Raw genomic sequence first — 57671 nt, 5'->3', positions numbered from 1 at the left:
GTGGGCCGGCCAACAACGCCCCGCCCAGCGAATATCTGGCAGACGCCACGCGCGTGCTCTCGGACACCGCAGCAACGATCATCGACTACACGCAGGGCGGCATCTATTACGATGGCGCCTATCAGGATGAAGTGGCCCGCTGTGCGCGCCAGGCTGGCTCGTACTGGATCGCCGACGAAGTGGTGACCGGCGCCGGCCGTGCCGGCCGCTGGTTCGCGTTCCAGGGAGCCCAAAGCCGTCCCGACATCGTGACACTCGGAAAATCGCTTGGCGGTGGTGCAGCTGCCGTCGCTGCGGTCGTGGTGTCGAAGGCGATCGTCCAGCGGCTCGAGGGCTCCAGCTGGCAGAATTACGGCACACTGCGCGGCCATCCGATCAGCATGGCTGCTGTCAGCGCCTATCTGAAGGTCGTCTCTGACGAAAACATTCTGGAGCACGTGCAGACGCTCGAAAGGCTTTTTACCCGCCGCCTGCTCGCGATCGCGGAAAAGCATCCGAGCGTGCGGCGTGTGGCGGGGCAGGGGCTGCACTGGACGGTGGAACTGCACGGCCCGGATTGGCGCTCCTGGCGTGCCGACACGAGCGAGGTGCCGATCGCCTCGCGCGTCGCGGAGCGCGCCCTGGAGGCCGGCGCGGTGATCGGAACCAGCGGCGAGCAGACTTCGCTGTTCCTGGCGCCGCCGCTTGTCATCTCCGCGCGCGAGGCCGAACTGCTGCTCGACGCGCTCGACCACGGCCTCGATATTGCCGACAAGGAGCACGGGTGAGCGCGGATCACGCGAGGCACGCACTGCCGCCCCGAAGGGGGCGACTGGCAATGCCCGGCGGGGCTGCGCTAAGCTGCCGGCGCCGGACAATCACTGAAGCCGTGGCTTCCCCCAAGAAATCACCAAGAGATCACCAGGAATTCGCTGATGCGCATCGTTAATGTTGCCGCCGCCCAGATGGGCCCGATCCAGAAGGCCGACAGCCGCGAGGCCGTGGTCAAGCGCATGATTGCGTTGATGGACGAAGCCAAGGCGAAGGGCGCCGACCTGATCGTCTATCCGGAGCTTGCGCTCACGACTTTCTTCCCGCGCTGGTATGCGGAGGACCGGGCTGAATTCGACATCTGGTTCGAGCGCGAGATGCCGAGCGCTGCGACGAAGCCGTTGTTCGAACGAGCCGCGCGCCACCAGATGGCGATGAATTTCGGCTATGCGGAGCTGACGCCGGACGGCCATCATTTCAACACCGCGATCCTGACCGACAAGTCGGGCAATATCGTCGGCAAATATCGCAAGGTCCATCTGCCGGGTCATGTGGAGTACGACACCAAGCGCTCGCACCAGCATCTGGAGAAGCGTTATTTCGAGCCGGGCGACCTCGGCTTCAAAGTCTGGCGCGAACTCGGCGGCATCATCGGCATGGCCATCTGCAACGACCGGCGCTGGCCCGAGACCTACCGTGTGATGGGCCTGCAGGGCGTCGAGATGGTGCTGATCGGTTACAACACGCCGTCCGTCAACGCGGAGAAGAGCGAAGAGGGCGTCGAGAAGCGCCTGTTTCACAACCGCCTGTCGGTACAGGCCGGTGCTTACCAGAACGCGACCTGGGTCGTCGCGGTGGGTAAGGCCGGTGTCGAGGATGGGCACCCGCTGTTCGGCGGCAGTCTGATTGTCGATCCCAACGGCGAGATCGTCGCGGAGGCCAAGACCGAGGACGACGAGGTTCTGGTTCACGCTTGCGACCTCGACGCCACCGCCTTCGGCAAGACCACGATCTTCGATTTCGCCCGGCATCGCCGCATCGAGCATTACGGCCTGATCACCAGCCAGACCGGCGCAGTGCCGCCGCCGGAGAAGTGACACTGATGGCTGGCCATACCGCACCGGGCATATCCTTGCACGAGCTCGATCCGCGCGACCGCTACAAGCTGCTTTGCGGCGTGGTGGTGCCGCGGCCGATCGCGCTGGTGACGACGCTGGACGAGAACGGGGCGGTCAACGCCGCGCCGTTCAGCTTCTTCAATGTCTTCTCGGAGAGCCCGGCGCTGATCGTGCTCGGGCTCCAGCACAAGCCGGATCACAGCCCGAAGGACACGACCCGCAACATCCATCGCGACGGCGAGTTCGTGGTGCACATGGTGGACGAGGCGCTGTCAGCGTCGATGAACGACTGCGCGATCGATTTTCCCTCCGGCGACAGCGAGGTCGTAGCGACGGGGCTGGCCACGCTTCCCTCCGTCGACGTGAAAGTGCCGCGTCTGGCCGCAGCACCGTTCGCGCTGGAATGCCGGCGGCATGTCGTGCTGAATTTTTCGCCCGACCGCGAGCTGCTGGTCGGCGAGGTGCTCAGGGTTCACGCCCGCGAGGGCCTCGTCGATGAAGCCAACATGTATGTCGATCTAGACGCCTACCGGCCGATCGGCCGCATGTTCGGCAATCTCTACACGACGCAGCGGGACACGTTTGCGCTTGTCCGCGAGAGCCATGCGCAATGGCTCGCGCGGCAGGACGCCAAAGAGCTGAAGGACGCCTAGTGAGCCGAGAACTGCACCGTACCCAGCGCCATGGTAACGGCCGCCTGTGTCGGGTCGATCACGGGAATGCCAAGGGCGTCTTCCAGCGGCCGGCGATGGCGTGCCATGCCGGCGCAGCCCATCACGATGGCGCGGGCGCCGTCCTCGTCGCGCAGCGCACGGCCGATGTCGATCATCCTGGCGAGCGTACCTTCGCCCGAGGCGCTTTCCGCAACGCTCATGTTGAGCGGCCGTTCGCCGGCGAGGCGGTCGGTCAGCCCCATCTGCCTGAGGTAGCGCATGTGACGCGGGATCGAGCGCTGCGCAATCGCGATGACGCCAAATGTCTCGGCGCGGGCGAGCGCCGTCAGCACGCCGCACTCGGCGATCCCGAACACGGGCCTATCGGTGCCTTCGCGGCAGACCTGCAGCCCGGGATCGCTGTAGCAGGCGATGACGAAGGCGGCCGAGCTGTTGTCGCCTTCGACCAGCCGGCGCAGCGGCATCGCGACGCCGTCGACATCCGCCTGGCTTTCAATGCCGAACGGACCCTCGGCCAGCGTCTGGCAGACCAGTTCCGGACCGCCCTCAAAACCGAGCGGCTTCAGCGCGTCCTCCAGCCCTTGGGTCACGGCAGGGTTGGAGTTCGGATTGATGACGAGAATGCGCGGCCGGGGCATGACGGTCTTCCTGCAAAATTTCGATTACTTGCCTCGAGCCTATCATGGAGTGCCTCATGACTAAACCCGCTTACGACCTGATCATTCGCGGTGGGCGCGTCGCGACGACGACCGACGTGTTCGAAGCCGACGTCGCCATCTCCGGCGAGACCATCGCGGCGATCGGCCGCGGGCTTCCAGAAGCCAAGCGTGAGATCGACGCCCGTGGCAAGCTGGTGCTGCCCGGCGGCGTCGACAGCCACGCCCATATCGAGCAATTGTCCGCGGCCGGCATCATGAATGCCGACACATTCGAGAGCGCGACCGTCTCTGCCGCTTTCGGCGGCACGACCACGGTGATCCCCTTCGCGGCCCAGCATGTCGGCATGAAGCTGCCGCAAGTGGTCGAGGATTATCACGCGCTGGCCAAGAAGGGCGCGGTGATCGACTACGCCTTCCACATGATCATTGCTGATGCGACCAGGGAGACGGTCGAGGAGCACATTCCGGCGCTAGTGAAGCAGGGTCATGCGTCGATCAAGATTTTCATGACTTACGACCGGCTCAAGGTCGACGACGAGCCGCTGCTCGACATCCTGCTTGCCGCGCGGCAGTCCGGCGCGATGTTGTGCGCCCATGCCGAGAACCACGGCATCATCGCCTGGATGGTGAAACGCCTGCTCGCGCGCGGCTACACGATGCCGAAGTACCATGCCGTCAGCCACGCCCGCGTGTCGGAGGCGGAAGCCTTCACCCGGCTGATCGGCATGGCAGCGCTGATCGACCAGCCCATCATGATCTTCCACGTCTCGACCGCCGAAGGCGCCAAGGTGATCCGCGACTCGCGCGGGCAGGGATTGAAGGTCTTCGCCGAGACCTGTCCGCAATATCTGTTCCTCACCGCAAACGATCTCGACAAGCCCGGCGCGGAGGGCGCCAAGTGGATGTGCAGCCCGCCGCCGCGGACACATTCCGACCAGGAGGCGCTGTGGCAGGCGCTGTCGCTCGGCGATCTCCAGACCATCTCGTCGGATCACGCGCCGTATCGTTTCGACGAGACCGGCAAGCTGCGCGCCGGGCCAAACCCGAACTTCAAGCAGGTCGCCAACGGCCTGCCGGGACTGGAGTTGCGGCTGCCGCTGCTGTTCGATGCCATGGTGTCGAAGGGCCGGCTGGGTCTGGAAAAGTTCGTCGAGCTGACGTCGACGGCGCCGGCCAAGATCTACAATCTGCATCCGCGCAAGGGTTCGATCGCGGTGGGCGCCGATGCCGATATCGCGGTCTGGGATCCCAACCGCGAGGTCGTGATCGCCGACGAGATGATGCACGATCTGGCCGGCTACACGCCGTTCGCAGGCCGCAAGCTGAAGGGCTGGCCGGTGTCGGTACTCTCGCGCGGCCGGGTGATCATCGACGGCAACAAGTGCCTCGCGGATGCCGGCAGCGGCAAGTTCCTCGCGCGCAGCGGCGGCGAGGCGGCCATGCCGACCGGACGGCTCGTCGCCGATATGGATCCCGAGCGGAATTTTGGAGCGAAACTGCTGTGACTGTGGATCGCGCGCGATGAAGATCGTCATCTTCGGCGGCACCGGGTTTGTCGGCCTCAATGTTGCGGAGGCGCTGCTCGCGCGCGGCCACGACGTGACGCTGCATGACCGCGCGGAGTTGCCGCCATCCGCGCGGCGATCTCTTGCCGACTACGGTGCGCGGCTTAAAGCCGTGCAAGGTGATATCACCGATGCGGCAACCATCGATGCTCTCATCGCCGAAGGCGTCGATGCGATCGTGCTCGGCGCGGCGATCACCGCCGGCGATGACCTGGAGAGAGCGTCGACCGCCCGCGTTCTCGAAATCAATGTGATGGCGCAGATCCCCATCCTGCTCTCCGCGATCCGCCATGGCGTGCGCCGCGTCGTCAATCTGTCGTCGGCATCGGCCTACGGCGCTGCGGGTGCACGGGTCGATGTTCTGGACGAGGAAACGCCCTGCGATCCTGTCTCGTTCTACGCCATCAGCAAGTTCACCTCGGAGCGATCCGTCGCGCGCCATGCCGAACTCTTTGGCGGCGATTTCCTGAGCGTGCGCTTAAGCGCCTTGTTCGGTCCGTGGGAGCGACCGAGCTCCGTACGGGACACGCCAAGCCTCCAGTTCCAGATTCTGGTCGCGTTCGCGCGTGGCGGGCCGGCGGTGATGCCTGAACCGGGCATGAGAGACTGGATCTACGCTCCGGATGCCGCGGAAGCCGTGGCGATGCTGATCGAAGCCGAACGGCCGCGCCATCGGCTCTATAACATCTCCAGTGGCGAACTATGGCCGGCCCTGCAATGGGGCGAGGCCTTTGCAGCGCTCCATCCCGGCCTGGAGTGCCGGCTCGCGGCGCCCGGAGAGAAGACGGTCATCAAGCTGCATGGACCATATCGCGCGCCGCTGTCGGTGAAGCGGATGGCGGATGAGTTCGGCTGGCGCTCGCGGTCCGGCTGCGCCGAGTCCGCGGCGGCGATGAGCGCCTGGCTGAAGCAGCATAAGGAGTGGATCTGACATGCGGCTGCAAGGGCGCACGGCCGTCATCACCGGAGCGGGCTCGGGCATCGGCCGCGCCAGCGCAAAGCTGTTCGCGGAGGAGGGCGCGCGTCTTGCCCTGGTCGATCGCGATGCCGAGGGCTTGCAGGACACGCTGCGCCTCGTCGGCGAGGCGACGACGCATGTCGGCGACGTCGGCGATGCCGGTTTCGCCGAGAGCGTTGTCGGCGATGTCGTGGCCCGGCATGCACGGCTCGATATCCTCATGACCGCGGCAGGCTTCTCCTGTGGCGGCACGGTGCTGACGACGAGCGTGGAGGACTGGGACGCGGTGTTTCGCACCAATGTCGGCGGCACCTGGCTGTGGGCGCGCGCCGCCGTGCCGCAGATGCAGCGGCAGAAGAGCGGCTCGATCATCACTCTGGCGTCGCAACTGGCCTTGGCCGGCGGCAAGGGCAACAGCGCCTACATCGCCGCCAAGGGCGCGATCGTCAGCCTCACGCGCACGATGGCGGTGGACTTCGCCACCGACGGCATCCGCGTCAATGCGATCGCACCCGGCGCGATCGATACGCCGATGCTTCGCCGCAGCTTTGCCCGTCACGCCGATCCGGACGAGGTGCGCGAGGCCTCGCGCAACCGCCACGCCATGAAGCGGTTTGGCGAGGCTGAGGAGATCGCGCAGACGGCGCTGCATCTCGCCAGCGATGCGTCCTCGTTCACGACCGGCACCGTGATGGTGGTCGACGGAGGCTGGCTCGCGGCATGAGTGACGGGCTGACAGATCTCGAGGCGGATGTTCGCGCCGATCTCGCCAGGATCGCGCATCCCGGTGCTGCCTGGCTCGAACCGAAGATAGGACCGGACGGCAAGCCGGCGCTGGACGTGCTCGTCGTCGGCGCCGGCCAGTCGGGTATCGCCATCGGCTTCGGCCTGATGCGCTCTCGCGTCAGCAACATCCTGCTGCTGGACAAGGCCGAGGAAGGGAAGGAGGGTCCGTGGCTCACCTATGCCCGCATGCCGACGCTGCGCAGCCCGAAGGATTACACCGGGCCGGACCTCGATATTCCGAGTCTCACCTACCAGTCCTGGCACGAGGCCCGCTTCGGCAAGGAGAGCTGGCAGGCGCTGAACCTGATCCTGAGGGAGCATTGGGCGGAGTATCTGCTATGGCTGCGGCGGACGATTGGCTTGCCCGTGCGCAATGGAAGCGAGCTTCTCGAGATTGCACCCGCATCCGACGGCCTGCTCGCCGCGCGCGTGAAACGTGGCGATGCCATCGAGACACTCTACGCCCGCAAGATCGTGCTGGCGACAGGGCAGGAGGGCATGGGCGACTGGATGATTCCGGATCCGCTCCGCCATCTGCCGGCCGGTTTGGTCGCAACCGTGGCAGACGACATCGATTTCGAAAACCTCCGCGGCAAGCGCGTTGCCGTCATCGGCGCCGGCGCATCGGCGTTCGACAATGCGGCGACTGCGCTCGAAGCCGGCGCTGCGGAAGTGCACCTGCTGTGCCGCCGCGCGCAGATCCAGGTGATCCAGCCCTATCGCTGGCTGACCTTTCGCGGCTTTCTGCGTCATCTCAGCGATCTCGATGATGCCTGGCGCTGGCGTTTCATGCGCACCATCCTCGAGATGCGCGAAGGCTTTCCGCAGCCGACATATGATCGCTGCGCCCGTCATGCCAATTTCACATTGCATGAAGGCGCGCCGCTGGAATCCGCGCGTCAGATGGCTGGCGGCATCGAATTGCAGACGCCGCGGAGCGCCATCACGGCGGATTTCGTCATCTGCGGCACCGGCATCGACATGAACTTTGCCGGGCGCGGCGAGCTACGTGCATTCGCAGCCAATATCGCGACCTGGGCCGATCGTTACCAGCCGCCGGAGCGCGAGCGCAACGCGCGGCTCGGCCGCTTTCCCTATCTCGCCGACGATTACGCCTTCACCGAGCGCGTGCCGGGCCAAACGCCGTGGATTGCCGACATCCATCTTTTCGCCATCGCCTCCACCATGAGCTTCGGCCCGTCGGGATCGTCGATCAACGCGATGACGACGGCTGTACCAAAGCTCGTCAATGGCCTGACGCGTGGCCTGTTCCGCGGCGATATCGCGCGTCACTGGGCCTCGCTCTGCGCCTATGACGTGCCGCAGGCCGTGGTCACGCGGCCGGCGCGAAAAATGGGGGAATCCACATGATTGTCCATGCTCCACCGCGACGAAGCGTCCTTTCGGGACTGGCGCGCAACTTGCTTGTTTCTAAACCTGCCTTGCGGGCGTTCTTGTCGAAATTCAGGGAAAAACCAATGCGTCTAGTGTCTTTCAGGCCGGCGGCCTGCCTTGCCGCCACCGCAGCACTGCTGCTAGTTGCTAACGCGCCAGCGCAGGCTCAAACCAGGGCGGAGACTTTGCGCTACGTCACCGGTGCATCGGTCAACACGCTCGATCCCAACATCCCCGGCTCGACCCGCGAGTCCTTTGCGCTGAGCATGAGCACCTACGACCGGCTGGTGGCGTTCGGCCGCAAGGAGCTCAACGGCAAATGGGTGTTCGATCTCGACAAGATCACCGGCGAGCTCGCCGAATCCTACGACGTCAGCCCCGACGGACTTAAGCTGACGTTCCGCCTGCGCAAGGACGCCAAGTTCCAGGATGGCTCGCCGGTCACGGCCGACGACGTGAAATGGTCGCTCGATCGCTGTGTCACCGCGCCTATTCTCGGCAAGGCGCAGCTCCTGACGGGTTCGCTGACGTCGGCCGACCAGTTCAAGGTGATCGATCCCCTCACCATCGAGGTGACGCTGCCCAAGCCGGACAAGCTCGCGCTGCCGAATCTGGCCACCGTCTATCCCATGATCATCAACTCGAAGCTGGCGAAGGAGCACGCGACCGCGGATGATCCCTGGGCGACCGCCTGGCTCAAGGAGCACACCGCAGGCAGCGGCGCCTATGTGATCGAGACCTTCAAGCCGGGCGAGCAGGTGATCGTCAAGCGCAACGAGGACTGGAATCGCGGCTCGCCCGGCAAGCCGGCGTTCTTCAAGCGCGTGATCATACAATCGGTGCCGGAGCCCGCGACCCGCGCCAATCTGGTCGAGCGCGGCGATGCCGACCTCGTCGTCGATCTCCAGGCCAGCGATGTGCAGTCGCTCGAGGCCAAGGGCAAGCTCAAGGTGATCTCGACGCCGCAATACAATTCGATCACCTTCGTCTCGATGAACAACCAGATGCCGCCCTTCGACAACGTCAATGTCCGCCGCGCAATCGCTTTCGCGCTGCCCTATGACGACATGTTCAAGGCCGCGCTGTTCGGCCGCGGCGCGCCGCTGTTCGGCGCGAGCTGGCCGGACGGCAAGCCGGCGAACGGCATCTATCCGTTCCAGGCGCCGCTGAAGACCGATCTCGACAAGGCCCGCGAATATCTCAAGGCCGCCGGCCTTCCCGAAGGTTTTTCGACCACCTTCAGCTTCAATGTCGGCCAGGCCTCGACCGCGGAGCCAATGGCTTCGCTGGTGAAGGAATCGCTCGCCAAGATCGGGATCAAGGTCGACATCCAGAAGCTGCCGGACGCGCAGATGTCGACGCAGATCAACGAGAAGAAGCTGCCCTTCTTTACCGAGGGCATCGTCGCCTGGCTGCCGTCGACCGACTATTTCTACCGCAACTTCTACACCGGCAATCAGCGCTGGAATTACAGCTCGATCAACAATCCCGAGCTGGCCGCGATCGCGCAGGAGGCCCGCTTCGAGCCGGACAAGGCCAAGTACGAGGAGGATGGCCGCAAGCTCAATGCCATCCACTTCAGCGAGATGCCGCAGATCCCGCTCTGGCAGCCCAACCAGGATGCGGTCATGGCTTCGTCGATCGAAGGCTACACCTACGAATTCCATCGTCAGGTCGACTACCGCGATGTCAGCCGCAAGTGACATCCGCAAAAAGGGACGCTGAAAGGTCATGACCGGTCTTGGCGCAACGATGGTGCGGGCGGGCAGGCGGCTTCTGTCGTCGCTGCCGGCGCTGTTCGGAGTGCTGGTCTTCACCTTTCTGTTGATGCGTGTCCTGCCCGGGGACCCCGCGGTGTTCTTCGCCTCGGGGCCCAACGCCGGCAAGGAGGAGATCGAGCAGATCCGCAAGCAGATGGGGCTCGACAAGTCGGTTCCGGAGCAGCTCGTGTTCTATCTCTCCGATATCGGCCACGGCAATCTCGGTCGCTCCATGATGACGGGGCAGCCGGTGCTGAAGGATCTGCGCGAGCGGCTGCCGGCCTCGCTCGAACTTACCTTCACAGCGCTCCTGATCGCGCTGATCGCAGCGGTGCCCCTCGGCGTGGTCGCGGCGCTGAAGCCGGGGTCGCCGGTCGATCACGGCGTGCGGCTGTTCTGCGCGCTCGGCGTCTGTGTACCGACCTTCGTCTCGGGTCTGCTGCTGATCTATGTCTTCTACTATCTGCTAGGGCTTGCGCCAGATCCGACCGGGCGGATCGACGTCTTCACCTCGCTGCCGCCGCAGCGCACCGGCTTCCTGTCGGTCGATTTCCTGCTTGCCGGAGATGTCGAGGGCTGGTGGGCGGCCTGCAAGCAGTTGATCCTGCCGGCGGTTAGCATGGCGCTGTTCGTGATCGCGCCGCTGGCGCGGATCACGCGCGCCTCGATGCTGGTCTCGCTGGGCAGCGATTTCGTCCGCACCGCGCGCTCGGTCGGATTGTCCTGGCGCAAGGTCGTCATCACCTATGCGCTGAGAAACGCCATCCTTCCCGTCATCACCATCGCCGGCATTGTGTTTTCGACCATGCTTGGCGCCAATGTGCTGGTGGAGAAGGTGTTCTCCTGGCCGGGCGTTGCCTCCTACGCGCTCGATGCGCTGCTCTCCTCCGACTATGCGCCGGTGCAGGGGTTTGTGTTGCTGATGGCCAGCCTGTTCGTGCTGGTCAATCTCGTGGTCGATATCTGCTACGGCATCGCCGATCCCAGGGTGTCGATTGGATGACCAGCGCAACGCTTCGCCATTCGGTCTGGATTCTGCGCGGCAACCCGCTCACCGCGGTCGCGGCGACCGGTGTTCTGCTGTTCGTCCTGGTTGCGATTTTCGGCCCCTGGATCGTGCCTTATGATCCTGTGGTCTCCAATGTTTCGGAAGCGCTGCAACCGCCGAGCGCGGCGCATCTCGCCGGCACCGATCAGCTCGGTCGCGACGTGTTCAGCCGCCTCGTCATTGCGGCGCGCCTCGATCTTGCCATCGCGGTCTCCGCGGTCGGCATCTCCTTCCTGATCGGAGCTGTCGTCGGTTCGTTCTGCGGCTATGCCGGCGGCAGGCTCGACCGCGCGGTCGGCCGCTTCGTGGACGTGATGATGGCTTTTCCGCTGTTCGTGCTGGCGATGGCGATGGTCGCCGCGCTGGGCAACCGGATCGAGAACATCGTGATCGCGACCGCGATCATCAATCTGCCTTTCTACATCCGCTTCGCGAGGGCGGAGGTCAACGTCCGGCGCAATGTCGGCTGGGTGGAGGCGGCGCGCGCCTGCGGCGAGAGTCATTTCTCGGTGGTGCTGCGCTTCCTGCTGCCGAACATCCTGCCGGCGATGGCCGTGCAGATCTCGCTCAACCTCGGCTGGGCCATCCTCAATGCCGCGGGCCTGTCGTTCATCGGCCTCGGCGTCAAGCCGCCGACGCCGGAATGGGGCATCATGGTCGCGGAAGGCGCGCGCTTCATCTCGACCGGACGGTGGTGGCTGGTGGCCTTTCCGGGCCTCGCGCTGATGATGGCCGTGCTGTGCTTCAATCTCCTCGGTGACGGGATGCGGGACATTCTCGACCCGCGGATGCGCACATGAGCGAAGAGCTGCTCAGGATCGAAGATCTCCACGTTTCGTTCTCGACGCGGCGCGGCATGGTCGAGGCCGTGCGCGGCGTGACGCTCGACGTCGAAGCCGGCGAGATGCTCGGCCTCGTCGGCGAGAGTGGATCGGGCAAGTCGGTGACCGGTTTTGCGACGACGCGGCTGCTCGATACGGCCGGCCGCGTCACCGCAGGCAAGATCCTGTTTCGCGGCCAGGACGTCACAAAACTCAGGGGCGACGACCTCCGGCATCTCCAGGGCGCTGCGATGTCGATGATCTTTCAGAACCCGCGAGCGGCGCTCAATCCGATCCGCGCGATCGGCTCGCAGATCGCGGACGCGATCCTGACCCACAAGCGGATATCGAAGGGCGCCGCCCGCGCCGAGGCGCTGGATTTGCTGCGCGCGGTTCAGATCCGCGAACCCGAGGCGCGGATGAACGCTTATCCGCACGAGCTTTCCGGGGGCATGTGCCAGCGCGTCATGATCGCGATCGCGATCTCCTGCAATCCCGCGCTCTTGATCGCCGACGAGCCGACCACCGGCCTCGATGTCACGACTCAGAAGGTGGTGATGGATCTGCTGGCGGACATCGCCGCCGCGCGCGGCATGGCGACGATCCTGATCACGCACGATCTCGGGCTCGCTGCGCGCTATTGCCGCCGTATCGCCGTGATGGAGCGGGGACGCATCGTCGAGGAGGCGAATCCTAAAACGCTCTTCTCGACGCCGCAGCACGCCTATACGAAGCGCCTCGTAGCTGCATCGCCGACCGCGACGTCCCGGATCGAGGATCTCGTGACGGAGGAGGAGCGGGAGCGCCAGGCGACTTTTGTCAGCAAGCCAAGACCCGAACTCGCGCATGGTACGCCGCCGCTCCTGGAAGTGCGCAAGCTTGCAAAGCGGTTCGACCAGGGCGCTGCGGCGGTCGCGGACTTCTCGATGACGATGGCTGGCGGCGAGAGCGTCGGTCTCGTCGGCGAATCCGGCTCCGGCAAGAGCACGACATCGCGGATGATCTGCCGGCTGATCGACCCGAGCGAAGGCGAGATCGTGTTCGACGGACAGTCGATCGGACATGTGGCGTCGCGTGACTTCCATCGCTCGCGTTTCCGCAAAGACATCCAGATGGTGTTCCAGGACCCGAACGAAAGTCTCAATCCGCGCTTCACGGCGTTCGATTGCATCGCCCATCCCCTGACGCGGCTCGATGGCATGCGTGGGGGCGATGCACTGCGCAAGCGGGTGGAGGAATGCGCGGAACGGGTGGGTTTGCCGCTGGATCTCTTGCCGCGCTTTCCACACCAGCTTTCCGGCGGACAGAAGGCCCGCGTCGGCATCGCCCGGGCGATCGCCTGCCGGCCGCGGCTGCTGGTGCTGGACGAGCCGACTGCGGCGCTCGACGTCTCCGTGCAGGCGGTGGTGTTGCAACTGCTTGACCGCTTGCGGCGCGAGAACGACATCGCGCTGCTGTTCGTCAGCCACGATCTCAACGTGGTGCGCATGCTCTGCGACCGCACCATCGTGCTGCGCAATGGCGGCATCGTGGAGCAGGGGGAGAGCCGGGCGCTGTTCGATAATCCGAAGACCGACTACACCCGCAAGCTGGTCGAGGCGATCCCGCATATCGAGACCGGGCCGTTGCTGGCGGCCGCGCTTTGAGGTCTGGACCGGCCAAACTGATGACGAGATTCCACTGGCGAAGGCCCGTCAGTGGCACACCATTTGCACGCCAATGAGCTCTGGTTTCACCTGCTCTTGGCCAATGATGGCCGGCATAACGGCACTATTGGGAGGATTTCATGGATCGCAGGACCGTATTGAAGGGACTGGCCGGCGCGGGCAGTCTGGCGTTGACCGGCATCTCGGCCCCGGCGATCGCACAAGGCGCCGCCGCGCGCACGCTGCGCTTCGTTCCGCAAGCAAACCTTGCAAATTTTGACCCGATCTGGGGTACGCAATATGTCGTGCGCAATGCTGCGGCGCTGGTCTGGGACACGCTTTACGGCATCGATTCTTCGCTCCAGCCGCAGCGCCAGATGGTCGAGTCCGAGCAAGTCAGTGACGACGGCACCATCTGGACGTTCAAGCTGCGGCCGGGCCTCAAATTCCATGACGGCGAGCCGGTGCTGAGCAAGGACGTCGTCGCAAGCCTTGCGCGCTGGGCGGTGCGCGATCCGATGGGCCTGATGATCACGGCGCTCCAGCAGGAGCTCACCGCCGTCGACGACCGCACCTTCAAATGGGTGCTGAAGCAACCTTTTCCGAAAATGCTTTACGCACTCGGCAAGAACAACTCGCCGTGTGCGTTCATCATGCCCGAGCGCATTGCGCAGACGGACCCTTTCAAGCAGATCGGCGATTATGTCGGCTCCGGCCCGATGAAGTTCGCCAAGGCCGAGTGGGTTCCGGGCGCGAAAGCCGTGTTCGAGAAATTCGCCGACTACGCACCGCGGCAGGAGAAGTCGTCATGGCTCGCCGGCGGCAAGCAGATGCTGGTCGATCGCATCGAATGGATCGTGATGCCGGATGCGGCCACTGCGGCTGCGGCGTTGCAAAACGGCGAGATCGACTGGTGGGAGAACCCGATCGCAGACCTCGTCCCGGTCCTGAAGAAGAACAAGAACATCAGCGTCGACATTGGCGATCCCCTCGGCAATATCGGCTCGTTCCGCATGAACTTCCTGTATCCGCCCTTCAATGACGTGCGGGCGCGTCGTGCGGTGCTGATGGCGATGAGCCAGGAAGACTATATGCGCGCAATCGTCGGCGACGATAACTCGCTCTGGAAGCCGCTGCCCGGTTTCTTCACGCCGGACACGCCGCTCTATTCCGAGGCGGGCGGCGAGATACTGAAGGGCAAGCGCGATCTCGACGCGGCCAAGAAGCTGCTCGCCGAGAGCGGTTATTCCGGCCAGCCCGTGACGTGCCTCGTGGCGCAGGACCAGCCGATCACGAAGGCGATGGGCGATGTGACCGCGGACCTGCTGAAGAAGCTCGGCATGAATGTCGACTTCGTCGCGACCGATTGGGGCACGGTCGGCTCGCGCCGTGCGCTGAAGACCCCTCCGGGGCAGGGCGGCTGGAACATGTTCCACACCTGGCACGCGGGCGCGGACTGCACCAACCCCGCGCCCTACACCGCCATTCGCGCCAATGGCGACAAGGCGTGGTTCGGCTGGCCTACCAGCCCGGCCACGGAAAAGGAGGTCACGTCGTGGTTCGAGGCCAAGAGCCTCGACGAGGAAAAGGCCGCCATCGGTCGCCTCAACAAGGCGGCGATGGACGACGTCGTCTATGCGCCGACCGGCTTCTTCCTGAGCTACACGGCGTGGCGCAAGAACGTCTCCGGCATCGCCAAGGGGCCGTTGCCGTTCTTCTGGGGCGTGTCGAAATCCGCATGATGGTGCACTGAAGCCAGATGCTCTCCTACATCCTCCGTCGCATCGTCGCGACCTTGCCGGTGATGGCAATCGTCGCGCTGTTCGTGTTCAGCCTGCTTTACATCGCGCCGGGTGATCCGGCCGTGGTGATCGCGGGCGACCAGGCGAGCCCGGAGGATGTGGAGCGCATCCGCCAGAGCCTCGGCCTCGACCGGCCGTTCCTGATCCAGTTCGGAAGCTGGGTCTGGCGCATCCTGCACGGCGATCTCGGCACCTCGATCTTCACCAATCTGCCGGTCTCGACGATGATCGGGCAGCGTCTCGGACCGACGCTGTCGCTCATGGTCGTCACCCTGCTGCTCACGATCGTGATCGCGGTGCCGCTTGGGGTGCTGGCGGCGTGGAAAGCCGGGAGCCTGATCGACCGCGTCATCATGGGCTTCGCGGTGTTCGGCTTCTCGCTGCCCGTCTTCGTGGTCGGCTACATGCTCGCCTACGTCTTCGCGCTCCAGCTGGAATGGCTTCCGGTGCAGGGCTATACGCCGCTTGCGGCAGGCTTCTGGCCTTGGCTGGAGAATTTGATCCTGCCGGCTGTCGCGCTCGGCTGCGTCTATATTGCGCTGATCGCGCGCATCACCCGCGCCACCATGCTCGAAGTGCTGCAGCAGGATTATATCCGCACTGCGCGCGCCAAGGGCCTCGGGCAGGGCGGCATCCTGTTCATCCACGCGCTCAAGAACGCGGCGGTGCCGATTGTCACGGTGATTGGGATCGGCATCGCGCTTCTGATCGGCGGCGCGGTCGTCACGGAGAGCGTGTTCGCGATCCCTGGCCTCGGCCGGCTCACGATCGATGCGATCCTGCGCCGCGACTATCCCGTGATCCAGGGCATCGTGCTGCTGTTCAGCTTCGTCTACGTCCTCGTCAATCTGATGATCGACGTCACCTATACGATCGTTGACCCGAGGATCCGCTATTGACCGACACGACTTTCAATCCACAAGCGCTGCCGGCCGGCCTCGTCCTCGCGCCGCAACTGCCCGAAATCCTGCGGCCGGTCAAAATCCGGCGCGGCTTCATCGGGCTCTTGCGCGGCCATCCGACCGTTGCGATCGGCGGCGCGCTGCTGCTGACGCTGGTCCTGATCGCGATCTTCGCGCCAATTCTCGGAACGGTCGATCCGACCGCGCTCGCGCCCGCCAAACGCACCCGTGCGCCCAATGCCGATTTCTGGTTCGGCAGCGATGTGCTCGGCCGCGACATCTATTCGCGCGTGCTGTTCGGCGCGCGGGTGTCGCTCACGGTCGGGCTGTCAGTCGCGATATGTGCGTCCGCGGTGGGTCTTGCCATCGGCATCGTCTCCGGCTTCATCCGCTGGGCCGACGGCATCCTGATGCGCTTCATGGACGGCCTGATGTCGATCCCGCCGATCCTGCTGGCGATCGCGCTGATGGCGCTGACGCGCGGCAGCGTCGGCAACGTCATCCTGGCCATCACGATCGCCGAGATCCCGCGCGTCTCGCGCCTTGTCCGCAGCGTGGTCCTGTCGCTGCGCGAGCAGCCCTACGTGGATGCGGCGGTGGCGTGCGGCACGCGGACGCCGATGATCATCGTGCGCCACATCCTGCCCAACACGCTGGCGCCGATGCTGGTGCAGGCGACCTACATCTGCGCCAGCGCCATGATCACGGAGGCGATCCTGTCCTTCATCGGCGCGGGCACGCCGCCCACCATTCCGTCCTGGGGCAACATCATGGCCGAAGGCCGCGCGCTGTGGCAGGTCAAGCCCTACATCGTGTTTTTTCCGGCGGCGTTCCTCTCCGTCACCGTGCTTGCCGTGAACCTGCTTGGCGACGGCCTTCGCGATGCGCTCGATCCGCGCATGGCCAAGAGCCTCTGATGCACCGAGGCTGAACGCGATGGCTTTGCTAGAAGTCGAGGACCTCCAGACCCACTTCCGGACGCCGAGCGGCATCAACCGCGCGGTCGACGGTGTGTCCTTCCATGTCAACGAGGGCGAGACGCTCGCCATCGTCGGCGAGTCCGGCTGCGGCAAGTCGGTGACCTCGATGTCGCTGATGCGGCTGATTCCGGAGCCGCCCGGCAGGATCGCCGGCACCATCCGCTTCGCGGGCAGGGATCTTCTGCAGCTTTCCGACCGCGAGATGCGTGCCATCCGCGGCAACGACATCTCGATGATCTTTCAGGAGCCGATGACGAGCCTGAACCCGGTGTTGACCGTCGGCCGCCAGATCCGCGAGACGCTCATGATCCATCAGGGCCTCGACAAGGCGGCGGCCGAGGCGCACGCGATCGAGATGCTGACCCTCGTCGGCATTCCCGAACCGGCGCGGCGCGTGCGCGAATATCCACACCAGCTCTCGGGCGGCATGCGCCAGCGCGTGATGATCGCGATCGCGCTCGCCTGCAATCCGAAGCTCTTGATCGCGGACGAGCCGACCACCGCGCTCGACGTGACCATCCAGGCGCAGATCCTGAAACTGATGCTGGACCTGAAGCACCGCGTCGGTGCGGCAATTATCCTGATCACTCACGATCTCGGCGTCGTCGCCGAGATCGCCGAGCGCGTCATGGTGATGTATGCCGGCCGCAAGGTCGAGGAGGCGCCGGTCGCCGAGCTGTTCCGCTCGCCGCGCCATCCCTATACGCAAGGCCTGCTCGGCGCGGTACCGCGGCTCGGCTCGTCGCTGACCGGCACCGCGCGACGGCTGGCCGAGATTCCCGGCCAGGTGCCTGACCTCCGCAAGCCCATCATCGGCTGCGTCTTTGCCGGCCGCTGTGCGCTTGCGACCGATCTCTGTCGCCAGTATGCGCCCGGGCTCGAGGAGAAGGGGCCGCGCCACGTCGCCGCCTGCCACTACGCTGCCAAGGGAGCCGTTGCGGCATGAGTCCCCCGCTGCTCCAGGTTAACGACCTCAAGAAGCACTTTCCGGTCAAGACCGGGCTGTTCGGGCGCAAGTCCGAATGGGTCTATGCGGTCGACGGCGTCTCGTTCGAGGTCGCGCGCGGCGAGACGCTGTCGCTGGTCGGCGAATCCGGCTGCGGCAAGTCCACGGTCGGCCGTGCCATCCTGCGGCTGTTCGACATCACCGCTGGCCAGGTCATTCTCGACGGCCAGCGTATCGACGACGCACATCCGAGCACGATGCGCCAGATGCGCCGCCGCGTGCAGGTGGTGTTCCAGGATCCGTTCTCGAGCCTCAATCCGCGGATGCGCGTGCGCGACATCCTGGCCGAGCCGATCCGCAATTTCGGCCTCGCCAAATCCGCAAGCGATCTCGAAACGCGCGTGACGGCGCTGATGGACACGGTGCGCCTGCCGCGCGAGGCGCTGAACCGCAGGCCGCACGAATTCTCCGGCGGCCAGCGCCAGCGCATCGGCATTGCGCGCGCACTCGCGGCCGAGCCCGAGCTGATCGTCTGCGATGAGGCGGTCTCGGCGCTCGACGTTTCGGTCAAGGCGCAGATCGTCAATCTGCTCCAGGATCTCCAGAACGAGTTCGGCCTGGCGCTGTTGTTCATCAGCCACGACCTCGCGATCGTCGAGCACATGACCCACCGCGTGGCGGTGATGTATCTTGGCAAGATCGTCGAAGTGGCGCCGCGCCGCGAGATATTTGCCGCGCCGAAGCATCCCTACACGAAGGCGCTGCTCTCGGCCGTGCCGCTGCCCGAGCCGGGGGCTCAGCGCAATCCCATCATCCTCAAGGGCGACGTGCCGAGCCCGATCAACCCTCCGCGCGGATGCCGCTTCCACACCCGGTGTCCGCTGGTCTTCGACCGCTGCCGGACCGAGGAGCCGGTGCTTCGCGCAGCCGGAAGCGAGCAGTGGGTGGCGTGCCATCTCGACGCATTGCCGCAGGGTTAGACTGTCATCGCGAGCGGGTCCGGGCCGCGTGGTTCAGTCATGTTCCGCAACATATCTCAACATCTTCGCCAAATTTTGATCGGTTGATCGCGGCTAGGGTCGGTTCAAACCCAACGAATCGGAGCCGCCGCGGTGTCTTTGAAATCATCCCTTAAGCGAGGGAGTGCCGGCCTCGCCTGCCTCGCGCTGGTGGCCCTGAACGCGTCCTATGCGGAAGCGACCCTGGACGGTTTGGCCGGCACTTGGTCAGGGACGGGTTCGATGAAGCCTGCCGATGGTCCCCGCGAGAAGGTGCGCTGCAGGGTCGCCTACAACGTCACGAGGCTGGGCCGATCGCTCACTCTGGATTTGCGATGCGCGAGCGATGCCTACAAAATGGTCTTGTCCGCCAACATGGAGCAGAACGGCAAGGAGTTTTCGGGGAATTGGTTCGAGAGCGAATACCGCCAGGGTGGCAAGATCTACGGAACGAGTTCGGAGGACGGATTGATAGAGGCAAGAATTGAAGGCAACACCGTTGCGGCGTTGGTGACGATCCGGACCGCGGGCAATCACCAGTCGTTCGTCATGGATGCGCCTGGTGCCTGGGTCTCGCAGGTCGCCATAGAGCTGAACAAAGATCCGAAGTAACGGCCGCGCGAACGCCCTTGCCGGGTGCCAGGCGATGGCCCGTCGCAACTTTCAACCTTGTCGGCGCAGGAAGCCCGTGATCGTGACCTTGTCCCAGATGCCGGCCTCGGCAAAGGGATCGGCGTGGTTGAAGGCTTCGACTTCGCTGCGGCCGGGCGCCTCGATCAGGAACAGGCTGCCGATCATGGTCTGGCCATCATCGGAGACGAGCGGCCCCGACATCACGATCTTGACGCCGAAGCGCGAGGTGTCGCTCAGAAAGGCCTTGTGCGCGTCGTAATTGGCCAGCCGGGTCAGCAGTGCGCCGGCGCGGTCGAGGGCGTGAATAGCGAACAGCATGGTGTCTCCTTTTATGTCTCGTTTTCTTGGGACGGCCGCAAAGGCGGCCGTCCGTGCTTGTCTTGATCGGCTGGCCTATTTGGCGCCGAGCTTGCTGGCGTCCTCGAAGGTCGGGCAGGTCCGCTGCTCCAGCGGCACGTCGAACGGCTGGTAATTGTCCTTGGTGATGACGGTCGGCTTTAGCACGATCTCATTGATGACCGGCTGGTTGCGCAAGCTGCGGATCGCCATCATGGTGCCGAGGCATCCTTGAAAAAATCCGTTGTAGTCGCCGCTCGCCAGCAGCTTGCCGGACTTGATGGCATCGATCGCCTCCTTGGTGCCGTTGATGCCGATCACCTGGGCCTTGCGGTTGGCACCGTCGAGCGCCTCGATCGCGCCGACCGCCATGGCGTCGTTGGCGGCGAGCACGCCGTCGATCTGCGAGTTCGACTGCATCAAATTCTCCATCACCTGGAGCGCCTGCAGCCGCTGGTAGTTGCCGGGCTGCGAGGCCAGCAGCTTGGCACCCGCGTTTTCCTTCAGCGCGTCGTTGAAGCCGCGGACGCGGTCGACGTTGGTCAACGAGCCCTTGACGCCCTCGATGATGACGATGTTGCCTTTGCCGCCGAGCGTCTTGAGCAGGAAACGCGCAGTCTCCAGCCCAAGGCTGTAATCGTCGGCGCCGACGAAGGAGAGGAACTTGCCGCCCGCGGAGCGGTCGGTGATGTTGACGACCGGGATCTTTGCCTCGTTGATCTTCTCGACGCCCGGCACCATCGCCTTGTAGTCGACCGGCGTGAAGACGATCGCGCTCGGCTTCTTAACCACGACGTCCTCGATCTGGCTGAGCTGCTCGGGGATGGAGTCCGGCTTGGTCGGGATGTACTGGAGCGTCTTCGCGTTCAGCGCCTTCGCCATGCTGTCGGCGCCAACCCGCACCGTCTGGAAGAACGGGTTTGTCTGGTTCTTGGTGAATACGGCGATCGTCTCGCCGTCGGCGCGCGCCTGCGTCGTGAACGCGGCCGCCATCAGCAGCGGCAGCGCCAAATAGGACGTCAAGTAGCCCAGTTTCTGTTTCATGTTGTCTCCATCCCTCGTTTTGCTTGTTGGTAGTCCAGGAACTCATTGCGCGCGGCGGCGGGTCTTCATGTCGAGCCAGACCGCGAGAATGACGATGATGCCGGTGACCAGCGGCTGCCAGTTGGCGCTGACCGACAAGAGATTCATGCCGTTCAGCACCAGCGTCAGGATCAACGCGCCGATGAAGGTGCCGAACACGGTGCCGACGCCGCCGAACAGCGAGGTGCCGCCGATCAGCACGGCCGCGATCGCGGGCAGCGTCAGGCTTTCGCCGATGTCGGCCTCGGCCGAATTGAGCCGCGACAGGAAGATGATCGAGGCGAGCCCCGCCATGGTGCCGGAGACGGCGTAGACCAGCAGCAGGCGGCGTGCGACGGGAATGCCGGACAGCCGGGCCGCGACCGGGTTGGCACCGATCGCATAGATCTCCTGGCCCCAGATCGTGCGCTGCGCAAACAGCGTCCCGATCCCGAGGAACACCAGCAGCAGATAGACCGGGATCGGCAGGCCGAACAGATAGCCGCTGCCGATCTGGCGGAAGCCCGCCGGAAAGCCGTGCAGGGTCTCGCCCGCCATGTACCAATAGGTCAGGCCGTTCAGCACCCAGAGCATGCCGTAGGTGGCGATGAAGGAGGGGATGCGCAGGGCAGTGACCATGACCCCGTTGAGAAGCCCGACGATGCCGCCGCAGGCGATTCCGGTCAGGATGCCGAGCGCCGGCGAGCCTGTCTTGTGGATCACGGTCCCGGCGATACAGGCGGACAGCGCGACGTTGGCGCCGACGGAGAGGTCGAGGCCGGCGGTGAGCACCACCAGCGTGAGACCGGAGGCGATGAAGAAGGTCAGGCTGGCCTGCCGGAGCACATTGAGGATGTTGCCGAGGCTCAGGAAGGAATCGCTGAGCACCGCGAGCACCGCACAGATCAGCAGCGCCGCGAGCAGGCGATAGAATACCTGGACCGCATCCTGCGACAGCAAGGAACGGGACGGCACGATGGCCTCCTTGGTGATGTCGGTCATGCGTGGCTCCTGAGACCATCGAGGAACAGCGCGACGATGACGAGGACACCGACGCTCGCGACCTGCACCGAGGATGGCATCGAGATCAGGTTCAGCCCGTTGCGCAGCACACCGACCGCGATCACGCCAAGCAACGTGCCGAGCAGCCAGCCATTGCCGCGCTCGAAAGAGGTGCCGCCGACCGCGACGGCCGCAATCGCATCGAATTCGAGGCCGAGGCCGGCGGTGGGGTGGCCGGAATTCATCCGCGCGGTCATCAGCAGGCCCGCGATGCCGGCCATGGCGCCGCCGATCGCATAGACCGCGATCAGAAGCCGGTTCGGCGAGAGGCCGGCATAGCGCAGCGCCTCACGGTTGCCGCCGAGCGCGAAGATGTAGGTGCCGAAGCGGGTGTGATAGAGCAAGCCGTGAAACGCGGCGTAAGTCACCAGCGCCATCACGATCGGCACGGGGATGCCCAGTAGCGTCGCCGAGTAGATGTCGCGCACGCTGTGGGGGATGCCGACCACGCTCTGGCCGTCGCTGACGATCAGCGACAGGCCTTGCGCCATGCCGAGCGTGCCGAGCGTCGCGACGAAAGGCGGGATGCCGAGGATCGCGACCAGCCAGCCGTTGACGGTGCCGAAGGCGGCTCCCACGAGCAGGCCGGCACCGAGGCCGAGCAGCATCGATTGGGTCGCGAGCGAGACGATGGCGACGCAGAGCGAGGTCAGCGTCAGCACCGCGCCCATCGACAGGTCCAGCCCCTCGGTCATGATGATCAGGGTCATCGGCAGCGCCAGCATGGTCAGGATGGTCGACTGCACCAGCACGTTGGAGAGGTTGGCGACCGACAGGAAGCCGGGCGCGATCGCGCTGAACAGCGCGATCAGCAGCACCAGCACGATGGCAACGCCGGGAATGCGTTGCAGCGGATGGGGCTCGGAAACGACCGCGGCCTCACGCATGATGCATCCCCAGTCGCACGATGTTCTCCTCGGTCAGTTCGTTGCGCGTCAAATGCCCGGCGATGCGGCCCTCGCGCATCACATAGGCGCGATCGCAGACATGGCAGATCTCGACCTGCTCGGACGAGATCATCAGCGCAGCGGCGCCTTCCGCGACCAGCCGGTCGATCAGCGCAAAGATCTCGGATTTGGCTCCGACGTCGATTCCCCGCGTCGGCTCGTCGAAGATGAAGAGTTTTGAACCGGCCGCCAGCCATTTTCCGATCACGACCTTCTGCTGGTTGCCGCCCGAAAGCAGGCCGACGGTCTGCCGCGCGCTTGGCGTCGCGATCCTCAACTGCCGGATCAGGCCGTCGGAGGTGCGCTGTGCGCTGCGCTGGTCGAACAGGCCGCTCGGGAACAGCTTGCGCAGCGCCGACACCACCAGATTGTCGCTCACCGACCGCAGCAGCGCGAGACCCTCGCTCTTGCGGCTCTCCGGGATCAGCGCGATGCCGCGGCGGGCGGCGAGATCAGGCTCGCCGGAAATGCTCTTGCCGTCGAACACGATCTCACCTGACGTCACGGGATCGGCGCCGAAGATCGCGCGCGCGACTTCGCTGCGGCCGGAACCGACCAGACCGCAGAGGCCCACGATCTCGCCCCGCCGGACCTCGATGTTGATGTCCGAAATCCCTGTCGAGGCGGTCAGTCCCCTGACCTCCAGCAGCAGCTCGCCGGGCTTGTCGGCAAAGTTGCGCGGGTAGGTCATGTCGACGTTGCGGCCGACCATCATGCGGACGAGCTGGTCCGGCGTTACGTCTTCGGGCCGGACGCCGTCGATGCGGCGGCCGTCGCGCAGCACGGTGATGCGGTCGCCGAGCGCGAACACTTCGGCCATGCGGTGGGAGATGTAGACGATGGAGACGCCATCGGCCTTCAGCCGCGCGATCAGCGCGAACAGAAGCTCCGTTTCGCGGTCGGACAGCGCCGCCGTCGGCTCGTCCATCACGAGGATGCGGGCGTTCTGGCTGATCGCTTTCGCGATCTCGACCATCTGCTGCTGCGCCACGCCCAATTTGTCGACGATGGTGGAGGGATCGATGTCGAAGCCGATCGTGCCGAGCACGCGCCTCGCGTCGGCCAGAATCCTGCGGCGGTCGATGGTGCAGGGGATACGGCCCTTCGGCTCGCGGCCGAGGAAGATGTTCTGGGCGATATCGAGATGGGGGACGAGCGAGAACTCCTGGAAGATCACCGCGATGCCGAGCTTCTGCGCATCGGCGGTCGAGGAGATCGCGACCTTCTCGCCCTTGTAATAGAACTCGCCGGCGTCGGCGCGGTAGGCGCCGCACAGCACCTTCATCAGGCTCGACTTGCCGGCGCCGTTCTCCCCGAGCAGCATGTGGACTTCGCCGGGGAAGACGGCAAAGGACACGTCATCCAGCGCCTTGACGCCGGGAAACTCCTTGCTGATGCCGCGCAGCTCCAGCAGCGGCGTGGGCGAGACAGGCTCGATGGCCAATGCGGCGGTGCTCATGCGCGCGCTCCGCTTGCAAAGATCTTTCCGGGGTTCATCAGTCCATCAGGGTCGAGCGCGGTCTTGATCTGTCGCATCACGTCGACGGCTTCGCCGAGCTCGTCGGTGAGATAGTCGATCTTGCCGAGGCCGATACCGTGCTCGCCGGTGCAGGTGCCGTCCATGGCGATGGCGCGGGCGACCATGCGGGCCTGGAGCGCCTTGGCGCCTTCGGCCTCTTCGGGCTTCGCGGGGTCGATCAGGATCAGCATGTGGAAATTGCCGTCGCCGACATGGCCGACGATCGGCGCAATAAAGCCGTGCTCATCCGCATCGCGCCGGGTCTCGGTCAGGCATTCCGCCAGCCGCGAGATCGGCACGCAGACATCGGTGATCACGGCGCGCGCGCCGGGCCGCAGGCCCAGGCCCGCATAAAGCGTGTTGTCGCGCGCGTGCCAGAGCCGGCTGCGGTCTTCCGCCGCCTTGGCCCAGGCAAAGCCATGGCCGCCATGATCGGCGGCGATGGCTTGCGCGGCCTCGGCCTGCTCGGCGACGGAGGTCTCGGAGCCATGGAATTCGAAGAACAGGGTGGGAGCCTCGCGATAGCCGAGCTTTGCGTAGGCGTTGATGCCGCGCATCATGACGTCGTCGAGCAGCTCGATGCGCGCGACGGGGATCGCGGACTGGATCACGGAGATCGCCGTGTCGACGGCATTGTGCAGCGTGTCGAAGCTGCAGACCGCTGCCGAGATCGCCTGTGGCACCGGGTGCACCTTCAACGTGATCTCTGTGATGATCCCGAGCGTGCCTTCGGCCCCGACGAACATGCGCGTCAAATCGTAACCGGCGGCCGATTTGCGCGCGCGCCTGGCGGTTCGGATGACCCGGCCGTCGGCGAGCACCACCTCGAGCGCCATGACGTTGTCCTTCATGGTGCCGTAGCGCACTGCCATGGTGCCGGACGCGCGCGTCGACGTCATGCCGCCGATGGAGGCGTCCGCGCCGGGATCGATCGGAAAGAAAAGTCCGGTCCCTCGAAGCTCGGCATTGAGCTGCTTTCGCGTGATGCCGGGCTGCACCACGACATCCATGTCGCTGTCGTGCACGGTCAGAACCCTGTTCATGCGCGAGAAGTCGAAGCACACGCCGCCCGCGACGGAAGCGGCATTGCCTTCCAGCGAGGTGCCGGCGCCGAACGGCACGATTGGCATATTCGCGGCCGCGCACAGCTTGACGATCTCCGCGACCTCCTGGGTGGTCTCGGGGAAAACGACGATGTCGGGGGGCAGGTTGCGATAATGCGACTCGCTCTGCCCATGCTGGTCGAGCACGGCGCGAGCGACGCTCGCGCGCGGACCGATCATCCCCGACAGGCGATCGGCCAATATGCCCGTGCTGACACGCGGCCCCATCCTCACTCCCCGTCTGCTCCCTGTTGCCGGACTCTTGTCGGTCCGTCGCCGTCCAGTCTAGGCGGCTCTTGCATTGCTCGCGACCTGCTTCAGGCCGAAATCGTAATTGAGGTGAAAATAGTCGCCGTCCACCATGCGACCATCCGGCGCACGCCCCGCCGGATGACGGGTGAACTCGCGGATCAGGCTGTCCTTGACGCCGAACACGACGTCAGAGTCGAGATATTTGTCGCCGGCGACGAACACGTGGGTCACGAGCTGCTCGAAGCCGGGCGCCGAGATCATGAAGTGCACATGCGCCGGACGCCAGGGATGGCGGCCCTGCACCTCGAGCATCTCGCCGACCGGGCCGTCATGCGGGATCGGATAGGCGGCCGGCTTGATCGACCAGAAATGGAAGCGGCCGTTGGCGTCGGTGTGGAAGCGCGCGCGCATCGCGAGATTTCCGATCTCGTCGAGCTGCTGCACGTCGTAATAGCCGTCATCGTCGGAGTGCCAGACGTCCACGATGGCGCCCGCAAGCGGACGTCCGTCGACGGTCGAGACCGAGCCGGTGACCAGCATCGGGTCGCCTTCCATCGGGCCGGAGATATCGGCGCCGCTGTCCTTCTCCGGCGCTGCCTGGACGAAGAACGGTCCCAGCACCGTGGTCTCGGTCGCGCCTTCCGGCACCGGATGGTTGATCGCGTCGACCAGCATGGAGACGCCGAGCGTATCCGACAGCAGGATAAACTCCTGGCGCTTGTCGTCGCACATGTGCCCGGTGCGGGTCAGGAAGTCGATACCGTATTCCCATTCCTTCTGGGTCGGCCGCACCTCGCGGACGAAGGCATGAAGGTGGCGCACCAGAGCTTCGCTGACCTGCTTGATACGCGGATCGGTCGCGCCCGCGATCCGCTCAATCACCGCCTCGGTGATCGTGGTTTCGTTGAAGTTACGCATGTTTGCCTCCGTAGATCACAGCTTCGGCTCGCCGAGGCCGGACAACCGTTCCAGATGCTTGACGGTCGCGATGAAGTCGGTGTCGCCGTCGCCCTGTGCGATCAGCGATCCATAGGTCTCGCGCACCTGGGCGGCGAGCTGAAGCGGAACGCCGACGGCATGTCCGGCGCCGAGGATCAGGTCGAGATCCTTGGCCATCTGCTTGCATGAGAAGCTGGACTCGAAATCGCGGGTCCGCAGCGGCGCGGTCTTGTACTTCACCATGGGCGAGGTCACCGCGCTGTCGTCCAGCACCTTCAGAATATCCTGCCAGGCGATGCCGCCCTTGCGCGCCAGCGCCAGGCTCTCGGCCATCATCGCCGCCGATACCGCGATCATCAGATTGACCGCGAGCTTGGCGTAGCGAGCTTCCTCGGTCGGCCCGAGGTAGGTCTGGGCGCGGGTGAACGCCGCGAACAGCGGCTTTGCGTTTTCGAAGGCGTCTTTCGGCCCCGAGACGAAGCAGGTCAATGCGCCCGTGTGAACGATGCTGGCATTGCCGGAGACCGGCGCGCGCAGATAGAGGATGTCGCGTGCCTGCGCCGCGGCGCCGACATCAGCGGAGGCTTCGACGCTCACGGTGCTGGTCTCGATCAGGACGGCTCCGGGCGCCATTGCGGCGATGAGCCCGCTGGGGCCGAGCAGCGCGCCGCGCAAGGCTGCATCATCGGGCAGGGACGTGATGACCACCGCCTTGCCGCTCACGGCTTCAGCCGGCGAAGCAGCAATCGAAATTCCCTGCCTACGGGCCTCGCTGATCCGCGCTGCGCTCTGGTCGAACGCGGTGACGGCGTAACCGGCCTTGGCGACGAGCGCCGACATCGGCAGGCCCATCTTGCCGATCCCGATGAAAGCGACATTCCTTGAAGCGTCAGTCATTGATCTTGTCCATTGGCGCCTTCAGGCGGCGCGTCCCTGTCGTTCGATGTCCTGCACCAGCCGCCGGCCGGATTGCGCCAGCAACTCTTTCTTCGCTTCCAAGCCCGCAACCAGCAGTTGGCCGTTCCGTTTCTTCCAGGAGCCCCCGATCATGACGGCCTCGATATTGGCGAGGCTGGTCTGCATCACGACGGTCGCGATGGGATCGTGCACCGGAAAGAGGTTGAGATCCGAGGCGTTGATGATGACGAGGTCGGCAAGCTTGCCCGGCGTCAGAGAGCCGATCTGGTTGTCGCGGCCAAGCATGCGCGCACCCTCGATGGTGATCCAGCGCAGCGCTTCGCGGACCGGAATCGTAGTAGTCGCCGGAATCGTGCCGCTCACTTTGCGTGACTCGGCATTGTCGAGTGCCCGTTGCATCGACAGCGCGACGCGCGCGACGCCGAATAGGTCGCCGGCCAGCACGGATTCGAGGTCGATGCCGATCGTCGGCCGCACGCCGCGCTTGAGCAGCCGTCCGGTGATCGGGAAGCCGTGGCCCTGGATCATCTCGTTCTCTGGCGTGACGGAGAAGGACACACCGAGATCGACAAGACGATCGAGGAGATCGTCGGGCAGATCGTTGCCGTGGACGATGTTGATGCCGGCGCCAACGAGGCCGGCCTCGATCAGCTTCTCCCAGCCATCAGGCGTCTTCGCGGGGCCGCCACCCTGATGCATCGATGCGATCAGCTTGAGTTCGCGCGCCAGGCGGAAATCGTGCATGGCGACGTCCAGCGTCGAGTAGTGCGGGCCGAGGATCGCAAGACCAAGCGTGACGAGGCCGTCGCGGTCGGCGAGGGGCCCTGCCAGCAGCCGCTCGACCTCGCGGCGCGGATGCGGCACTTCCGAGAAATGCGGTTCGCCCGATTTTGGCTCAGGCTTCGGCGAGCCATGAAAGAAGGCGGCGCGGATCCCGCTCTCGACCAGGCCAAGCACGGCGGCGTCGGTGTGAGCGGGCGTCGGATTGTTGTGGCACCAGTCGACCAGCGTAGTGGTGCCGCAATTGATCTGGTTCAGCGCGCCGACGACGGTCGCAATGTAGATGTCCTCGGGCCGGAATACGGTCGCGAGCCCGGCATGCATGCGGCGGAAATATTCCAGCAGCGTCCAGTTCGCGGCATAGCCGCGCAGGGCCGTTTGCCAGGTGTGCATGTGTGCGTTGATGAGGCCGGGGATGACGATGCGCCCCGTGCCGTCGACGATCTCGGTCTCGGCCGCACCGCTGCCGAGGTCGATCGATGGGCGTACGTCGACGATGCGGATCCCGTCGACCAGCACGTCGCCGGCCGAAAAATCGCCGATCGAATCATCCATGCTGATGACCGTGGCGGATTTGATCAGCGTGCGCCGCATCGCTTTACGCCGCCGCTTCAATGGCAACAGGCCGTTCGCCGGCCCAGGCGCGCGCGATCAGGTCGCGGATGGCGCCGCGCTCGAGCGGGCGCGGATTCCAGTAGGCGTTGGTGACCGCGAGATCGGCTGCCTTGTCGATGCCGCTCTCGGGCATGCCGACGTCGCGCAGCGCGACCTTCGCACCTAGCCGTCCTGCAAGGTCATAAAGTCCCTGCGATGCATCGGTCGCACCGATTGCGCGCGAGATGCGTGCCATCGCGTCCGGCACCGCCGGTGCGTTGTAGGCGAGCGCATGCGGCAGTACGATGGTGTGGGTCTCTGCATGCGGCAGATTAAATGTGCCGCCGAGCGTGTGACAGAGCTTGTGATGCAGCGCCATGCCGACAGTGCCGAGGCAGACGCCGCACAGCCACGCGCCATATAGTGCTTCGGTGCGGGCCTCGCGGTCATCGCTCTTAATGGCGATGGCGGGCAGGGCGCGGGCCAGCGCGCGGATGCCTTGTTCCGCCATCAGCGAGGTGACGGGATTGGTATCGCGCGCGTAAAGCGCTTCCACCGCATGCGCGATCGCGTTGATGCCCGAGGTCGCGGCCAGGCTCGCCGGCAGCGTCAGGGTGAGATCGACGTCGTAGATCACGGTCTCCGGCAGCACCGCCGCGTCGCGCACCGTGGTCTTGAGGCCGTTCTCGGTCTGGCCGACGATCGGCGTCATCTCCGAGCCGGCATAGGTGGTGGGAATGCAGAGCTGGTTGACGCCGGTACGCAGCGCCAGCGCCTTGCCGAGACCCGTCGTCGATCCGCCGCCGAGCGAGACGACGCAGTCGGCGTCGCACGCCTTCATCGCCGCGAGCGCCCGCTCCGTGACATCGACCGGCGTATGCATGGTGGCGCCGGGAAAGATCCCGGCGTAGAGCGAGCCAAGCGCCGTCCCAAGGCTCTTGCCCTGCGCCTCCTGCTGCGGCGTCGTCAGCACCAGTGCGCGCTTGCCGCCGAGTCGCTCGACTTCGGCCTTGGCGCTAGCCAGCGTTCCGCTACCGAACACGACGCGGCAGGGCAGGTTTTCAAAGGTGAACGAACCGATCATGCGCCGGTCTCTTTGATGGGATAATCCACCTGGAAGCGGCCGATCCGCAAGTCGCCCAGCGCCTCGCGGACGCGCAAATGTTCGGGGTGGGTGGCGTAGGCGGCGAGAGCGGCGTGGTCGGTGAATTCGGAGAACAGCACCACGTCGCAGGCGTAATCGACATCGCTGACGTCGAGCCCTACTTCAATATGGGTGAGGCCCTCGATCCGGCCGCGCAGCCCCTCGAACAGGGTTTTGACCTTGGCCCGGGCGGCGGAACGCTCCGCTGGCGTCTCCCCGCGCAGCCGCCACATCACGATGTGCCTGATCGGGCCCGACATTTCCCAGTTTCCTCGCCTGCAATCTTGCTTCTGTTGCGGCCATTTTGGCTTGCGGGATACGGAAATAAAGGTCAATAATCGCAAGTCTCTTTTCCTAAATGTGGAAAAATGGATCGCCTGCTGCAATTGGAGGTATTTGCCAAGACGGCTGAACTCGGCAGCCTGTCCAAAGCTGCCGAAGCGCTGCGCATGTCCAATGCAGCCGCAAGCCGGCACCTCAGCGCGCTCGAGGAGCGCCTCGCCGTTCGGCTGATCGAGCGCAATACCCGCCGGCTGTGGTTGACGGAAGCGGGGCAGGAATTGCTGGAGAGGTCCAGCCGGGTTCTGAGCGAACTGGCGGAGGCCGAGGACATCGTCAGCGATCGCGCGCTGTCGCCGCAGGGCACGTTGCGAGTCACGAGCTCGCTGTCCTTTGCGGTAATCTATCTGGCGCCGATGCTGCCGGCTTTCCGCGCGCGCTATCCGAAGCTCAACATGCAGATCACCACCGCCAACCGCTACCCCGATTTCATCGAGGCCGGCATCGACGTCGCGATCCGGACGCGCGAGCAGGAGCCGGATTCGAACATCATCGTCCGCCGCATCGGCCAGATGCGGCGTGTGCTTGCGGCCGCGCCATCCTATCTCGCAAGCTGCGGCGAGCCGGAACAACCCGCCGATCTCGCGCGCCACAACATGCTGGTCTACAACCTCGCCAACGATCCCTATTCGCTGCGCCTGCGCAAAGCCCATGGCGCGCAGACCGTCCGCATCACGCCGACTCTCGACAGCAATGACGGCCAGGTCATCCGCGGCGCCGCCCTGGCAGGGCTCGGCATCCTCATCCAGCCGCTCTACATCGTGCAAAGCGACATCGCCGCGGGCCGTCTCGTCCCGGTGCTGATGGACTGGGAGTTGCCGCTGCTCACGATGAACATCGCCTATCAGAACCGTGCCGGACTGCCCGCCAAGATCAGGGTGTTTTCCGACTTCCTGGTCACCCACATCCGCGAGCATTCGGAGCCAGGGATCTGGATCGACGCGGCGAAGTGAGCGGGGAGCATCCATGTATCTCGGCATCGATCTTGGCACTTCGGCGGTCAAGACCGTTCTCGTCGACGGTGCCCAGCGTGTGATTGCAAGCGAGAGCCGGCCGCTCCCGACCGCATCGCCGCAGCCCGGCTATTTCGAGCAGGATTCCGCACATTGGGTCGAGGCAACCTTTGCCACGCTGGATGCGCTGAAGGCGACGCATGCCGGCGCGTTGGCGGCCGTCGAAGGCATAGGGCTGTCCGGCCAGATGCATGGCGCCACGCTGCTCGATGCGAGCTCGAGACCGCTGCGGCCTTGCATCCTCTGGAACGACGGACGCTCAGCCGCGGAGTGTCGTGTCCTGGAACGACGCTGGCCCGCCTTGCGTGCGACGACGGGCAACAAGGCGATGCCGGGATTCACCGCGCCGAAGCTGCTCTGGATCGCGACGCACGAGCCTGAAATTTTCGCGGCGACGAAACTCGTTCTGCTTCCAAAGGCCTATTTGCGCCTGGTGCTGAGCGGCGAGGCAATCGAGGACGTCTCGGACGCGTCGGGATCGCTGTGGCTCGATGCCGCGCGCCGGGACTGGTCGGACGCGGCACTGGCAGCGACCGGACTGTCGCGCGATCAGATGCCGCGTCTGGTCGAGGGATGCGCGCCCGCAACGACACTGCGCGGCGAGCTGGCGCGGCGCTGGGGCATGAGCAAGCCGCCAGTGATCGCAGGCGGTGCCGGAGACAATCCGGCGGGCGCCATCGGCATCGGCGCGATCCAGCCGGGAACCGCCTTCCTGTCCCTGGGAACCTCGGGTGCCTTGCTGGCCCCGACGAGCACAATCGCCGCCAATCCCGACCGCGCGGTGCATACGTTCTGCCACGCTATTCCCGCGATGTGGATTCAGGCCGGCGCGATCCTCTCGGCCGCCTCTTGCCTGGCCTGGATCGCGCGCCTGTTCGGCGCCACCGAGGCCGAGTTGCTGGCCCCGCTTGGAACGCGCCCGCAGGCGCCGTCGCCCGTGAGCTTCCTGCCTTATCTTGCGGGAGAGCGCACTCCGCACGACGATCCCGTCGTGCGCGGCTTGCTGGATGGCTTGAGCCATGGCACCGATCGCGGCCCGATCGTGCAGGCGGTGCTCGAGGGCGTTGCCTTCGCGCTTGCCGATTGCCGTGACGCGCTCGCGGATGCCGGCATTGCGATTGCGGAAGCCGACGCCATCGGCGGTGGTTCACGGTCCCGGTTCTGGCTTTCGGTGCTGGCAAATGTGCTGAATGTTCCAATCCATCGCTTCGCGGGAGGCGAAACCGGCGCGGCGTTCGGTGCGGCGAGATTGGGGCGACTTGCTGTCACCGGTGAGGCGATCGCCGCCGTGTGCACGCGGCCGCAGCGTGTCGAGACGTTCGAACCCGACGCAGGACTGGTCGATGCTTACGCCGAGCGGCTTCCCGCGTGGCGTGTACTGTATCGTCCGCGCCACTAGCATCGCCTCGACGTTGCATTCCCGTGTGTTCGGTATTGCCCTGTGCGGCGGGCTTTTGTTTAATGCGTGGACCGCGCTGACAAGAAGATCGAGACGCGGGTAGGAAACGCATTGTGCGTCGGGAGGCACGATGAACGATCCGATCCTCGAGATGCGCGGGGTCTCAAAATCCTTCTTTGGCATCAAGGCGCTGCGTGCCGTCGATCTCACCGTCCATGCCGGCGAAATTCATGCCTTGATGGGCGAGAACGGCGCCGGAAAATCGACGCTGATGAAGATCCTGTCCGGCGCCTACAGGCCTGATCCCGGCGGCGAGATCCGCATCGAGGGAAGCCCGGTGCGGATCGAAGGTCCGCTCGGCGGCCGCGCGGCGGGCATCTCCATCATCTACCAGGAGCTGTCGTTGGCTCCCAATCTCAGCGTTGCCGAGAATATCTATCTCGGCCGGGAGATATCGCGATCAGGCTTGCTGGCGCGCGGCGCCATGCGCGAGGGCGTCGGCTCCATCCTGAAACGGCTGGGCGCGGATTTCCTGCCATCGACGCTGGTGGCGCATCTCTCCATGGGCCAGCGGCAACTGGTCGAGATCGCCCGTGCGCTGCACGCGAAATCGAAAATCCTGATCATGGACGAACCGACCACCGCCTTGTCGGCCGGCGAGAGCGCGCGGTTGTTCGCGCTGATCCGCCAGCTTCGGGCGGAGGGGCTTGCCATCATCTACATCTCGCATCGCATGGACGAGGTTTACGCGCTCGGCGACCGCGTCACCGTGCTTCGCGACGGCCGGCTGGTCGGGTCGCTCGACAAGCAGGACATCCGGGCCGACACCATCGTTCGGCTGATGGTCGGGCGTGACGTCTCCTCCTTTTACAAGAAGGATCACGATCCTGAGGCGGGGCGAGGGCATCCCGTGCTCGCAGCGACCGACATGGCCGACGGCCAGCGCGTCAAGGGCTGCTCGCTGACCGTGCATGCGGGCGAGGTTGTGGGCCTCGCCGGCCTGATCGGCGCCGGGCGCACCGAGCTTGCGCATCTCATCATCGGCGCGGCACCGCGAACGTCGGGCCGCCTCGAACTTGAGGGCCGCGCGGTCGACATCCGCAGCCCGGGCGCGGCACTCGAGGCCGGCATCGCCTATCTGACGGAGGACAGGAAGGCGCTCGGTCTGTTCCTCGACATGTCATGTCTGGACAACATCAATCTGGCTGTGCTCGCGCGCGATGCGAAGCTCGGCTGGTTTCTGGATCGCGACAAGGCGCGTGAGCGCGCCGACCGCGCCTTCGCGGGGCTCAGCATCCGTGCCGCCGATGTCGGCGTCCCCGCCGGTGGCCTGTCCGGCGGCAACCAGCAGAAGGTGCTCCTGTCGCGGCTTCTTGCCATTGCGCCGAAGGTCCTGATCCTGGACGAGCCGACGCGTGGCGTTGACGTCGGCGCCAAGTCCGAGATCTATTCGATCATCGACAATCTGGCCAAGGCCAGCACCGCGGTCCTCGTCATCTCGTCCGATCTGCCCGAGATCATCGGCATCTGCGACCGCGTCATCGTGATGCGATCGGGGCTTGTTGCTGGCGAGGTCAGGCGAACCGAATCGACGCAGTTGAGCCAGGAAGACATCATGGCGCTCGCCACGGGGATGGAGCAACTCGATGCATGACAGCCCTCCGAAAGCGGACACTGCCACCGCCGCGGGCCTCGCGGCAGCGCAGGAGACGAAGCGTCAGCGCATCAGGCTCGTGATCCGCGCGGCCGGCATGCTGCCGGTGTTGTTGATCTTGTGCGGCGGCTTCCACTTCCTGTCGGAGGGCCGCTTCTTCACCGGACAGAATCTCGGCATCGTGTTGCAGCAGGCCGCAGTGAACACCGTGCTCGCCGCAGGCATGACCTTCGTCATCCTCACCGGGGGCATCGACCTGTCGGTCGGGTCGATCCTGGCGGCCGCCGCCATGGCCGGGTTGACGCTCTCCAAGCTGCCGGAACTCGGGATGCTGTGGCTGCCGGCTGCGCTGGTCACGGGCCTTGGCTTCGGCGTCGTCAACGGCGCGCTGATCGCGCTCCTCCGCCTGCCGCCCTTCATCGTCACGCTCGGCTCTCTCACCGCCGTACGCGGTCTGGCGCGACTGCTCGGCGGCGACACCACGGTCTTCAACCCCTCCATTCCCTATGCGTTCATCGGCAACGGATCGCTGACGCTCGTTCCCGGCATCGCGTCGATCCCTTGGCTCTCGGTGATCGCCTTGCTCGTCATCCTCGTCTCCTGGCTGGTGCTGCGCCGGACCGTGCTCGGCGTGCACATCTATGCGGTGGGCGGCAATGAAAGCGCGGCGCGGCTTGCGGGCATCAAGGTCTGGGCCGTGCTGATATTCGTCTACGGCGTCTCGGGACTGTTCGCCGGTCTAGGCGGCGCCATGCAGGCGGCGCGGCTCTATGCGGCCAACGGCCTTCAGCTCGGTCAGTCCTATGAGCTCGATGCGATCACCGCCGTGATCCTGGGCGGCACCTCCTTCGTCGGCGGCATCGGCTCGATCTGGGGCACGCTGGTCGGTGCCTTGATCATCGCCGTGCTGTCGAACGGCCTGATCCTCGTCGGCGTCTCGGACATCTGGCAATATGTGATCAAGGGCCTTGTGATCATTGGCGCCGTGGCGCTGGACCGCTACCGGCTGCAAGGCTCGGCCAGAACTTGAGGGGCTCCGCCAGACGAGATTCCGTTACGGCAACTGGTCTGCCGTGGCGGGAATGAAGACAGACCAGGGAGGAAGCCAATGTTGAAGACGATCACGCTCGCCGGCGCCGTGACGGCGCTTGCCCTAAGCAGCGCACCATCTTTCGCCAAGGAGCTCAAATCGATCGGCGTCTCGCTCGGTTCGATGGGTAATCCGTTCTTCGTCGCGCTGTCGAAGGGCGCCGAGTTCGAGGCCAAAAAGACCAACCCCAATGTGAAGATCACGACGGTCGGCTTCGAATACGACCTCGGCAAGCAGGTGACCCAGATCGACAATTTCATCGCCGCCGGCGTCGACCTGATCCTGTTGAACCCCGGCGATCCCAAGGCGATCGGGCCGGCGATCAAGAAGGCGCAGGCGGCAGGCATCGTCGTCGTTGCGGTCGACACCGCGGCCGATGGCGCCGATGCTACCGTGACCACGAACAACGTGCAGGCCGGCGAGATCTCCTGCCAGTACATCGTCGACAAATTGGGCGGCAAGGGCGATGTCATCATCGAGAACGGGCCGCAGGTCTCCGCCGTGATCGACCGTGTCGTCGGCTGCAAGAACGTCTTGTCGAAGAACGCCGGCATCAAGGTGTTGTCGAGCGACCAGGACGGCAAGGGCTCGCGCGAAGGTGGCCTCACCGTCGCGCAGGGCTATCTGACCCGCTTCCCCAAGATCGACGCCATCTTCGCCATCAACGATCCGCAGGCGATCGGTACCGACCTTGCGGCGCGCCAGCAAAACCGCACCGGCATCGTCATCACCGCGGTCGACGGCGCGCCCGATATCGAGGCCGCGCTCAAGGACCCCGCGGCGCTGCAGATCCAGGCTTCCGCCTCGCAGGATCCGTTCTTCATGGCACGGCGGGCCGTGCAGGTCGGTGTCGGCATTCTCAACGGCCAGAAGCCGGCTTCGACGGTCGAGCTGCTGCCGTCCAAGCTCGTGACCAGGGACAATGTCGCCCAGTACAAGGGCTGGACCTCGGACCGTTCTCAGTAGAACGCGATCCCTGCGAGGAGCGCTCGACATACGCGATGCCGGACGGCGTTGATCCACGCCGTCCGTCATGGCGAATGTCGCGCAGCGCCGTGAAGACGAGAGATGCCGTCCGCGCGTAGCGCGCCGGTTGATTCAGCAGGCGGTATTTGGACTCGTGCGCGGCGACAAGACGGCCGATGGAAGTCTGCTCGCGAAGGCGCGAGTCTTGGGTTGGACACGCGATCCGTCGATCACCTCGAGCTGGCCGCAGCGATTCAACGTGTGCAGCTTCCGGCCGGGCCATGCCGGTCCGGGCCTCAGCGAGTGGCGGACGACCTGCTTGAACGTCGTCGGCGAGAGTTCGACGATTTCCGCCAGGGCGAGCGCCGCGCCGTATCCGTCGCTGCAATCTTGGATCGGTCGCCACAATCGGTCGTTGATCGTGACGAAATTCCCCGCCGGCCGCGCGCTCGCGCGGTCGATCAGGACCGGATTGCTGGCGTGCGGCAACCAGGGACCCATGAGGTGCTCGGCGTAATAGATCGCCAGCGAATCCGAATACCCGCCCGTGCCGTCGCGCCAGGCGCCAAACAGGTAATTCAGGCCGTTGTGCCGCATGATCGTCGCGTCGGCCAGTTCGAATCCCGAAAGCAGCGTCGCGTGCCGCTCCCATTTGTCCGGAAACCGAACGCATTTGTAGAGGGCGACGTCGCCGTTGAGCGAGCTCTCCGGGATCATCCACAATGCACCGTCGTCCTCGATCAGGAACGGATAGGAGAGGTGCCAGGGCTCCTCCAGCACGGGTACGGCGGCTCCGACCGGGCCGGCCTCGTCGAACTCTATCGCGGAAATGATGCCCTTGCCGACCCGGTGGTCGAGATCTTCAAAGAAGACGAATGTTCGTCCCTGCCACGTGATGGGGAAAGGATCGGCGTAGAAGTGATTTCCGGGATCGGCAAGCACGTTCCAGCCTGGTCCTGACAGATCTCCGGTCTGCCAGACGCCTGCGCCCTTGTTGAAGCGCCATCCGACATGCCAATGCGGGGCATAGCAGCAGAGGCGGTAGATCTCCTTGGCGATCGATATCGCGAGGCCGCGCGCGACATAGGCCGCCGGACGCCGTCCAATTCTCCCTGCGGCGGGGCGCGCCAGCTGCGGCACAATTCGCGGCCGTCCCGACAGGATTGCCGCCACCATGGTCAGGGTTCGCGCCATGACCGTTTCGAGCGCACCGCTCAAGCCGGCTGCGATCTCTCCGGAGGGATGGCCGCGGTCGAGGACTGCACCGTCGACCTCGTTGACGATGTCGATCACCGGCAGGTCGCCGGCGAGAATGGCGGCGAGCGCGGCGTTTTCGCCGGCGGCTCCGTTGAACAGCGGGCGGAGATACAGCCGGGCCGAGCTGCCGGGATCCCGCGCGGCGCCGGTGAAATCGACGATCACGTCGGCCGCGCCGGTTCGCGCCTGCATCCGTTCCGGATCGATCTTCAGCCTGTCGGCGCCGCCAGGCTTGCCCTTCTGCAACACCAGACGTTCGAGCGCGAACAGCGCGTCGAGACCTGTGGGCCGTGGCTCTGCCGTTGCCGTCCATGCGATCTGAACCGGCACATCCCGGCCGTCGATCGACAGCGTCTCGCGGTCCATCCACCGCCGCGCCTGCTCAATTTCGCAACGAAACTCGATAATCATGTCGAGCCGATCCGTTTCAATGCGTCCGGTCAAATGACCTGGCCGAGAATTTGAACGTATTCCTCCACCATGGCGTCCACCGAATAGCGCAGCTTCAGGCCTTTGGCGTTTCGTCGCAGTTCATCGCTCAGCTGCTGGTCCGACAGGAGCATGGAGACGGCGGCCGACAGCTTGGTATGATCGGAAGCATCGACGAACAGCGCCGTCGGTTTTCCTTCGTAGGACAGCACCTCGCGCAAGACGGGCAGATCGGTGACGACCGAAGGAACGCCCGCGTTCGCGGCCTCGACAGCGGCCAGACCAAAGGTTTCGGCCTGTGTCGGAAAGACGAACACGTCGAGACAGGCGAGAAACTCCGCCATCTGGTGCGGGGTGATCTCGCCGAGCAGATGCAGCCGGTCCGCGACTTTCAAGTCATCCGCCAACTGCCGCAGCCGGGATTCGTCGGCGCCCTGGCCCGCCAGCGCGAGGTGCCAGGACGGTTGATCCGGCAACAGGCGTATCGCCGCATCGAGCCGCTTGTGCGGGTGCAGTCTTGCGGCGCAGCCGAGCAGGACGCGATCCGGCGGCAGGTTGAATTTCCGGCGCGCAGCTTCCTTCGGCAGGGTGAGGGCCTTGTCGTCGAAGCCGTGCGGGACATGCACCATGCGCGACCGATAGGCCTTCGGATAGTGCGAATACTCGCGCTGCATGTCCAGCGAGTTGAGCGTGATGAGGTCGAAGAAGCCGAGGCTGCCCATGAAGATGTCGGCCGTACGGACCGGCCAGCTCATCGCCAGCGCGGATGACACCTGGTTGGCGATGACGGGCGCGCGGCAGACGAGGCGCGCGACGCCGGCGCCGATGACGTTGCCGAAATGCTGAAACGTCAGGACGGCGTCGGGCCTGGTTGTCCTGATATGGCGGCCGAGCGTCCACAGCATCCGGAGCAGGGCCAGCGGACTTCCCGGCCGGCTCGAGGCGCAGTAGATCGTATCGGGCGGCTCGTCGAACGAGTCCGACTTGCGGAAGAAGAACAGATTGGTGACCCGGTGGCCGCGGGCGGTCAGGCCGGCGCCGAGCAGCCGGGAGATCTCCTGCGCGCCGGCGTTCTCGGCCTGGGTCTGCACGAGAAGGACGTGCAGCTTTCGGCCGCTGCCGCCCGGTGGCGGGAGGGCTGTCGCAGTCGTCTCGCTCAACGCCTTGTTTGGCTGGTAATGGAGCACGGATCCCGACCCGCTGAAGAAACGAAATGTTCACCTTCTTGGCCCCGTACCTACCATGCGGACACCGCGTGAACACCGACTAGCAACAAACGGAGTTAATGCGCGGTCTGACGGACGGCAGCGTTCACGACGGAATTCCGCTGGTTCCACACGAAGGGAAGCGAGCGCGTCAACCATTCGATCCTGGTCGCGCAAGCAGCGGATCACCGCCAATTTAACCATGGATATTTAAGTATTGCCGAGCCGGGCAATTGCCCGATTGACTCGATGTCTATTCGCCGGAGTCCGCGCCGCGGACCGCGTAGGCGCCGCGCTTGGATGCCGACAAGCGCAAAAGTCCCAGAATTGAAGGATCGACCCCGGTTCGCTGCCGGCAGAGGATGTTGAGGGCGATGGTTGCGAGCGCCAGCGACACGGTGGCCGAGATTGCTGCGCCGAGCACGCCGAGCCAGGGAATGAGGACGAGGAATCCGACCAGCCTCAGCGCCACGTTGGCGGCGACGACGGGGACGTACTCGCGCTCATAGCCGGTCAGCTGCAATATCGCCGCAGATGGGCCGCCCGCCGCCTGGAAGGCCGTTCCGATCGCGAGCACGATCAGAACCCAGTGCTGCGCGGCGAAATGAGGCCCGAACAGGTTGAGGAGATGGGGGCCGCCGATCCAGATCAGCAGCAGCCCGCTGACCACGCACAACGCGGTCACTTCCGCCATGAGCCGCAACGTTCGCTCGAATTCCTGGTGGTTCTTGCTGAAATACAGCGAGGGCAGCCGCCGTGCGCCGAAACTGTACAGCGCGGCCGACAGCATGGCGAAGATGTTGGCCAGGCGCGAAGCGGCGAAGTAAATTCCGGCGGTTGCCGGATCCAGCATCCAGTAGACGAGGATCACGTCGAAATACTGGTTCGCGGCTTCGAGGATGGACGCGACCCAGAAATGAAGCGCGCTCGATCTCCAGCGGGACGTCTCGGAACGCACCGCCGTGCCGCGGAAATCCGGCAGAGCTCGCGTGATCGCGATGAGCTGTGCGACCAGGCCGACTGACATGGCAATCGTCATCACGGCGATCAATTCGGCGGGATCGAGCTGCCGATGGCCGAACATGATCGCGAACAGAAACATCACGACGCTGACCCGCCAGAAGAACTCCCTGTTTCCTTCTCCCATGAGAATGCTGACCAGCGAGCGCGCGATCTGGCTGCCAAGCATCAGTCCCGCATTCACGGCGGTATAGGCCGATACCGCGAGTACCAGCAGCCACCCGTCGCCTCTCATGCTCGCCACGATCGCGATCGCGCCGATCGCGATCAGCATCGCGACGAAGGAAATCCTGAGGCTCGATAGCAGCACGCCTTTGGTAAGATCGGGCTGATTTCCTACCCGATACTCGTTCAGAAATCGCACCAGCAGCGATTCCTGTCCGACCAGTCCCACGACCGCTGCCATCTGGGCCACCGAAAGCCAGGTCGCGAAGATGCCGAACCCGTCGGGCGACATCGTTCGTGCCGCCAGCGAGAACAACGCAAACGCGAGCGCGCCGCTACCAACCTTGAGCAGGATGGTTCCGGCAACACCGCGCGTCACGTCGCGCCGCATGAACTGGACGATGGATTCAATCATGGAAGTTTAAGGGGTAACTCCCCCCGAAGAGACATTTTCCGATACGGCCGTCAGCCTAGCATGCCGAAAAACCGCGAGTGTTAATGGGCGTCCTCCAGGACCTTGCTGATCGCGAAGACGTCGGGGCCGCGCCGGTTGCTTCACTATGGAACATCGCTGTCCCCATTGTGCCAGATCGAGCAAAGCCCGGCCGGATCGTTTGGCGGCATAGCGTCGCATCGACGGCCGATAAAGCGGAGAACAGCCGTTCGAGCGCGGATTGTCTCACCGGGAATCGCCGCCGACTTGCGGAACCGAAATTTACCGACCCATCCCGGGCAAGTCGCGTGCCGGACGTCGCCGAGATGGCCGGGCCTCCGCTTCATTAACCGAGATATCGAGAAATGATCGCGTTTGGTCCTGCGATGCGAGATCAGGCGAGGGAATTGCACGGCAACCATCGTTGACCGTGGGAGCTGAACCATGACGGCGGATAGAAACGTGACCGAGCCCATTGCCGCAGCGAGCGCTTCGACGATCGTTGCCGACATCGCGATCGTCGGAGGCGGCCTTGCGGGCTCGCTCGCGGCGGCCGTGCTCGCGCGGGCGGGGAATCGCGTTGCCCTGATCGACAAGCGCGCGGTCTATCCGGACGAGTTTCGGGTCGAGAAAATCGGCGGTCATCAGCTTGAGCTGTTCCGCAGGCTGGGCTTCATCCAGGGCCTCGCGAGCGCCGGCTGCTCGTACGGGCGTGTGCTCAATATCAGGGAAGGCAAGGTGGTCGATGTCAGCATCGGCCAGGCCTACGGGCTTCCTTATGCCGATCTCGTGGCCATGGCGCGCGGCCAGCTGCCTGATCCTGCCAGCCTGATCGTCGACGAGGTCACTGCGGTCGCCTGTAGCGACGATTTGCAGCATCTCGAGCTCGCTTCGGGACGGTATGTCACGGCACGCCTCGTCGTTCTGGCCACCGGTATGGCCGGCGTTCTCGGCTACAAGCTCGGCATCAAGCGGCGCGTGCTGGCCGAGCGCCATTCGGTCTCGTTCGGATTCACGATTGCCCACAGGGACGGCGCGCCGTTCGATTTCGAGGCGCTGACCTGTTACGGCCAGCGCACGGCGGACGGCGTCGATTATCTCAGCCTGTTTCCCGTGCGTGCTGGCATGCGCGCAAATCTCTTCATGTTCCGCGACCCGACCGATCCGATCATGCGCGAGCTGCGTCGTGATACGGAAGCGACGGTGCTGCGCCTGCTGCCGGGATTGCAGCCCTATCTCGGCGATTTCCGCGTGACCGACCAGGTTCGGAATTGGGTGATGGACCTGTCCGTCGTCGAAGGACATCTCCAGCCCGGCGTCGTGCTGATCGGCGATGCGTTCCAGACCAACTGCCCGGCCGCCGGCACGGGTGTCGCCCGCCTGCTGGTCGACGTCGAACGCCTCTGCAACGAACATGCGCCGCGTTGGCTCATGACCGAGGGCATGAGCCGTCAGAAGATTTCGGAATTCTATTCCGATCCCGACAAGATCGCGGCAGACCAGCAGTCACTGAAGATGGCTCGCTTCCGCCAGGCTCTGACGTCCCGCAACGATATCGGCTGGGACGTGCGGCGGCGGCTCCACTTCCTGCGGCGCAGTATCACCCACCGGGTCGATCAAATGCGGCCGGGCTGGCTCGCGCAGGTTCGAAGCGCGCTCCGCGCCTGAGTACTGCAAGCCTGAGCGCCGCACGTGTCGGCGCCTCGCGCCGGTCAGCGCGTGGGCGTTGAGGTGCGGGTCGACAGGAGCCTGAACTCCGACACTCGCTTGGCGGCCAGCTTGAGCCACGGGGCCTGTTTCAGGGCGAACAGGGATAGGGCGCCTGCCGTGCTGCCGGCCTGCGTGACCGCCCACATCGGCGACGGCTGCGCGCCGAACAGTTTCTTGTACGGCTCGTCTCCAATGGTGAAATCGAGCATCCGATCACCGCGTTCGATGCAATCCTTCGCCACATGTTCGAACATCTGCGCGCCGAGGGACTGGCTCTTGTATCCGGCAATGTCGAAGGCGCTCATGATGACGAGGAAGCTGCCTTGATGGCAGAGTCCGAGCACGGCGGCGATCACGTCGCCGTCCATCTTCATGGCGTAGAGCCGGACGAAGGAGCCGAGACCGCGGAGCGCCATCTCGGAGTAGAATGCGTAATATTCAGGGCGCTGGAGCAGATCTCCATCGCCGTGTGCCTGAAAGCGCGGACCGCGAAATTTCCTCATCACGTCCAACGCCTCGAGCACGGACGTGCTGTCGTTGCAGCATGAAAAGCTCAGTGCGCCCTTCTTCTGGAGCTGCCGGGATTTCTTTGCGAGCTCCTTCTGATAGGAGCGATCCAGCGCGCTGGCGCGCCAGGTCTCGAACGGCGCGACGAGAACGGTCGCGTAGGCATTGGAGTCCATCGCGACGCGGCGGGGCGCGGCCAGGAGATTCTCGATCGGGAGCCGTCCGTCGGGCAGCTTGGTCATCCGCAGCAGGTCGAACGGGCGGACGAGGTACCGAATCTCCGCGCACGCATTCTCATCCCTGAGAAGCTCGGAAAATACCTGTGGGCTGCACACCGGCGCGAGGTAGTCGGAGACGCGGAGGTCGGCGAATTCGACGGTCCGTATCGGACCGCGCCGGACCCGCAGCAACGGCAGCACCATCGCAAGGGCGCCGGTCGGGCGGCGGCGGACGACGACAACCAGAGGGGTTGCCCCGGCATGAGACGCAAGTCTGGTGTAGAGGCTATCCAGCCAGAGCGGATGCTGGAACGCTGTGGCGGCCGAGTTGTCGAACAGCTCCGCGTAGTCCGGCGACAGAAAGTCGAACCTCTCCTCGATGGTGATGTCGAACGTGCTGCTGGGTCTGTTCATGTGCAACCAGGGAAAATTAAACAAGCCGCGGGAAGGTCGATCGTGCCGCATCTGCGCTTTATAGCAGGGTCGTTACGGGCGAGACACCGGCAGCGTGCGATTTGCATTAATGCACCGAACCAGCTTCGTATCGTTACCAAACCGTTAAACTTCGCGCGCGAGCGGGCTCGCGCCGGAAAGACCGGCCGCGCTGGCAGGTTATTAACCGCGGCGCTCGTCTTCGAGGTGTTGAACGAGCCTGGATTGGGGCCGTCCGGAGACGAGGCCAACTGCCGCCGATTTCAGGAAGATGGGAGTCTGGGCGAAGAAAGAGCAGTGCTCCATTTATCTCGGCGAGTTCGGAGTGTACGAGCGTGCGCCATCCGACAGTCGCCGGCGGCATTTGTCTTTGGCGGCGAGAAGCGCCGACAGGCCCGGCCGGTCATGGGCGGAATATCCCTGCTTTGGTCGGGCGGACACCGCATAGGGACGGCCGGCGCGTCTGATCGATCTGCCTGCGGCCCAAGATTCCTGTTGTTCATCGACTCCGGCGCCTCTAGCATCCGGCCAAAAATACGCGTCGAGAAGCGTTGCACCGGGAGGACATGATGCGCTGCATTCGTGCATTGCTGGTCGTTGCGTGCGCGTTCGGCTCTGTGCCGGCCCTGTTGGGTACGCCGGCAGTTGCGCAAGGCCTTCCGCAGAACATTCCGCGGAAGGAGCTGCTGATCCTGGAAAACCCCGAAGGAACCGTCAAGAACGCGGGCTGGTTCAACATCTGGACGATCAATGCCGGATCGCAGTCCAACGGGCTGCAACAGGCCGCGCTCGACACGCTATGGTACATCGATCCCGAGAGCGGCCTTGACGGGGTCTGGGACAATTCGCTGGCGTCCGACAAGCCGCAATACAACGCCGACTTCACCGAAATGACGGTCAAGCTCCGCAGCGGTATCTTCTGGAGCGACGGTGTCGAATTCACCGCCGACGACGTCGTTTCGACGGTGACGACGCAGATCAAAAATCCCGCCATGCGCTTCAGCGCGGTGCTGGCGAGCAACGTGGCGTCCGTTGACGCGCCTGACGCTCATACGGTCGTTTTCAAGCTCAAGAAACCCAATTCGCGTTTTCACGCCAACTTCACCGTGCGCTGGGGCGCGGTGTGGATCCTGCCCAAGCACGTGTTCGACAAGGTGGACGATCCGGTCAAATTCGACTTCAACAAGCCGATCTCTCTCGGCGCCTATGTCCTGCACAGCTATGATCCCGACGGCAAATGGTACATCTGGCAGCTTCGTGAGGATTGGCAGCGCACCACGCTTGCGCGCTTTGGCAAGCCGGGTCCGAAGTATCTCGCCTATGTCGACCCCGGACCGCCCGAGAAGCGGGTGATCGCGCAGCTCAATCACGAGCTCGACGTGATCCACGATATTGCGCCGGAAGGCATGTTTGCGCTGGCCAAGCAAAGCAGGACGACGCGGGCCTGGTTCAAGGGCTTTCCCTATGGCCACCCCGATCCGACGCTTCCCGCCGTGATCTTCAACACCCAGAACGAGAATTTCAAGAACCCGGACGTGCGATGGGCGCTGGCGCTGCTGATCGACATCAAGGCCGTGGCGATGGCCGCATATCGCGGGGCCGCCACCATATCGGCGATCGGCGTACCGCCGACCGGAACACATCCGGCGACCTATCACGGGCCGATGGGAGAATGGCTCGGGGCTTTCGAGATCGACACCGGCAAGCGCAGGATCAAGCCCTATGACCCGACGATTGGCAAGCAGATTGCCGATATGCTGCGGCCTGCTATGGGCGACCAGATTCCATCGGGGCCTGCGGAAATCGCCAGGGCGTTCGGCATGGGCTGGTGGAAGACCGATCCACAGGCGGCGCAGGAGCTTCTCGAGAAGGCGGGCTTCAGCAAGCGGGGTGGCGCGTGGCTCACGCCGGACGGCAAGCCCTTCAGCGTCCGTGTCATGGTCGAAGGCGATTTGCGTCCGGTGATGACCCGCGCCGGGACGATGATCGTTCAGCTCTGGAAGCAGGCGGGCATCGACGCCAGGATCGACGTCGCGCAGGGGACGCTGCCCACGCGACGCGCGGCCGGCGATTTCGACACCTTCATCGGCTGGAGCGTCGAAACCTGGGGCGGTCATCAGGACCTGTCCTACTTCCTCGACAGCTGGCATTCGCAGTTCGTCGCCGAGCCGGGCAAGCCGCAGCCGCTGCGCAACTGGCAGCGCTGGTCCAATCCCGCGCTCGATGGGATCATCGAGCAGATCCGAACCGTCGGATTCGACGATCCGAAATCGATCGAGCTTGGCAAGGAATACGTCAAGCTCGCCGTGAAGGAGATGCCGACCATCCCGCTGATGGCCTACAACGTCTTCACCGCAATGGATCAGACCTACTGGACCGGCTTTCCGACCTCGGAAAACCCCTACACCAACCCGGTGCCGAACTGGGGCAATTCGCGCTACATGTTCGTCAAGCTGAAGCCGGCAAATTAGGACGCGATGACACCAGAGCGCCCGCATCTTTCGCGTCCGTCCGAACGATGTCGGGCATCACCGGTGCCGCCATGAGCGGATACCTCGCCTATGTCGGCCGGCGGCTTGGCCAGTTTCTGCTCGTGGTTTTCATCGGCATCAACATCGCCTATGTCGTCACCCACGCTTCGCCGGTCGATCCCGTCGAGCAGTCGATCTCGGCCGTGACCTCCTACGGCAGCACCGCGCCGGAGGCGATCGAGCAGATGCGCAATTCCCTGCGCGAGCTCTACGGTCTCGGCGGCAACCCCGTCGAGCAATACTTCCAGTTCTGGAAGCGGATCCTGCGCGCCGATTTCGGTCCTTCGCTGTCGGCATTTCCGACCCCCGTCGGAACCCTGATCGGGCGCGCGCTGCCCTGGACCGTGGGACTGCTTGCAGTATCGACCATCGTGGCCTGGGGGCTCGGAAACCTGCTGGGCGGACTTGCCGGCTACTACCGCCAGAGCCGCGGCCTCAAGCTGATGGGGGTGATCGCGATGGGCCTGCATCCGATCCCTTATTACATTCTGGCGATGCTGCTGCTGATCGTGTTCGGCTTCCTTTGGCCGGTGCTGCCGATCTCCGGCGGATCGGCGATGAACCTGCCGCAGACATTGACGCCCGAATTCGTCCTGAGCGTGCTGCGGCACGCCATCCTGCCCGCGCTCTCCCTGATCCTGATCGGCGTGGGAAGCTGGTTTCTCGGCATGCGCGCCTTGGTGTCGAACGTGCTGGCCGAAGACTTCGTCGTCTATGCCGAGCTCGCCGGCGTCAGGCCCTGGCGCATCCTGACAGCCTACGTGATGCGCAACGCGCTGGTGCCGCAGGTGACGGGGCTCGCGATGTCGCTGGGCGGAATCTTCAACGGCGCCGTGATCACCGAAAAAGTGTTCGGCTATCCCGGTCTCGGCTCGCTCCTGGTCGATGCCGTCTATGCCGGAGATTACGGGCTCGTCCTCGGTGTCACCACCATTTCGATTCTCGGCGTGTCGATCGGCGTGCTCGCCATCGATCTTCTCTATCCACTGCTCGATCCGAGGGTGAAGATCAGCTGATGAGCGTCCTGCTGCGCGACCTGCTGCGCCACAGCCCCGAATTCCGGATCGGGGCGGTGCTGGTCGGATTCGTTCTGCTGCTATCCGCGCTGGCGAGCTTCTCGCCTTATCCACCGGAGAGCGTGTATGTGGTTCCGCCCGATCTGCCGCCATCGCTGGTCTACTGGTTCGGCACCACGTCGCGTGGCCAGGACGTGTTCTGGCAATTGAGCTTCGCGATCCGAAATACGCTGATGTTCGGATGCACGGTCGCGCTGGTCAGCCGCCTGCTCGCGCTCGTGGTCGGGCTCGTCAGCGGCTACAAGGGAGGCTGGATCGACCGCGCCCTGATGTCGGTGAACGACAGCTTCATCGTCATTCCGCTGCTGCCGATCCTGGTGCTGTTCTATTTCATGATGCGCGACCGCATCTCCTGGCTGATGCTGGCCCTGATCATGGCCTGTTTCGGCTGGGCCTACGACGCGCGGCTGATCCGTTCCGTGGTCATGAGCCTGAAGGCGCGCGAATTCACCCAGACCTGCCTGTTCTCCGGAATGAGCACGCGGGAAATCCTGACCCGGGAGCATCTGCCTTATGTCATGCCGATCGTGTTCTCCACGACCATGAACAACATGGTCTGGTCGATCGGGCTCGAGGTGACGCTCGCGGTGCTCGGCTTTACCGACATCAACACGCCGACGATCGGCGGCATGATCTACTGGGCCAACCAGCATACGGCGATGGTAGCCGGAATCTGGTGGTGGATCGCTTTTCCCACCGTCACGGTGATCATGGCGTTCATCGGGCTGTTCCTGCTCGCGGTATCGGCGAACGCCTATATCGATCCACGGAGCCGCCTCTGGGGTACCGGAGGGGCCCCGTGATGCAAGCCGACGCCCTGCCACCGCTCGCCCAACAGCAACAGCCGATCCTCCGGGTTCGCGACCTGCATGCCCATTACAGGACCAGCCATATCGGCGTCGGACGCGGCGTCAAAGCGGTCGACGGCGTCAGCTTCGCGGTTCGCCGCGGTGAGGTCTACGGGCTCGCCGGCGAGTCCAGTTCCGGAAAGACCACGCTGATCAAGAGCATCGCAGGCGCGATCAGGCCGCCGCTCGAGATTGTGGCCGGCAGCGTGGAGTTCGCGTTCCTGCCGGGCCATGGCGGACTGCATCGCGCGCCGCGCGCGGAGCTGGCGCGGATCCGCTGGCGGCATCTGTCCTATATCATGCAGGGCTCGATGAGCGTGCTCAACCCGGTTCGCCGTGTCGAAGCCGCCTTCGTCGATTTCGCATATCCGCATATCGGCGGCAGCCGGGAGCAGTTTAAGCGGCAGGTGATCGCTCATCTGGCGCGCGTGAGGCTGGATCCTTCGGTGCTGGCCGCGTTTCCGCACGAGCTGTCCGGGGGCATGCGCCAACGCGCAACGCTTGCCCTTGCAACGATCTGCCGCCCCGATTTCATCATTGCCGACGAGCCCACGACCGCGCTGGATGTGGTGGTGCAGAAGCAGGTGCTCGGCATGATGCGTGGCATCCAGCGCGAGACCGGCTCCTCGGTCCTGCTCGTCACGCATGATATGGGCGTGCACGCGCACGTCACCGACCGCCTCGCCATCATGTATGCCGGGCGCCTCGTGGAGGAGGCCGCAACCGCGAGGATTTTCCGCAAGCCGCTGCACCCTTATACCAGGCATCTCATTTCCAGCCTGCCGCGGATCGGGGACGAGGCAGCTCGCGAGGGACTTGGCGGCTCCCCGCCCAATCTCGCCGATCCTCCGTCCGGATGCCGCTTCCATGCCCGCTGCCCCATCGCAACCGAAATCTGCAGGCGCGAGGTCCCCGCCATGCTGGAGGTCGACACCGGGCATCGCGTTGCCTGCTTTGCCGTCGACCGGGGTGGCCAGGCATGAGCGATCTGCTCCTCGACGTCTGCGAGGTCAGCAAGACCTTCGTCCGGGGTGGGCTGTTGTCGCGGCAGAGGATTGCGGCGGTGAACGAGGTGAGCTTCCACCTCGTCGCCAGGCGGCCGGAGATCCTGGCGATCATCGGTGAATCCGGCAGCGGCAAGACGACGCTTGCGCGGATGATCCTGAACGTGGAGGCGCCGACCAGCGGTAAGCTGATGCTCGACGGCATCGACCTTGCCGCCATCAGCGGCAGCGCCGGTCGCATGGCCTTCATGCGCAAGGTGCAGCCGATCTTTCAGAATCCATTTGAATCCTTCAACCCGCTCAAGCGGCTCGACCGCTATCTGTTCATGACGCTGCGGCGGTTTTCGGGTGGGGCCGGCGGACCGGCAGCCGAAACGGTCGTCGATGACGCGTTGCACAAAGTCGGCCTCTCGCTCGCGGAGGTGCGCCACCGATACCCGCACGAGCTGTCCGGCGGACAGCTGCAAAGGGTTGCAATCGCCCGCGCCATGCTGGCCGAGCCGAAACTGATCGTCGCGGACGAGCCGGTATCTATGATCGATGCGTCGCTGCGCATATCCATCGTCAATCTCTTCAAGAGGCTGCGGGACGATCTTGGGATATCCATCATCTATGTCACGCACGATCTGGCGACGGCCTATTACATCAGCGATCGAATCCTGATCATGGAGAAAGGCAGGGTCGTCGAAAGTGGCGATGCGAGAACGGTGCTGAATGCGCCGCAGCATCCCTATACGCGCCAATTGCGCGAAGCCGTGCTATTACCTGAGGTCGCCGACGCCGCTCCAGACCTGCCTCCCAGCATGAACGATCTCACCAGCACCGGGGCACCCGAGAGAAGACCATGAGGAAAGCCAGCGTCCTGATCGACCGCGATTTCGCCATCGGTCGCACCGATCCTCGCTTGTTCGGTGCGTTCGTCGAACATCTGGGCCGATGCGTCTATGGCGGCATTTACGAGCCCGGCCATCCGACCGCGGACGAGAAGGGTTTTCGAAAGGACGTGCTTGCGCTGGTGAAGGAGCTCGGCCCGACGCTCATCCGATACCCCGGCGGCAATTTCGTCTCGGGATACAATTGGGAGGACGGCGTCGGTCCGCCGAAGACGCGACCGGTGCGGCTGGACCTTGCATGGTTCAGCACCGAGCCGAACAGCTTCGGCACTAATGAATTCATGGATTGGTGCAGGGCGGCCGCCGTCGAGCCGATGATGGCGGTCAATCTAGGCACGCGCGGCGGCGATGCTGCGCGCAACCTGGTCGAATATTGCAATCATCCGGGCGGAACGGCCTGGTCGGATCTGCGCCGTGCGCACGGCTGGGACAAGCCGCATGACGTCAAGCTGTGGTGCCTCGGCAACGAAATGGACGGGCCCTGGCAGATGGAGCACAAGAGCGCCGCGGCTTACGGCGCGGTCGCCTGCGAAGCGGCGAAGATGATGCGCTGGGTGGATCCGACCATCGCGCTTGCGGCTTGCGGTTCGTCGGGGCGCAACATGCCGACATTCGGCCAGTGGGAGGATACGGTCCTCGAGCACACCTTCGACCACGTCGACTACATTTCGCTCCATACCTATCTCAACAACTACAAGCAGGACACGGCATCCTTTCTCGCAAGCGCCGACCTGATGGACAGCTTCATCGACGAGGTCGTCGCCCTGGCCGATGCGGTCGCGGCCAAGCGGCGCTCCGGCAAGCGTCTCATGTTGAGCTTCGACGAATGGAACGTCTGGTATCGAACGCGCCGCAACCGCGCCGACCGGGTGAAGGAGGGCTGGCCGGTGGCACCGCCGATCCTCGAGGAAATCTACACGATGGAGGACGCACTTGCGTTCGGCGGCGCCTGCATTTCCCTGCTTAATCATGCCGATCGGGTCAAGGTCGCCTGCCTCGCGCAACTCGTCAACGTCATCGCACCGATCATGACCGAGACGGGCGGAGGCGCGTGGCGCCAGACCATCTTCTTTCCTTTCGCGCATATGAGCCGGTTCGGCCGCGGCCGCGTTTTGCGCACGCAGGTCGAGTCGGAGACCTACGATTCATCCTACTACGATCCCCGCGGCACCCAGGACCAGGTCTTTGCGATACCGAACGTGCCATATCTCAAGATCGCGGCGGTCGCGCAGGACGGCGGCGGCCTGTCGCTGTTTCTGCTCAATCGGGATCTGAAGCAGGAGATCGAGGTCAGTGTCACGGCCAGAGGTTTCGCCCTGCTCTCGGTGGGCGAGCGTCTTGAACTCCGGCACGATGATCTCAAGGCAACGAATACCAGGAATGCGCCGGGCAGGATCAATCCGGCGCCGTTGCAGAGCGTGGCCCTCGATGGCGAACGGTTGCAGGCAACCCTCAAGCCGGCGTCGTGGAACGTCATCCACCTGACGGCAAGCTGAGCGATACGCTACGAAGCCGCCGGAGGGGGCGCCAATCGCCGGGCTCTCAGTCCGGGCCGTCGCGTCGTGCACGCAAGTCGAGAACCTGACGGATCGAACGCGCCAGATCTGCCGGCCGGTAGGGCTTGCTCAGCAGGGTGATGCCGGGGTCCAGCCGACCGTCATGCACCATGGCGGCTTCCGCATACCCGGACATGTAGAGCACCGGCACGCCGGGCCGCTCGCGGGTCACCATCTCGGCGAGTTCGCGCCCGTTCATCCCGCCGGGCATCACGACGTCGGTGAAGAGCAGGTCGAACGCGGTGCCCTGGTTCACCAGAGCCAGTGCATCGGGACCATTGGCCGCGGCGATCGTGCGATAGCCAAAGCTCTTGAGCTGTGCCACGACGTAGTTGCGCACCAGCTCGTCATCCTCGACCACGAGGATGGTTTCGCGGCCGCGCTGCAGTTCGCTCTTCGGCACAGCGTCCGAAACGGCAGCGGTCAAAGCCGAGCGCGGCAGATACAGGCTGATCGTCGTTCCGCGCCCTTCCTCGCTGTCGATCCTGATGTGACCGCCGGATTGCTTGATGAAGCCGTAGACCATGCTCAGTCCAAGGCCCGTGCCCTTGCCGAGCTCCTTGGTGGTGAAGAAGGGCTCGAAGATCTTGTCCCGGATCGCGAGTGGAATGCCGGCGCCGGTGTCGCTGACGGTGACCAGGATGAAGTCGCCGCGAATTCCCTCCGGGCCGGAATCGTCCGCATCGAAGCTCACATTCGCGGTGCCGAAGTGAATCTTGCCTCCGCCGGCCATCGCGTCGCGGGCGTTCACCGCCAGATTGATCAAGGCGGTCGAAAGCTGACTTGGGTCGATCAGGGCGTGCCAGCCGTCGGCTTGCAGCGTCGAGCCGATCTGGACATGCTCGCCGAGCGTCGGCCGCAGCAGCTTGGCGGTATCGACGATGAGGTTGTTGACGTCGACGTCGCGTGGTTGCAGAGGCTGCTTGCGGGCGAACGCCAGCAGCTGCATCGTCAGATCAGCACCGCGCGTGGCGGCCTGGTCGATCATGTGGGCGATGGTGACGAGATCGGGCTGGTCCGCGAGGCCGTCGATCAGGATCTGTATGGTGCCCGTGATGACGGTCAGGATGTTGTTGAAATCATGGGCCACGCCGCCGGTGAGCTGGCCGACCGCATCCATCTTCTGCGATTGGCGAAGCTGCTGCTCGAGGCGGAGGCGGTGGGTGATGTCGCGCCCGATGACGATGATCAGCTCCTGGCCGCCGGTCGAGACGTGAGCGGCGGACAGTTCGGCGTCGAGACCTTTTGCGTCGGGGCCATCAAGGCGCAGTTGCAGCAGGCCGGCCGAACCCGGCACGAGCAGCCGGTCGACCCCGATCGCACCCGCCGGATTCAGGACGGATCGGAGCGGGATGCCGATAATCTGCTCCCGGGGCCGTCCGAGCATGAGCTCGGCGGTGCGGTTTGCCTCGATCACCAGCCCGATCTGATCGAGCACCAGGATCGCGTCACGCGCCTGCTCCATCAGCAGGCGGTACTTCTCTTCCGCCTGCTTGCGCGCGGTAAGGTCGAGCACGAACGAGATGCATTGATCGGAAGACCCGGCGATCGAGGCGGAGCCGATCAGGACAGGAACGCGGCTGCCGTCTTTTCTGATGAATTCCTTCTCTCGAGGCGCGGTCTGGCCCGACATCCGCAGCTGTTCGATGCGCTGCGTGTCTCCGTGCCGGTATTCGGCCGGGGTCATGTCCCTCCAGCGGACCGCACCCGTAACCAGCTCCTGGCTCGAGTATCCGGTCATGCCGAGGAACGCATCGTTGGCGTAGCTGATGTCGCCGCTGCCGTCCCAGAACAATATTCCGATGATGTTGGAATCGACGAGCCGCCGGATCCGCGCCTCGCGATCCTGGAGATCGCGGTAGAGCAGGGTGTTCTCGAGCGAAATGGCAGCCTGCGCCGCCAGCAGGTCGAGCACTGCGACGCGGTCGGGTGTGAACGCGTGCGTCGTCAGCGTGTTCTCGAGATAGAGCAACCCGGTGAGCTTGGCCTGCTTCATGAGCGGCAGGCAGAGGATTGATCTCGGATGCCGGCGATGGAGATAGTCGGCGCCGTAGAGCGGATCAGGCCTGGTCGCGTCGTCGATGATGAGAGGCTTTTGCGACCGAATGACATAGCGCACCAACGCCTCCGGGCACTCGGGCGCGGAGAGCGCAGTCCGCTCCATGACGACGGCAAACTCGTCGCCCTTCGACTGTCCCTCCGCCTCGATCCAGAAGTCATCATGCCGCGCCAGGATCAACAGGCCGCGATCCGCGCCAGCGTTCTGCAGCGCGATTTTCATCAGGGTCTCGATCAGCTTCGGCAGCTCGATCTCACTCGAGACCGCCTGGGACGCCTTCACCACGGTGGTGACGTCCATCTGCTGGACGGTCGGCCTGCCGGCGGAACTGCTGTCCTCTGCGACGTGGAGACGAGGATAGAGGCGTTCGAGCTGTCTGACCTTGGCCTCGGCTCCCCAGCGAAGAAATCCGTAGTGAGCATCGCGCAGATATGCATAGGCGATCTTTTCGAACCCGCGTGTCGAATAGAAGCGCCCGGCAAGTTCGTTCGCGATCGCCTCGTTCTGGGGAAAGCCGTTCGCGTGGGCCGAGGCGATAGCCTGGTCGTAGCAGCGCATCGCGTCGAGCTCGCGACCTTCGATCCGTGCGATCTCCGCGGCGATGAGAGCTGCGCGGTCGGCAAAATCTTCGGGACAGATCTCCGCCCAGCGCTGAAGCTGGCGATGGTGAACGGTCAGGGCTTCAAGCCGCGGGGCTCGGCCGACATCGGATGCGGTTTCGCTCGACGCGGCCTGCGCCAGCGCGGCATAGAAGTGAAACTCGACCCGATCGAACAGCGCCTTCGAGGTCCACAGCAGTTGCTCGGCCTTCACCGCCGCGTCGATCGCGCCGGGGTCATCGGCAAGGACGCGTGCCTGCAGCTTGCGGCCCCAATACCAGAAGCCGGCCTGTTCCAGGCGCGGGTCTGCCTCGAGACGATGTTCGAACTGCGCTTCGCTGAACCCGGCTTCATCGAAACAGCCGAACTTCGCGGTGAGACCGCGCAGCGTCCGGACCAGCTGAAGCTGCCCCGCAATTCGATCGGCCGCCAGATCGATGCGCGCCCGGCGTGCGAAATCGAGGCCGGCCTCGGCCTCCAGCTGCACGCCCGGCAGTGCATCGCCGCAGGCGAGCAGATGCGTGAGGAGGTGATGACGGGTAAAGCTGGCGTAGTTGATGTCGCCGACCTGCTGCGCGGCGTCGAAGGCCCGTCGCAGCCACGGGCGGCCTGTGCTCACATGACGTGTCCAGCTCCCGTAGCCGAGATAGACGCGAGCCTTGAACCGGTCCAGCCTTTGCAGTTCGACGAGGTCGAGGCCGAGCTGGGCGAAGCGGTAGCCGGCAGCATAGTCGTCAAAGTCGGGGCCGAGCACGGTCCCAAGCACGATGTAAGCGAGGCACGAGGCGTCGGAGTTGCCGTACTCCATGCTCAGATTGGCCATGCGACCGATGATGAGACGGCGCAGATTCTCGTCGATGTACCAGGCCGGGGAGACGAGCACCGTGAGGACGTCCATGGTCCCGCGCGCGACCGGGTCGGCCATCTGGGGCAGGTCGAGCAGGGCCTCGATCGGGCGCTCACCGATCTGCCGCCACATCCGTTCATATTCCTGCCGGACTTCCTCCGGTGTCGGATGCGCCGACCAGGCGATGCCGACGCGGTGCAAATAGCCGAGGGCAATCTCGACGTCGCGGTCGCTTGGCTCCATCCGGAGCCGGGTGACGGCGGCGAGATCGGGCAGGTTGGCCGCCCGGCTTGCCAGTTCGGCAAGGCGCGTTTTCGCCGTCGCCTGCTCACCGACGAGGAACTCGCATTCGGCCCGCTGCAGCGCCAGGGCGAAGCTGAGCGCGTAGTGCTGCTGCCAGCGATCCTCCGGCAGCACGGTTTCACCGAGGGCGAAGTGGGCAAACGCCATGCCGAAAGCCGTCGCCGCCTTGGCGCGGCGGCCGGCCAACAGGTTCAGCTCCGCCAGCTTGACGCGCTCCTCTGCCGCCGTGATCAGGGCCACGCCGCGGTTGAGTTGGCTCACGATCTCGAAAACGTTTTCCTCGACCGCTTCCGGCGAGGTTCGCGCAGCGAACAGTCGGCCAATACGCAAATGGGCCGAGGCGCGTTCTTGCTCCGGTATCAGCGCGTAGGCCGCCTCCTGGAATCGGTCATGGACGAATCGATAGGCATCGCCCTGGGGCTCGACGAATTCCTGGCGGACGGCGGGCCACAAATCTGCCTGGACCTGCTCATCCGACGCGCCAAGGACGATCGAAAGCACGGCGGCCTCGGCGACGTTTCCGAGACAGGCCATCTGCTGCAGGGCTGTGCGCGTTGCAACGGGCAGCCGGGTGAGCTTTCCGAGCATGAGGTCGATGACGTTGTCGGTGTATCGCTTGGCGTGGATGCGATCGAGAGACCAGGTCCAGTGCGACGCATCATGGTCGAACGCGATCAGTCCTTCCTCGACCAGCGAAAACATGAACTGGATGGCAAAGAACGGATTGCCGCCGGTTTTCTCGTGCACGAGCTGGACCAGCGGAGCGGCGCGCTTCGGATCGCAACGAAGCGCATCTGCAAGCAACTGGCCGAGATGCCTGCGGCCGAGCGGGGCGAGCCTGATCTCAACGACCCGTTGGCCCCGTGTCCTGATGGCCTCGCGCATGCGCACCACCGGATGAGCGGGGTCAACTTCATTCTCACGGTATGCGCCGATCAGCATCAGGTGCTTCAGGTTCGACCTGGTCAACAGGTCCTCGAGCAGCTCGAACGTCGCCATGTCGAGCCATTGCAGATCATCGAGGAACAGCACCAGCGGATGTTCGGGTCTGGCAAACAGGCCGATGAATTGCTCGAAGACGCGGTGAAAGCGGCTTTGCGCGTGCTGGAGCGGCAGCTCATGGACAGGCGGTTGCTCGCCGATGATCGCCTTGAGGTCGGGGATCAGGTCCACGACGAGCTGCCCGTTTGGACCGAGCGCGCTCAGCAGATCATGGCGCCACTGGTTCAGCTCGGTCTCGCTCTTGCCCAGAAGCGGCCGAACGAGGCTCTGGAATGCCCTGGCGAGTGTCGCGTAGGGGATGTCGCGCTTGTGCTGGTCGAATTTGCCCGATGCAAACAGCCCTCGTGACGGCACCAGCACTTTATGGAGCTCGTTGACGACAGATGATTTTCCGATCCCGGAATATCCCGAGACCAGCGCCAATTCCGGTGCGCCGCTCTTGACGATGCGCTCGAACGAGGAGAGCAGCATCTCGCGTTCGTGCGTTCGTCCATACAGCTTCTCGGGTACGAGCAGCCGGTCGGGGGTGTCGTGCCGGCCCAGCGGGAAGTCGTCGATGCTGTGCCGAAGCTGCCACTCCGCAAGACAGTGCTGCAGATCCCTCTCGGCACCGGCTGCAGTCTGGTAACGCTCCTCGGCCATCTTGGAGAGCAGCTTCATGATCAGTCCGGAAACCGCGGAGGGAACGTTGCCGGATCGCTTGCTCGGCGGCTCCGCTTCTCTTGCGACGTGGCAGTGCACCCATTCCATCGGATCGGATGCGGCAAACGGAAGCGAGCCGGTGACCATCTGATAGAGTGTGACGCCGAGCGAATACAGGTCGCTCCGGGAATCGATCGAGCGGTTCATCCGGCCGGTCTGCTCGGGTGACATGTAAGCGAATGTGCCGGCGATCGACTCGGGCGGTGCCAGGGATTGCCGTTCGCGCGGACGGCGCGAGGCAAAGCCGAAGCCGGTGAGGTGCACGCTGCCGTTGCTGCGGTTCACCAGGATATTTGCCGGCTTGATATCTTTGTGGA

At 64.7% G+C, this 57671-nt stretch carries 46 protein-coding genes (2 of these 46 cut by a window edge); 29 read left to right on the top strand and 17 right to left on the bottom strand.

Going from position 1 to position 57671, the window contains the following annotated elements; translation table 11 throughout:
- The 3 genes from NR187_RS08700 to NR187_RS08690 form a co-directional block, all read left to right on the top strand.
- Positions 1-767, top strand: the 3' portion of a protein-coding gene (locus NR187_RS08700; RefSeq protein WP_256806266.1) for an aminotransferase class III-fold pyridoxal phosphate-dependent enzyme. The gene continues 529 nt to the left of window position 1, outside the view; the window shows 767 of its 1296 coding nt (coding positions 530-1296); its start codon lies off the left edge, out of view; the stop codon is at positions 765-767.
- 147 nt (positions 768-914) lie between these two features.
- Positions 915-1847 carry an N-carbamoyl-D-amino-acid hydrolase gene (locus NR187_RS08695; RefSeq protein WP_211383095.1) on the top strand — a complete coding sequence of 311 codons (933 nt, stop codon included), beginning with the start codon at positions 915-917 and terminating at the stop codon, positions 1845-1847.
- 5 nt (positions 1848-1852) lie between these two features.
- On the top strand, positions 1853-2521 hold the full coding sequence (locus tag NR187_RS08690; protein ID WP_211383096.1) for a flavin reductase family protein: 669 nt from the start codon (positions 1853-1855) through the stop codon (positions 2519-2521).
- Here the strand turns inward: NR187_RS08690 and NR187_RS08685 are convergent.
- Complete coding sequence (locus NR187_RS08685) at positions 2518-3180, bottom strand: aspartate/glutamate racemase family protein (RefSeq protein ID WP_211383097.1); 663 nt, start codon at positions 3178-3180, stop codon at positions 2518-2520. The two genes, NR187_RS08690 and NR187_RS08685, sit on opposite strands and share 4 nt — an antisense overlap.
- A 56-nt stretch (positions 3181-3236) precedes the next feature.
- Between NR187_RS08685 and hydA the strand changes: the two genes are divergently transcribed.
- The 14 genes from hydA to NR187_RS08615 all read left to right on the top strand — a co-directional run bounded on the left by hydA (position 3237) and on the right by NR187_RS08615 (position 19420).
- Positions 3237-4706, top strand: a complete 1470-nt coding sequence (hydA, locus tag NR187_RS08680) for a dihydropyrimidinase (protein ID WP_256806265.1) — start codon at positions 3237-3239, stop codon at positions 4704-4706.
- A gap of 16 nt (positions 4707-4722) precedes the next feature.
- Entirely contained in the window at positions 4723-5697 is a 975-nt protein-coding gene (locus tag NR187_RS08675) for an NAD(P)-dependent oxidoreductase (RefSeq protein WP_256806264.1), read from the top strand.
- Position 5698: 1 nt separating this feature from the next.
- A complete protein-coding gene (locus NR187_RS08670; RefSeq protein WP_256806263.1) occupies positions 5699-6448 on the top strand; it encodes an SDR family oxidoreductase in 750 nt (249 codons plus the stop codon).
- The gene (locus NR187_RS08665) at positions 6445-7881 is read left to right on the top strand and encodes an NAD(P)-binding domain-containing protein (RefSeq protein WP_211383101.1); all 1437 of its coding nucleotides are present in this window, start codon (positions 6445-6447) and stop codon (positions 7879-7881) included. The genes NR187_RS08670 and NR187_RS08665 overlap by 4 nt, the downstream gene beginning before the upstream one ends.
- 107 nt (positions 7882-7988) lie before the next feature.
- Positions 7989-9608, top strand: coding sequence for an ABC transporter substrate-binding protein (locus NR187_RS08660; protein ID WP_256806262.1), 1620 nt, complete (start codon positions 7989-7991; stop codon positions 9606-9608).
- 28 nt (positions 9609-9636) lie between these two features.
- The gene (locus NR187_RS08655) at positions 9637-10668 is read left to right on the top strand and encodes an ABC transporter permease (protein ID WP_256806261.1); all 1032 of its coding nucleotides are present in this window, start codon (positions 9637-9639) and stop codon (positions 10666-10668) included.
- The gene (locus NR187_RS08650; protein ID WP_256806260.1) at positions 10665-11513 is read left to right on the top strand and encodes an ABC transporter permease; all 849 of its coding nucleotides are present in this window, start codon (positions 10665-10667) and stop codon (positions 11511-11513) included. Before NR187_RS08655 ends, NR187_RS08650 begins: the two co-directional genes overlap by 4 nt.
- Positions 11510-13180 (top strand): ABC transporter ATP-binding protein, encoded by a 1671-nt coding sequence (nikE, locus tag NR187_RS08645; RefSeq protein ID WP_211383105.1) that lies wholly within the window; start codon positions 11510-11512, stop codon positions 13178-13180. Before NR187_RS08650 ends, nikE begins: the two co-directional genes overlap by 4 nt.
- 140 nt (positions 13181-13320) lie before the next feature.
- Positions 13321-14922 carry an ABC transporter substrate-binding protein gene (locus NR187_RS08640; protein WP_256806259.1) on the top strand — a complete coding sequence of 534 codons (1602 nt, stop codon included), beginning with the start codon at positions 13321-13323 and terminating at the stop codon, positions 14920-14922.
- A gap of 17 nt (positions 14923-14939) precedes the next feature.
- Positions 14940-15881: an ABC transporter permease gene (locus NR187_RS08635; protein ID WP_211383107.1), complete on the top strand. Its 942-nt coding sequence runs from the start codon at positions 14940-14942 to the stop codon at positions 15879-15881.
- Positions 15878-16801 carry an ABC transporter permease gene (locus NR187_RS08630; protein ID WP_211383108.1) on the top strand — a complete coding sequence of 308 codons (924 nt, stop codon included), beginning with the start codon at positions 15878-15880 and terminating at the stop codon, positions 16799-16801. Before NR187_RS08635 ends, NR187_RS08630 begins: the two co-directional genes overlap by 4 nt.
- A gap of 19 nt (positions 16802-16820) precedes the next feature.
- Positions 16821-17810, top strand: a complete 990-nt coding sequence (locus NR187_RS08625; RefSeq protein ID WP_211383109.1) for an ABC transporter ATP-binding protein — start codon at positions 16821-16823, stop codon at positions 17808-17810.
- Positions 17807-18790: an ABC transporter ATP-binding protein gene (locus NR187_RS08620; RefSeq protein ID WP_211383110.1), complete on the top strand. Its 984-nt coding sequence runs from the start codon at positions 17807-17809 to the stop codon at positions 18788-18790. Before NR187_RS08625 ends, NR187_RS08620 begins: the two co-directional genes overlap by 4 nt.
- A 132-nt stretch (positions 18791-18922) precedes the next feature.
- The gene (locus NR187_RS08615; RefSeq protein WP_211383111.1) at positions 18923-19420 is read left to right on the top strand and encodes a hypothetical protein; all 498 of its coding nucleotides are present in this window, start codon (positions 18923-18925) and stop codon (positions 19418-19420) included.
- A gap of 51 nt (positions 19421-19471) precedes the next feature.
- On the opposite strand, the gene NR187_RS08610 is transcribed toward NR187_RS08615, so the two are convergent.
- From NR187_RS08610 to NR187_RS08560, 11 genes are all read right to left on the bottom strand, one after another.
- Positions 19472-19759 carry a YciI family protein gene (locus tag NR187_RS08610; protein WP_211383112.1) on the bottom strand — a complete coding sequence of 96 codons (288 nt, stop codon included), beginning with the start codon at positions 19757-19759 and terminating at the stop codon, positions 19472-19474.
- A gap of 75 nt (positions 19760-19834) precedes the next feature.
- Complete coding sequence (locus tag NR187_RS08605) at positions 19835-20821, bottom strand: sugar ABC transporter substrate-binding protein (protein WP_211383113.1); 987 nt, start codon at positions 20819-20821, stop codon at positions 19835-19837.
- A 42-nt stretch (positions 20822-20863) separates the two neighbouring features.
- A complete protein-coding gene (locus tag NR187_RS08600; RefSeq protein WP_211383114.1) occupies positions 20864-21841 on the bottom strand; it encodes an ABC transporter permease in 978 nt (325 codons plus the stop codon).
- Positions 21838-22788, bottom strand: a complete 951-nt coding sequence (locus NR187_RS08595; RefSeq protein WP_211383115.1) for an ABC transporter permease — start codon at positions 22786-22788, stop codon at positions 21838-21840. Before NR187_RS08595 ends, NR187_RS08600 begins: the two co-directional genes overlap by 4 nt.
- Entirely contained in the window at positions 22781-24307 is a 1527-nt protein-coding gene (locus NR187_RS08590) for a sugar ABC transporter ATP-binding protein (protein ID WP_211383116.1), read from the bottom strand. The genes NR187_RS08595 and NR187_RS08590 overlap by 8 nt, the downstream gene beginning before the upstream one ends.
- A complete protein-coding gene (locus NR187_RS08585; RefSeq protein WP_211383117.1) occupies positions 24304-25698 on the bottom strand; it encodes an FAD-linked oxidase C-terminal domain-containing protein in 1395 nt (464 codons plus the stop codon). Before NR187_RS08585 ends, NR187_RS08590 begins: the two co-directional genes overlap by 4 nt.
- A gap of 57 nt (positions 25699-25755) precedes the next feature.
- A complete protein-coding gene (locus NR187_RS08580; protein WP_211383118.1) occupies positions 25756-26640 on the bottom strand; it encodes an intradiol ring-cleavage dioxygenase in 885 nt (294 codons plus the stop codon).
- Positions 26641-26655: 15 nt separating this feature from the next.
- Positions 26656-27558, bottom strand: coding sequence for an NAD(P)-dependent oxidoreductase (locus tag NR187_RS08575; protein ID WP_211383119.1), 903 nt, complete (start codon positions 27556-27558; stop codon positions 26656-26658).
- Positions 27559-27579: 21 nt separating this feature from the next.
- On the bottom strand, positions 27580-28953 hold the full coding sequence (locus NR187_RS08570) for an amidohydrolase family protein (protein ID WP_211383120.1): 1374 nt from the start codon (positions 28951-28953) through the stop codon (positions 27580-27582).
- A gap of 4 nt (positions 28954-28957) precedes the next feature.
- Entirely contained in the window at positions 28958-30037 is a 1080-nt protein-coding gene (locus tag NR187_RS08565) for a maleylacetate reductase (RefSeq protein ID WP_211383121.1), read from the bottom strand.
- The gene (locus NR187_RS08560; RefSeq protein WP_211383122.1) at positions 30034-30357 is read right to left on the bottom strand and encodes a Dabb family protein; all 324 of its coding nucleotides are present in this window, start codon (positions 30355-30357) and stop codon (positions 30034-30036) included. The genes NR187_RS08565 and NR187_RS08560 overlap by 4 nt, the downstream gene beginning before the upstream one ends.
- Positions 30358-30465: 108 nt before the next feature.
- Between NR187_RS08560 and NR187_RS08555 the strand changes: the two genes are divergently transcribed.
- The 5 genes from NR187_RS08555 to NR187_RS08535 all read left to right on the top strand — a co-directional run bounded on the left by NR187_RS08555 (position 30466) and on the right by NR187_RS08535 (position 36558).
- Entirely contained in the window at positions 30466-31389 is a 924-nt protein-coding gene (locus NR187_RS08555; RefSeq protein WP_211383123.1) for a LysR family transcriptional regulator, read from the top strand.
- Positions 31390-31402: 13 nt separating this feature from the next.
- Positions 31403-32848: a xylulokinase gene (xylB, locus tag NR187_RS08550; protein ID WP_211383124.1), complete on the top strand. Its 1446-nt coding sequence runs from the start codon at positions 31403-31405 to the stop codon at positions 32846-32848.
- Between the two features lie 130 nt (positions 32849-32978).
- Positions 32979-34502 (top strand): sugar ABC transporter ATP-binding protein, encoded by a 1524-nt coding sequence (locus NR187_RS08545; protein ID WP_256806258.1) that lies wholly within the window; start codon positions 32979-32981, stop codon positions 34500-34502.
- Entirely contained in the window at positions 34495-35532 is a 1038-nt protein-coding gene (locus NR187_RS08540; protein ID WP_211383126.1) for a ribose ABC transporter permease, read from the top strand. The genes NR187_RS08545 and NR187_RS08540 overlap by 8 nt, the downstream gene beginning before the upstream one ends.
- A gap of 78 nt (positions 35533-35610) precedes the next feature.
- Positions 35611-36558: an ABC transporter substrate-binding protein gene (locus NR187_RS08535; RefSeq protein ID WP_211383127.1), complete on the top strand. Its 948-nt coding sequence runs from the start codon at positions 35611-35613 to the stop codon at positions 36556-36558.
- Between the two features lie 132 nt (positions 36559-36690).
- On the opposite strand, the gene NR187_RS08530 is transcribed toward NR187_RS08535, so the two are convergent.
- From NR187_RS08530 to NR187_RS08520, 3 genes are all read right to left on the bottom strand, one after another.
- On the bottom strand, positions 36691-38226 hold the full coding sequence (locus tag NR187_RS08530) for a hypothetical protein (RefSeq protein WP_211383128.1): 1536 nt from the start codon (positions 38224-38226) through the stop codon (positions 36691-36693).
- 29 nt (positions 38227-38255) lie between these two features.
- The gene (locus NR187_RS08525) at positions 38256-39431 is read right to left on the bottom strand and encodes a glycosyltransferase family 4 protein (RefSeq protein ID WP_211383129.1); all 1176 of its coding nucleotides are present in this window, start codon (positions 39429-39431) and stop codon (positions 38256-38258) included.
- 271 nt (positions 39432-39702) lie between these two features.
- Entirely contained in the window at positions 39703-41049 is a 1347-nt protein-coding gene (locus tag NR187_RS08520; RefSeq protein WP_211383130.1) for a lipopolysaccharide biosynthesis protein, read from the bottom strand.
- Between the two features lie 462 nt (positions 41050-41511).
- Here NR187_RS08520 and NR187_RS08515 point away from each other — a divergent pair, with 462 nt between their 5' ends.
- Complete coding sequence (locus NR187_RS08515) at positions 41512-42735, top strand: NAD(P)/FAD-dependent oxidoreductase (RefSeq protein WP_211383131.1); 1224 nt, start codon at positions 41512-41514, stop codon at positions 42733-42735.
- A 44-nt stretch (positions 42736-42779) separates the two neighbouring features.
- On the opposite strand, the gene NR187_RS08510 is transcribed toward NR187_RS08515, so the two are convergent.
- Positions 42780-43916, bottom strand: coding sequence for a GNAT family N-acetyltransferase (locus tag NR187_RS08510; protein WP_211383132.1), 1137 nt, complete (start codon positions 43914-43916; stop codon positions 42780-42782).
- A gap of 587 nt (positions 43917-44503) precedes the next feature.
- On the opposite strand from NR187_RS08510, the gene NR187_RS08505 reads away from it, so the two are divergent.
- From NR187_RS08505 to NR187_RS08480, 6 genes are all read left to right on the top strand, one after another.
- A complete protein-coding gene (locus tag NR187_RS08505; RefSeq protein WP_211383133.1) occupies positions 44504-46405 on the top strand; it encodes an ABC transporter substrate-binding protein in 1902 nt (633 codons plus the stop codon).
- A gap of 71 nt (positions 46406-46476) precedes the next feature.
- The gene (locus NR187_RS08500) at positions 46477-47481 is read left to right on the top strand and encodes an ABC transporter permease (protein WP_211383134.1); all 1005 of its coding nucleotides are present in this window, start codon (positions 46477-46479) and stop codon (positions 47479-47481) included.
- Positions 47481-48344 (top strand): ABC transporter permease, encoded by an 864-nt coding sequence (locus NR187_RS08495; RefSeq protein ID WP_211383135.1) that lies wholly within the window; start codon positions 47481-47483, stop codon positions 48342-48344. The genes NR187_RS08500 and NR187_RS08495 overlap by 1 nt, the downstream gene beginning before the upstream one ends.
- Positions 48344-49372 (top strand): ABC transporter ATP-binding protein, encoded by a 1029-nt coding sequence (locus NR187_RS08490; RefSeq protein WP_211383544.1) that lies wholly within the window; start codon positions 48344-48346, stop codon positions 49370-49372. The genes NR187_RS08495 and NR187_RS08490 overlap by 1 nt, the downstream gene beginning before the upstream one ends.
- Positions 49373-49452: 80 nt before the next feature.
- Positions 49453-50241, top strand: a complete 789-nt coding sequence (locus tag NR187_RS08485) for an ABC transporter ATP-binding protein (RefSeq protein WP_372702980.1) — start codon at positions 49453-49455, stop codon at positions 50239-50241.
- Positions 50238-51782, top strand: a complete 1545-nt coding sequence (locus NR187_RS08480) for an alpha-N-arabinofuranosidase (protein WP_256806255.1) — start codon at positions 50238-50240, stop codon at positions 51780-51782. The genes NR187_RS08485 and NR187_RS08480 overlap by 4 nt, the downstream gene beginning before the upstream one ends.
- 46 nt (positions 51783-51828) lie before the next feature.
- Here NR187_RS08480 and NR187_RS08475 read toward each other — a convergent pair whose 3' ends face one another.
- A protein-coding gene (locus NR187_RS08475) for an AAA family ATPase (RefSeq protein WP_256806254.1) crosses the window boundary here: on the bottom strand, positions 51829-57671 show its 3' portion. Its footprint extends 394 nt past the window's final position; the window shows 5843 of its 6237 coding nt (coding positions 395-6237); its start codon lies off the right edge, out of view; the stop codon is at positions 51829-51831.

The organism is Bradyrhizobium sp. Bra64 (assembly GCF_024519875.1).
Classification (GTDB): domain Bacteria; phylum Pseudomonadota; class Alphaproteobacteria; order Rhizobiales; family Xanthobacteraceae; genus Bradyrhizobium; species Bradyrhizobium japonicum_G.
The sequence above is the reverse complement of the archived record's forward strand: the minus strand, read 5'-3'. Positions and strand labels throughout refer to the sequence as shown.

Bases quoted from the DNA above. Each gene is read 5' to 3' on its own strand.
- NR187_RS08695 (WP_211383095.1), top strand. From the start codon at position 915: ATGCGCATCGTTAATGTTGCCGCCGCCCAGATGGGCCCGATCCAGAAG.
- NR187_RS08690 (WP_211383096.1), top strand. From the start codon at position 1,853: ATGGCTGGCCATACCGCACCGGGCATATCCTTGCACGAGCTCGATCCG.
- NR187_RS08685 (WP_211383097.1), bottom strand. From the start codon at position 3,180: ATGCCCCGGCCGCGCATTCTCGTCATCAATCCGAACTCCAACCCTGCC.
- hydA (WP_256806265.1), top strand. From the start codon at position 3,237: ATGACTAAACCCGCTTACGACCTGATCATTCGCGGTGGGCGCGTCGCG.
- NR187_RS08675 (WP_256806264.1), top strand. From the start codon at position 4,723: ATGAAGATCGTCATCTTCGGCGGCACCGGGTTTGTCGGCCTCAATGTT.
- NR187_RS08670 (WP_256806263.1), top strand. From the start codon at position 5,699: ATGCGGCTGCAAGGGCGCACGGCCGTCATCACCGGAGCGGGCTCGGGC.
- NR187_RS08665 (WP_211383101.1), top strand. From the start codon at position 6,445: ATGAGTGACGGGCTGACAGATCTCGAGGCGGATGTTCGCGCCGATCTC.
- NR187_RS08660 (WP_256806262.1), top strand. From the start codon at position 7,989: ATGCGTCTAGTGTCTTTCAGGCCGGCGGCCTGCCTTGCCGCCACCGCA.
- NR187_RS08655 (WP_256806261.1), top strand. From the start codon at position 9,637: ATGACCGGTCTTGGCGCAACGATGGTGCGGGCGGGCAGGCGGCTTCTG.
- NR187_RS08650 (WP_256806260.1), top strand. From the start codon at position 10,665: ATGACCAGCGCAACGCTTCGCCATTCGGTCTGGATTCTGCGCGGCAAC.
- nikE (WP_211383105.1), top strand. From the start codon at position 11,510: ATGAGCGAAGAGCTGCTCAGGATCGAAGATCTCCACGTTTCGTTCTCG.
- NR187_RS08640 (WP_256806259.1), top strand. From the start codon at position 13,321: ATGGATCGCAGGACCGTATTGAAGGGACTGGCCGGCGCGGGCAGTCTG.
- NR187_RS08635 (WP_211383107.1), top strand. From the start codon at position 14,940: ATGCTCTCCTACATCCTCCGTCGCATCGTCGCGACCTTGCCGGTGATG.
- NR187_RS08625 (WP_211383109.1), top strand. From the start codon at position 16,821: ATGGCTTTGCTAGAAGTCGAGGACCTCCAGACCCACTTCCGGACGCCG.
- NR187_RS08620 (WP_211383110.1), top strand. From the start codon at position 17,807: ATGAGTCCCCCGCTGCTCCAGGTTAACGACCTCAAGAAGCACTTTCCG.
- NR187_RS08610 (WP_211383112.1), bottom strand. From the start codon at position 19,759: ATGCTGTTCGCTATTCACGCCCTCGACCGCGCCGGCGCACTGCTGACC.
- NR187_RS08605 (WP_211383113.1), bottom strand. From the start codon at position 20,821: ATGAAACAGAAACTGGGCTACTTGACGTCCTATTTGGCGCTGCCGCTG.
- NR187_RS08600 (WP_211383114.1), bottom strand. From the start codon at position 21,841: ATGACCGACATCACCAAGGAGGCCATCGTGCCGTCCCGTTCCTTGCTG.
- NR187_RS08595 (WP_211383115.1), bottom strand. From the start codon at position 22,788: ATGCGTGAGGCCGCGGTCGTTTCCGAGCCCCATCCGCTGCAACGCATT.
- NR187_RS08590 (WP_211383116.1), bottom strand. From the start codon at position 24,307: ATGAGCACCGCCGCATTGGCCATCGAGCCTGTCTCGCCCACGCCGCTG.
- NR187_RS08585 (WP_211383117.1), bottom strand. From the start codon at position 25,698: ATGGGGCCGCGTGTCAGCACGGGCATATTGGCCGATCGCCTGTCGGGG.
- NR187_RS08580 (WP_211383118.1), bottom strand. From the start codon at position 26,640: ATGCGTAACTTCAACGAAACCACGATCACCGAGGCGGTGATTGAGCGG.
- NR187_RS08575 (WP_211383119.1), bottom strand. From the start codon at position 27,558: ATGACTGACGCTTCAAGGAATGTCGCTTTCATCGGGATCGGCAAGATG.
- NR187_RS08570 (WP_211383120.1), bottom strand. From the start codon at position 28,953: ATGCGGCGCACGCTGATCAAATCCGCCACGGTCATCAGCATGGATGAT.
- NR187_RS08565 (WP_211383121.1), bottom strand. From the start codon at position 30,037: ATGATCGGTTCGTTCACCTTTGAAAACCTGCCCTGCCGCGTCGTGTTC.
- NR187_RS08560 (WP_211383122.1), bottom strand. From the start codon at position 30,357: ATGTCGGGCCCGATCAGGCACATCGTGATGTGGCGGCTGCGCGGGGAG.
- NR187_RS08555 (WP_211383123.1), top strand. From the start codon at position 30,466: ATGGATCGCCTGCTGCAATTGGAGGTATTTGCCAAGACGGCTGAACTC.
- xylB (WP_211383124.1), top strand. From the start codon at position 31,403: ATGTATCTCGGCATCGATCTTGGCACTTCGGCGGTCAAGACCGTTCTC.
- NR187_RS08545 (WP_256806258.1), top strand. From the start codon at position 32,979: ATGAACGATCCGATCCTCGAGATGCGCGGGGTCTCAAAATCCTTCTTT.
- NR187_RS08540 (WP_211383126.1), top strand. From the start codon at position 34,495: ATGCATGACAGCCCTCCGAAAGCGGACACTGCCACCGCCGCGGGCCTC.
- NR187_RS08535 (WP_211383127.1), top strand. From the start codon at position 35,611: ATGTTGAAGACGATCACGCTCGCCGGCGCCGTGACGGCGCTTGCCCTA.
- NR187_RS08530 (WP_211383128.1), bottom strand. From the start codon at position 38,226: ATGATTATCGAGTTTCGTTGCGAAATTGAGCAGGCGCGGCGGTGGATG.
- NR187_RS08520 (WP_211383130.1), bottom strand. From the start codon at position 41,049: ATGATTGAATCCATCGTCCAGTTCATGCGGCGCGACGTGACGCGCGGT.
- NR187_RS08515 (WP_211383131.1), top strand. From the start codon at position 41,512: ATGACGGCGGATAGAAACGTGACCGAGCCCATTGCCGCAGCGAGCGCT.
- NR187_RS08510 (WP_211383132.1), bottom strand. From the start codon at position 43,916: ATGAACAGACCCAGCAGCACGTTCGACATCACCATCGAGGAGAGGTTC.
- NR187_RS08505 (WP_211383133.1), top strand. From the start codon at position 44,504: ATGCGCTGCATTCGTGCATTGCTGGTCGTTGCGTGCGCGTTCGGCTCT.
- NR187_RS08500 (WP_211383134.1), top strand. From the start codon at position 46,477: ATGAGCGGATACCTCGCCTATGTCGGCCGGCGGCTTGGCCAGTTTCTG.
- NR187_RS08495 (WP_211383135.1), top strand. From the start codon at position 47,481: ATGAGCGTCCTGCTGCGCGACCTGCTGCGCCACAGCCCCGAATTCCGG.
- NR187_RS08490 (WP_211383544.1), top strand. From the start codon at position 48,344: ATGCAAGCCGACGCCCTGCCACCGCTCGCCCAACAGCAACAGCCGATC.
- NR187_RS08480 (WP_256806255.1), top strand. From the start codon at position 50,238: ATGAGGAAAGCCAGCGTCCTGATCGACCGCGATTTCGCCATCGGTCGC.